46 protein-coding genes, 1 tRNA gene and 1 riboswitch (1 of these 48 running past the window's edge) are annotated in these 53026 nt (G+C 72.5%); of the genes, 19 read left to right on the top strand and 28 right to left on the bottom strand.

All coding sequences use genetic code 11. The features are described from left to right. Nucleotides 1–1485, bottom strand: the 5' portion of a protein-coding gene (hutU, locus tag JHAT_RS13885; RefSeq protein ID WP_077798458.1) for a urocanate hydratase. The gene continues 189 nt to the left of window position 1, outside the view; 1485 of the gene's 1674 nt are visible here — the first part of the coding sequence; its start codon is at nucleotides 1483–1485; its stop codon lies off the left edge, out of view. A gap of 161 nt (nucleotides 1486–1646) precedes the next feature. On the opposite strand from hutU, the gene JHAT_RS13890 reads away from it, so the two are divergent. After that, nucleotides 1647–3047, top strand: coding sequence for a diaminopimelate decarboxylase (locus tag JHAT_RS13890; protein ID WP_077798459.1), 1401 nt, complete (start codon nucleotides 1647–1649; stop codon nucleotides 3045–3047). Nucleotides 3048–3138: 91 nt separating this feature from the next. On the opposite strand, the gene JHAT_RS13895 is transcribed toward JHAT_RS13890, so the two are convergent. Next, nucleotides 3139–3723, bottom strand: a complete 585-nt coding sequence (locus tag JHAT_RS13895) for a hypothetical protein (RefSeq protein ID WP_077798460.1) — start codon at nucleotides 3721–3723, stop codon at nucleotides 3139–3141. Nucleotides 3724–3814: 91 nt separating this feature from the next. After that, nucleotides 3815–4657: a MurR/RpiR family transcriptional regulator gene (locus JHAT_RS13900; protein ID WP_077798461.1), complete on the bottom strand. Its 843-nt coding sequence runs from the start codon at nucleotides 4655–4657 to the stop codon at nucleotides 3815–3817. Between the two features lie 200 nt (nucleotides 4658–4857). On the opposite strand from JHAT_RS13900, the gene JHAT_RS13905 reads away from it, so the two are divergent. Then, on the top strand, nucleotides 4858–5265 hold the full coding sequence (locus JHAT_RS13905) for a hypothetical protein (protein WP_171990888.1): 408 nt from the start codon (nucleotides 4858–4860) through the stop codon (nucleotides 5263–5265). Between the two features lie 316 nt (nucleotides 5266–5581). On the opposite strand, the gene JHAT_RS13910 is transcribed toward JHAT_RS13905, so the two are convergent. After that, nucleotides 5582–6970, bottom strand: a complete 1389-nt coding sequence (locus tag JHAT_RS13910; protein WP_077798463.1) for a cystathionine beta-synthase — start codon at nucleotides 6968–6970, stop codon at nucleotides 5582–5584. Between the two features lie 168 nt (nucleotides 6971–7138). On the opposite strand from JHAT_RS13910, the gene JHAT_RS13915 reads away from it, so the two are divergent. From JHAT_RS13915 to JHAT_RS13925, 3 genes are all read left to right on the top strand, one after another. Continuing rightward, the gene (locus tag JHAT_RS13915) at nucleotides 7139–8164 is read left to right on the top strand and encodes an SGNH/GDSL hydrolase family protein (protein WP_077798464.1); all 1026 of its coding nucleotides are present in this window, start codon (nucleotides 7139–7141) and stop codon (nucleotides 8162–8164) included. A gap of 289 nt (nucleotides 8165–8453) precedes the next feature. Then, nucleotides 8454–9674 (top strand): acetyl-CoA C-acetyltransferase, encoded by a 1221-nt coding sequence (locus tag JHAT_RS13920; RefSeq protein ID WP_077798465.1) that lies wholly within the window; start codon nucleotides 8454–8456, stop codon nucleotides 9672–9674. 291 nt (nucleotides 9675–9965) lie between these two features. Beyond that, complete coding sequence (locus JHAT_RS13925; protein ID WP_077798466.1) at nucleotides 9966–10745, top strand: hypothetical protein; 780 nt, start codon at nucleotides 9966–9968, stop codon at nucleotides 10743–10745. A gap of 52 nt (nucleotides 10746–10797) precedes the next feature. Here the strand turns inward: JHAT_RS13925 and JHAT_RS13930 are convergent, their stop codons facing one another. Beyond that, entirely contained in the window at nucleotides 10798–11109 is a 312-nt protein-coding gene (locus JHAT_RS13930) for a hypothetical protein (protein ID WP_171990885.1), read from the bottom strand. A gap of 102 nt (nucleotides 11110–11211) precedes the next feature. On the opposite strand from JHAT_RS13930, the gene JHAT_RS13935 reads away from it, so the two are divergent. Beyond that, nucleotides 11212–11439 (top strand): DUF4287 domain-containing protein, encoded by a 228-nt coding sequence (locus JHAT_RS13935; protein ID WP_077798468.1) that lies wholly within the window; start codon nucleotides 11212–11214, stop codon nucleotides 11437–11439. Between the two features lie 97 nt (nucleotides 11440–11536). Here JHAT_RS13935 and JHAT_RS13940 read toward each other — a convergent pair whose 3' ends face one another. Both JHAT_RS13940 and JHAT_RS13945 read right to left on the bottom strand, forming a co-directional pair. Beyond that, a complete protein-coding gene (locus tag JHAT_RS13940; protein ID WP_077798469.1) occupies nucleotides 11537–12448 on the bottom strand; it encodes a Bax inhibitor-1/YccA family protein in 912 nt (303 codons plus the stop codon). Nucleotides 12449–12605: 157 nt separating this feature from the next. After that, nucleotides 12606–13790 (bottom strand): 4-hydroxybenzoate 3-monooxygenase, encoded by a 1185-nt coding sequence (locus tag JHAT_RS13945; RefSeq protein ID WP_077798470.1) that lies wholly within the window; start codon nucleotides 13788–13790, stop codon nucleotides 12606–12608. 183 nt (nucleotides 13791–13973) lie between these two features. On the opposite strand from JHAT_RS13945, the gene JHAT_RS13950 reads away from it, so the two are divergent. After that, nucleotides 13974–14441 carry a hypothetical protein gene (locus tag JHAT_RS13950; protein ID WP_253195489.1) on the top strand — a complete coding sequence of 156 codons (468 nt, stop codon included), beginning with the start codon at nucleotides 13974–13976 and terminating at the stop codon, nucleotides 14439–14441. Next, nucleotides 14438–14746: a transcriptional regulator gene (locus JHAT_RS13955; protein ID WP_375603564.1), complete on the top strand. Its 309-nt coding sequence runs from the start codon at nucleotides 14438–14440 to the stop codon at nucleotides 14744–14746. The genes JHAT_RS13950 and JHAT_RS13955 overlap by 4 nt, the downstream gene beginning before the upstream one ends. 67 nt (nucleotides 14747–14813) lie before the next feature. Here the strand turns inward: JHAT_RS13955 and JHAT_RS13960 are convergent. Beyond that, nucleotides 14814–14897: transfer RNA gene (locus JHAT_RS13960), tRNA-Leu, on the bottom strand. A gap of 427 nt (nucleotides 14898–15324) precedes the next feature. Between JHAT_RS13960 and JHAT_RS13965 the strand changes: the two genes are divergently transcribed. Both JHAT_RS13965 and JHAT_RS13970 read left to right on the top strand, forming a co-directional pair. After that, on the top strand, nucleotides 15325–16095 hold the full coding sequence (locus tag JHAT_RS13965; RefSeq protein WP_077798472.1) for an ABC transporter ATP-binding protein: 771 nt from the start codon (nucleotides 15325–15327) through the stop codon (nucleotides 16093–16095). A gap of 102 nt (nucleotides 16096–16197) precedes the next feature. Further along, nucleotides 16198–18729, top strand: coding sequence for an ABC transporter permease (locus JHAT_RS13970; protein WP_077798473.1), 2532 nt, complete (start codon nucleotides 16198–16200; stop codon nucleotides 18727–18729). An 88-nt stretch (nucleotides 18730–18817) separates the two neighbouring features. On the opposite strand, the gene JHAT_RS13975 is transcribed toward JHAT_RS13970, so the two are convergent. Both JHAT_RS13975 and JHAT_RS13980 read right to left on the bottom strand, forming a co-directional pair. After that, nucleotides 18818–20119, bottom strand: a complete 1302-nt coding sequence (locus JHAT_RS13975) for a cyclopropane-fatty-acyl-phospholipid synthase family protein (protein ID WP_077798474.1) — start codon at nucleotides 20117–20119, stop codon at nucleotides 18818–18820. 380 nt (nucleotides 20120–20499) lie between these two features. Continuing rightward, nucleotides 20500–21900, bottom strand: a complete 1401-nt coding sequence (locus tag JHAT_RS13980) for an NAD(P)/FAD-dependent oxidoreductase (protein ID WP_077798475.1) — start codon at nucleotides 21898–21900, stop codon at nucleotides 20500–20502. A gap of 515 nt (nucleotides 21901–22415) precedes the next feature. On the opposite strand from JHAT_RS13980, the gene JHAT_RS13985 reads away from it, so the two are divergent. Then, a complete protein-coding gene (locus tag JHAT_RS13985) occupies nucleotides 22416–22688 on the top strand; it encodes a type II toxin-antitoxin system Phd/YefM family antitoxin (protein WP_048457331.1) in 273 nt (90 codons plus the stop codon). Further along, nucleotides 22685–22954, top strand: coding sequence for a type II toxin-antitoxin system RelE/ParE family toxin (locus JHAT_RS13990; protein ID WP_077798476.1), 270 nt, complete (start codon nucleotides 22685–22687; stop codon nucleotides 22952–22954). Before JHAT_RS13985 ends, JHAT_RS13990 begins: the two co-directional genes overlap by 4 nt. A 31-nt stretch (nucleotides 22955–22985) precedes the next feature. Here the strand turns inward: JHAT_RS13990 and JHAT_RS13995 are convergent, their stop codons facing one another. From JHAT_RS13995 to JHAT_RS14050, 12 genes are all read right to left on the bottom strand, one after another. Further along, nucleotides 22986–23939, bottom strand: coding sequence for a Ppx/GppA phosphatase family protein (locus tag JHAT_RS13995; RefSeq protein ID WP_077798477.1), 954 nt, complete (start codon nucleotides 23937–23939; stop codon nucleotides 22986–22988). Further along, nucleotides 23936–24475 carry a DUF501 domain-containing protein gene (locus JHAT_RS14000; RefSeq protein ID WP_077798478.1) on the bottom strand — a complete coding sequence of 180 codons (540 nt, stop codon included), beginning with the start codon at nucleotides 24473–24475 and terminating at the stop codon, nucleotides 23936–23938. Before JHAT_RS14000 ends, JHAT_RS13995 begins: the two co-directional genes overlap by 4 nt. A 29-nt stretch (nucleotides 24476–24504) precedes the next feature. Beyond that, the gene (locus JHAT_RS14005) at nucleotides 24505–24987 is read right to left on the bottom strand and encodes a septum formation initiator family protein (RefSeq protein ID WP_077798479.1); all 483 of its coding nucleotides are present in this window, start codon (nucleotides 24985–24987) and stop codon (nucleotides 24505–24507) included. A 121-nt stretch (nucleotides 24988–25108) separates the two neighbouring features. Further along, nucleotides 25109–26398 carry a phosphopyruvate hydratase gene (gene eno / locus JHAT_RS14010; RefSeq protein ID WP_077798505.1) on the bottom strand — a complete coding sequence of 430 codons (1290 nt, stop codon included), beginning with the start codon at nucleotides 26396–26398 and terminating at the stop codon, nucleotides 25109–25111. A 265-nt stretch (nucleotides 26399–26663) separates the two neighbouring features. Then, nucleotides 26664–27407, bottom strand: coding sequence for a transglycosylase family protein (locus JHAT_RS14015; RefSeq protein ID WP_077798480.1), 744 nt, complete (start codon nucleotides 27405–27407; stop codon nucleotides 26664–26666). Nucleotides 27408–27410: 3 nt separating this feature from the next. Then, a riboswitch (cyclic di-AMP (ydaO/yuaA leader) is annotated at nucleotides 27411–27576 on the bottom strand. A 177-nt stretch (nucleotides 27577–27753) separates the two neighbouring features. Then, on the bottom strand, nucleotides 27754–28818 hold the full coding sequence (locus JHAT_RS14020; RefSeq protein ID WP_077798481.1) for a transglycosylase family protein: 1065 nt from the start codon (nucleotides 28816–28818) through the stop codon (nucleotides 27754–27756). 144 nt (nucleotides 28819–28962) lie between these two features. Continuing rightward, nucleotides 28963–30291: a cytochrome P450 gene (locus tag JHAT_RS14025; protein ID WP_077798482.1), complete on the bottom strand. Its 1329-nt coding sequence runs from the start codon at nucleotides 30289–30291 to the stop codon at nucleotides 28963–28965. After that, a complete protein-coding gene (locus tag JHAT_RS14030) occupies nucleotides 30288–31274 on the bottom strand; it encodes a nucleoside triphosphate pyrophosphohydrolase (RefSeq protein WP_077798483.1) in 987 nt (328 codons plus the stop codon). Before JHAT_RS14030 ends, JHAT_RS14025 begins: the two co-directional genes overlap by 4 nt. A gap of 70 nt (nucleotides 31275–31344) precedes the next feature. Then, complete coding sequence (locus tag JHAT_RS14035; protein ID WP_077798484.1) at nucleotides 31345–31992, bottom strand: SurA N-terminal domain-containing protein; 648 nt, start codon at nucleotides 31990–31992, stop codon at nucleotides 31345–31347. 182 nt (nucleotides 31993–32174) lie between these two features. Beyond that, nucleotides 32175–33665 (bottom strand): serine/threonine protein kinase PkaE, encoded by a 1491-nt coding sequence (pkaE, locus tag JHAT_RS14040; protein WP_290439804.1) that lies wholly within the window; start codon nucleotides 33663–33665, stop codon nucleotides 32175–32177. A gap of 38 nt (nucleotides 33666–33703) precedes the next feature. Further along, on the bottom strand, nucleotides 33704–34375 hold the full coding sequence (locus JHAT_RS34635) for a hypothetical protein (RefSeq protein WP_077798486.1): 672 nt from the start codon (nucleotides 34373–34375) through the stop codon (nucleotides 33704–33706). A 124-nt stretch (nucleotides 34376–34499) separates the two neighbouring features. Beyond that, nucleotides 34500–36533 carry an N-6 DNA methylase gene (locus tag JHAT_RS14050; protein ID WP_077798487.1) on the bottom strand — a complete coding sequence of 678 codons (2034 nt, stop codon included), beginning with the start codon at nucleotides 36531–36533 and terminating at the stop codon, nucleotides 34500–34502. Between the two features lie 217 nt (nucleotides 36534–36750). On the opposite strand from JHAT_RS14050, the gene JHAT_RS14055 reads away from it, so the two are divergent. Continuing rightward, nucleotides 36751–37227, top strand: a complete 477-nt coding sequence (locus JHAT_RS14055) for a hypothetical protein (RefSeq protein WP_077798488.1) — start codon at nucleotides 36751–36753, stop codon at nucleotides 37225–37227. A gap of 102 nt (nucleotides 37228–37329) precedes the next feature. Next, nucleotides 37330–38151 carry a hypothetical protein gene (locus tag JHAT_RS14060; protein ID WP_077798489.1) on the top strand — a complete coding sequence of 274 codons (822 nt, stop codon included), beginning with the start codon at nucleotides 37330–37332 and terminating at the stop codon, nucleotides 38149–38151. A 16-nt stretch (nucleotides 38152–38167) separates the two neighbouring features. On the opposite strand, the gene JHAT_RS14065 is transcribed toward JHAT_RS14060, so the two are convergent. Next, on the bottom strand, nucleotides 38168–38938 hold the full coding sequence (locus tag JHAT_RS14065) for an HNH endonuclease family protein (protein WP_077798490.1): 771 nt from the start codon (nucleotides 38936–38938) through the stop codon (nucleotides 38168–38170). Between the two features lie 134 nt (nucleotides 38939–39072). On the opposite strand from JHAT_RS14065, the gene JHAT_RS14070 reads away from it, so the two are divergent. Next, entirely contained in the window at nucleotides 39073–39270 is a 198-nt protein-coding gene (locus JHAT_RS14070) for an antitoxin (protein WP_077798491.1), read from the top strand. Nucleotides 39271–39364: 94 nt separating this feature from the next. Here JHAT_RS14070 and mfd read toward each other — a convergent pair whose 3' ends face one another. Further along, nucleotides 39365–42898: a transcription-repair coupling factor gene (gene mfd / locus JHAT_RS14075; RefSeq protein ID WP_077798492.1), complete on the bottom strand. Its 3534-nt coding sequence runs from the start codon at nucleotides 42896–42898 to the stop codon at nucleotides 39365–39367. A 246-nt stretch (nucleotides 42899–43144) separates the two neighbouring features. After that, nucleotides 43145–43549, bottom strand: a complete 405-nt coding sequence (locus tag JHAT_RS14080) for a helix-turn-helix domain-containing protein (protein WP_077798506.1) — start codon at nucleotides 43547–43549, stop codon at nucleotides 43145–43147. 335 nt (nucleotides 43550–43884) lie between these two features. Here JHAT_RS14080 and JHAT_RS14085 point away from each other — a divergent pair, with 335 nt between their 5' ends. Beyond that, on the top strand, nucleotides 43885–44442 hold the full coding sequence (locus JHAT_RS14085; protein WP_077798493.1) for a phospholipase A2: 558 nt from the start codon (nucleotides 43885–43887) through the stop codon (nucleotides 44440–44442). A gap of 402 nt (nucleotides 44443–44844) precedes the next feature. On the opposite strand, the gene JHAT_RS14090 is transcribed toward JHAT_RS14085, so the two are convergent. Beyond that, nucleotides 44845–46464 (bottom strand): IS200/IS605 family element transposase accessory protein TnpB, encoded by a 1620-nt coding sequence (locus JHAT_RS14090; RefSeq protein ID WP_077798494.1) that lies wholly within the window; start codon nucleotides 46462–46464, stop codon nucleotides 44845–44847. Nucleotides 46465–46798: 334 nt separating this feature from the next. Between JHAT_RS14090 and JHAT_RS14095 the strand changes: the two genes are divergently transcribed. The 3 genes from JHAT_RS14095 (at nucleotide 46799) to JHAT_RS14105 (ending at nucleotide 50557) form a co-directional block, all read left to right on the top strand. Beyond that, nucleotides 46799–48295, top strand: a complete 1497-nt coding sequence (locus JHAT_RS14095) for an MFS transporter (protein WP_077798495.1) — start codon at nucleotides 46799–46801, stop codon at nucleotides 48293–48295. Nucleotides 48296–48500: 205 nt separating this feature from the next. Then, on the top strand, nucleotides 48501–48950 hold the full coding sequence (locus JHAT_RS14100) for a DUF485 domain-containing protein (protein WP_077798496.1): 450 nt from the start codon (nucleotides 48501–48503) through the stop codon (nucleotides 48948–48950). 26 nt (nucleotides 48951–48976) lie between these two features. After that, on the top strand, nucleotides 48977–50557 hold the full coding sequence (locus tag JHAT_RS14105; RefSeq protein WP_077798507.1) for a cation acetate symporter: 1581 nt from the start codon (nucleotides 48977–48979) through the stop codon (nucleotides 50555–50557). A 280-nt stretch (nucleotides 50558–50837) separates the two neighbouring features. Here the strand turns inward: JHAT_RS14105 and JHAT_RS14110 are convergent, their stop codons facing one another. Both JHAT_RS14110 and JHAT_RS14115 read right to left on the bottom strand, forming a co-directional pair. Further along, on the bottom strand, nucleotides 50838–51722 hold the full coding sequence (locus tag JHAT_RS14110) for a cellulose-binding protein (RefSeq protein ID WP_077798497.1): 885 nt from the start codon (nucleotides 51720–51722) through the stop codon (nucleotides 50838–50840). Between the two features lie 208 nt (nucleotides 51723–51930). Beyond that, a partial coding sequence (locus JHAT_RS14115) for an SUKH-4 family immunity protein (protein WP_253195491.1) occupies nucleotides 51931–53026 on the bottom strand: 1096 nt, incomplete at its 5' end.

Below are 53026 nucleotides of genomic sequence, written 5' to 3' on the forward strand. Positions count from 1 at the left end.
GTGGAGGGAGCGGCCCATGCCGACGCCGCCGCCGTGGTGGAGGGAGACCCAGGAGGCGCCGGAGGCCACGTTGACCATGGCGTTGAGCAGCGGCCAGTCCGCGATGGCGTCGGAGCCGTCGAGCATGGCCTCGGTCTCGCGGTAGGGGGAGGCGACGGAGCCGCAGTCGAGGTGGTCGCGGCCGATGACGATCGGGGCGGCCAGCTCGCCGCTCGCGACCATGTCGTTGAAGCGCTCGCCGGCCTTGTCGCGCTCGCCGTAGCCGAGCCAGCAGATGCGGGCGGGCAGGCCCTGGAAGTGGACGCGTTCGCCGGCCATCTTGATCCAGCGGGCCAGCGACTCGTTCTCCGGGAAGAGCTCGAGGATGGCCTTGTCGGTCCTGGCGATGTCGGCGGGGTCGCCGGACAGGGCGGCCCAGCGGAAGGGGCCCTTGCCCTCGCAGAACAGGGGGCGGATGTAGGCGGGGACGAAGCCGGGGAAGGCGAACGCCCGGTCGTACCCGGCGAGCTGGGCCTCGCCGCGGATGGAGTTGCCGTAGTCGAAGACCTCGGCGCCGGCGTCCTGGAAGCCGACCATGGCCTCGACGTGCCGGGCCATGGACTCGCGGGCGCGGGTGGTGAAGCCGGCCGGGTCCTTGGCGGCGGCGTCGGCCATGTCCTCGAAGGCGGTGCCGACGGGGAGGTAGGCGAGCGGGTCGTGGGCCGAGGTCTGGTCGGTCACGATGTCGATGGGAGCGCCCATCGCGAGGAGCTGCGGCACGAGTTCGGCGGCGTTGCCGAGGACGCCGACGGACAGCGGCCTGCGCCGGTCGCGGGCCTCGGTGGCGAGCTGCAGGGCGTGGTCGAGGGAGTCGGCCTTCACGTCGAGGTAGCGGTGCTCGATGCGGCGGTCGATGGCGCGGGGGTCGCAGTCGATGCAGATCGCGACGCCGTCGTTCATGGTGACCGCGAGGGGCTGGGCGCCGCCCATGCCGCCGAGGCCGGCGGTGAGGGTGATGGTCCCGGCGAGGGTGCCGCCGAACTTCTTGGCGGCGACGGCGGCGAAGGTCTCGTAGGTGCCCTGGAGGATGCCCTGGGTGCCGATGTAGATCCAGGAGCCGGCCGTCATCTGCCCGTACATGGTCAGGCCGAGGGCCTCCAGGCGGCGGAACTCCTCCCAGTTGGCCCAGTCGCCCACCAGGTTGGAGTTGGCGATGAGGACGCGCGGGGCCCACTCGTGGGTCTGCATGACGCCGACGGGGCGGCCCGACTGGACGAGCATCGTCTCGTCCTGCTTGAGGGTGCGCAGGGTGCGGACCATGGCGTCGAAGGAGCGCCAGTCGCGGGCCGCCTTGCCGGTGCCGCCGTAGACGACGAGCTTGTCGGGGTGCTCGGCGACCTCGGGGTCGAGGTTGTTCTGCAGCATCCGCAGGGCGGCCTCCTGCTGCCAGCCCAGGGCGCTCGGCTCGGTACCGCGTGGCGCTCGGACAGGACGAGGTCCGGACATGGTCTGCCTCCTGGTGGCTTGCTCCCGGCGGATTGTTACTGCGGATATTCATATCCTCGCTTCATGAATAGAACTAGTCAATACGGCCGTGTCCCGGCGCGGGCCCGTCGCGGGTGTTTGGCTGGACGCGTCGGACAGGCGGCGAGGGAACGGAGGATCGCGTGAGCGACGGCACGGGCACGAGCGGTGATCTGGACGGCACCGGCGCGGTGCGGGCCGCCCGGCGGGACCAGGCGGTGCGGGCGGCGGTGAAGCAGGGGCTGCTCGGACCGGACGCCCCGGTCGTCGGGCTGCTGGACGTCGCCGGGATCCGGGAGTCGGCGGCGGCGCTGCGGGCGGCGTTCGACGCGGTGACGGCGCCCGGGACGCCCGTGCTGCACGCCTTCGCGGTGAAGGCGTGTCCGCTGGTCCCGGTGCTGCGGCTGCTGCACGAGGAGGGCATCGGCGCCGAGGTCGCGAGCCCGGGCGAGCTGGCCCTGGCGCGGGCCGCGGGGGTGCCCGCGGAGCGGACGGTGCTGGACTCGCCCGCCAAGACGCCGGGCGAGCTGAGCGAGGCACTGGCGCTGGGCATCGCCGTCAACGCGGACAACCCGCAGGAACTGGAGCGCATCGACGCCCTGACGGCGGCGGGGCGGAGCCGGTCCCCGCTCGGCCTGAGGGTGAACCCGCAGGTCGGAGGGGGCTCCATCGAGGCCCTGTCGACGGCCACGGCGACCTCGAAGTTCGGGGTGGCGCTGCGCGACGAGGGGGCGCGCGCGTGGGTCGTGCGGGCGTATCTGGACCGGCCGTGGCTGACCCGGCTGCACACGCACACCGGCTCCCAGGGCATCCCGCTGACGCTGATGGCCGAGGGAGTGGCCCAGGCGTACGCGCTCGCCGAGGAGATCAACGAGCGGGCCGGACGCCGGCAGGTGGACACGCTCGACATCGGCGGCGGGCTGCCGGTGAACTTCGCCTCGGAGGAGACGACGCCGACGTACGCGGAGTACGCGCGGGTGCTGCGCGATGCGGTGCCGGGGCTGTTCGACGGGCGGTACGGGCTGGTCACCGAGTTCGGGCGGTCGCTGCTGGCCGAGCACGGCACGGTCGTGGCGCGCGTGGAGTACGCCAAGAGCGCCGGGGGCCGGCCGGTCGCGGTGACGCACGCGGGCGTGCAGGTGGCGACGCGGACGGTGTACGCCCCGGGGGCGTGGCCGCTGCGGATCGCCGCGTACGACGCCGAGGGGCTGCCGAAGGAGGGGCCGGAGGTGGTGCAGGACGTGGCGGGACCGGCCTGCTTCGCGGGGGACCTGCTGGCGGCGGGGCGTGCGCTGCCGCTGCTGGAGCAGGGGGACTACGCGGCGGCGCTGGACACGGGGGCGTACTACTTCGCGCACCACTACGCGTACAACTCGCTGGCGCGGCCCGCGGTGTACGGGTTCGCCGGGGGCGGCGACGGGGACGTCGTCCTCGCGACCGTGCGGGAGGCCCAGACCGTCGAGGAGATCGTGGCCGAGGCGGGTGGTGCGTACGCCGGTGCGCTGACCGAAGCCGCGCGCCGTGGAGGGTCCGGGGGTCTGTAGCCCGGGGGTGTGTCGTGGCCGGTCGCGCGGTTCCCCGCACTCCTGGTGGGGGGCGCTGCGCGCCGCCCCCCGCCCTCGTCCCCGCCTTCGGTCAGACCAGCGCCGGCGTCTTGCGCCGCGCCCCGCCGGGGGCCGCGTCGCCGGCCGCGATGCCCGTGCTGCGGTAGGCCTTGACCGCCTTGCCCGCCGGGCGGCCGGCGGTGCGGGTGAGCCAGTCCACGCGGACCCACAGCAGGGCGTCCCCGTCCTGCTCGCGGCGGCCGATCCAGGCGGACTTCAGCCACAGGCCGGCGCCGCAGCCCGCCATCAGCAGTCCGGCCGCCGCCGGGACGGCGAAGGCGCTGCCGAGCGCGGCGAGGAAGGCCAGCAGCAGCCACCAGCGGTGGCCCCGGCGCCAGTTGCGCACGGTCACCGCACGGTCCTGGAGCACGTCGTGCCTGCTCGCGCGGGCGGCCGAGCCGGCCAGGGCGGTGTACCGCTTGCGGCGCACGGAGGCCACCACGGCCGTCGCCACGACGAACAGCGCCGCACCGGCCAGGACGCCGATCCGGCGCCCGGTCAGGCCCGGCACCAGCACGCCGACGCCCGCCGCGAGTACGCCCAGCCACCACAACGGCGCCGCCCCCGCCCGTACGACGACGGCGACCCGAGCCAGTCCCTGTCCTCCGCGTGCCACGTTCCCGCCTCCTCGTCCGCGTCCTGTTGCCGGGCGCCGCACTGTAGCGGGGGAAGCTGAGACGAATCTGAGAACCCGTCGGCCGGACGGGTCACTCCACGAACAGGCCCCGGGCCACCGCCTTGGCGTCGAACTCCTCGAGCCGGGCCTGCGCGTCCGGCAGGTCGTCGCACATCGCCTCCAGCAGCACCCGCCCGAGCAGCATCGGCGCGCAGGCGGTGTCGAAGGCGAGGCCCGTGCCGACGGCGGCGGGCAGCAGCAGGTCGGACACCTTGGCGACCGGCGCGAAGGCGGAGTCGGCGACCGTCACCACCGTCAGCCCCGCCTCCTTGGCGTGGGCGAGCGTGTCGACGACCTCGCGCGGATGCCGGGGCAGGGCGAAGCAGAGCAGGGCGCTCGCCCCGGCCCGGACGGCGGCGTCGATGCGGTCGTGGAGCATCGTGCCGCCCTCGTCGAGGAGGCGGACGTCGGGGTGCACCTTGGCGGCGAAGTAGGCGAACCCGTGCGCCTGGGCGGCCGCCGCCCGCAGCCCGAGGACCGGGAGCGGCCGGCTGCCCGCGAGGACCCGGCCCGCCTCCCTCACCGGCCCCGGATCGGCCAGTACCTCCGCCAGGTGCCGCAGGTTCGCGATCTCGGCCTCCACGGCCTGCTGGTACTCGTTGAGGGAGCCCGTGTCCGGCACCGGCTCCGCGGGGGCGACCTCGCGCAGGTGGCGGCGCAGCGCCGGGTAGCCGTCGAAGCCGAGGGCGACCGCGAAGCGGGTCACGGACGGCTGGCTGACCCCGGCCAGCTCGGCGAGTTCCACGCTGGACAGGAAGGGCACGTCGGGCGCGCGCCGCACCATGCTGTGCGCGATGCGCCGCTGGGTCGGCGTCAGCCGGTGTCCCTCGAAGAGCGCCTGCAGCCGCGCGGCCGGACCGTCGGTCCCGCTCATGACGCGCTCCCCTCCGCCTCTTCACGTGTCCGGGATTCTGCATACCGTTATACAGGCGAACGGGCCGGACGCACGACGCTCGGCCGGGCGACCGCGCTCGCGACGAGCGGCACCCGGCACCGGCCGTCCCCCGGTGAGAACGGGGGCTAGCCCCCGTGTCGGGGCGCTCCCGGCCGCCTACCGTGGCTGTCATGACGGGAATGGACGCGCGGGACGCCGACCTCAAGAAGGAACTCGACGCCACCCTGCAGACCCGCAGGGAGCTGGGCGAGGAGTACGAGTCCGCGCTGGTCGACTCGTTCCTGGAGAAGGTCGACCAGCGCATCGACGGGGCGGTGGAGCGCCGGGTGCGCCGTCATCTCGCCGAGCAGCAGATGACGGCGGTCCGGGACGGCCGGTCGCCGAAGGCCACCGACACCTTCGGTGAGCGCTTCGGCTTCGGCATCGTCTCGCTGGTCCTCGCCGTCCCGCTCTCGGCGATCGGCGGCGGCGTCGCCCACCTCCCCGGTCTGCTGACCACCTGGGCGGGCATCGTCGGGGTCAACGTCGTACAGGCCGTCCGGACCAACCCGGGGCTCTTCGGGCACCGCCGCGCCGGGGAGGACTGAGGAAGGACTGCGCGGGGACCGCCGCACCCCCGTCACCGGGGGGCGGGACGACGACGGTCCCCGCGGGGGACGCGCCGCCGGGCCTCACGGCCGGGCGGCGCGTCCGTGGCGTCCGTGGAGGTCCGGGAGCCGCTCCGGAAGGTCCTCGACGCCGTTCGGTGTCGGCCGGGGCGGGTGCCCTCCCCCGGGCTCGACGCCCGGGAGGCACCCCCACCGCCCTTGCCGACACCCCTTACTGTGCCGTCCTCGTGTTAAGGGTGTGCTGCGCGGACGTGACGCGCGCGTACCACTTCCGCGAAGACCGGACGCGGTCCTTCTACTTGCCCCCCTTGGCGAGGAAGGACAGCAGGTCCTGACGGCTCACCACACCCGTGGGCTTGCCCTCGACCAGGACGATCGCCGCGTCCGCCGTGCCGAGCACGGACATGAGGTCGGCGACCGGTTCGCCGGAGCCGACCTGCGGCAGCGGGGACGACATGTGCTTCTCCAGCGGGTCCTGGAGCGAGGCGCGCTGGGTGAACAGGGCGTCCAGCAGCTCGCGTTCCACGACCGAGCCGACGACCTCGGCGGCCATCACGTCCGGGTGGCCGGCGCCGGGCTTGACGATCGGCATCTGCGAGACGCCGTACTCGCGCAGCACCTCGATGGCCTGGCCGACGGTCTCGTCCGGGTGCATGTGGACGAGGGAGGGGATGGAGCCGCCCTCCTTGTCGTTCAGGACGTCGGCGACGCGGGCGCTGGGGCCGGCGTCCTCCAGGAAGCCGTAGTCGGCCATCCACTCGTCGTTGAAGATCTTGCTGAGGTAGCCCTTGCCGCTGTCCGGCAGCAGGACGACGACCACGTCGTCCTCGCCGAGCCGTTCGGCCACCTCCAGCGCCGCGACGACGGCCATGCCGCAGGAGCCGCCCACCAGCAGGCCCTCCTCCTTGGCGAGGCGGCGGGTCATCTGGAAGGAGTCCTTGTCGGAGACGGCGACGATCTCGTCCGCGACGTCGCGGTCGTAGGCCGTGGGCCAGAAGTCCTCGCCGACGCCCTCCACGAGGTAGGGGCGTCCGGAGCCGCCGGAGTAGACGGACCCCTCGGGGTCGGCGCCGATGACCTTCACCCGGCCCTCACTGGCCTCCTTCAGGTAGCGCCCGGTACCGGAGATGGTGCCGCCGGTGCCGACGCCGGCCACGAAGTGGGTGATCTTCCCCTCGGTCTGCTCCCACAGCTCGGGGCCGGTCGAGTGGTAGTGGGAGAGGGGGTTGTTCGGGTTGGAGTACTGGTCCGGCTTCCAGGCGCCCGGCGTCTCGCGGACCAGGCGGTCGGAGACGTTGTAGTAGGAGTCCGGGTGCTCGGGGTCGACCGCCGTCGGGCAGACGACGACCTCGGCGCCGTACGCGCGCAGCACGTTGATCTTGTCCGTGGACACCTTGTCGGGGCAGACGAAGATGCACTTGTAGCCCTTCTGCTGGGCCACGATGGCGAGGCCGACGCCCGTGTTGCCGCTGGTCGGCTCGACGATGGTGCCGCCGGGCTTCAGCTCGCCGCTCTGCTCGGCGGCCTCGATCATGCGCAGGGCGATGCGGTCCTTCACCGAGCCGCCCGGATTGAAGTACTCCACCTTGGCCAGGACGGTGGCCCTGATGCCCTTGGTCACGCTGTTGAGCCGCACCAGCGGGGTGTTGCCGACGAGGCTGATCATCGAGTCGTGGAAATGCACCGTTGTCTCCGGATGCCGCAAAAGATGTGGTCGTGATTGGTTCCGCCAGCCTAGGGCCTGCCGGGCCGTCGATGCCCTGTGTCGGTCGTTCACTCCCCGTCGAGATTGGGCGACCGTCCGTACGGGGCAAGCAGTGGGTGTACGGCTCGATGGAGGTGGCGGCGACGTATGACGAGCATGTCGAGGGCGAGGGTGGCCCGGCGGATCGCGGCCGGCGCGGCGTACGGCGGTGGCGGGATCGGGGTGGCCGGTGCGGCCGCGGTCGGTCTGCTGCTGGCGGAGGTGCAGCTGGCCAGGCGCCGGGTGGGCATCGGTACGCCCGACCGGGTGCCGAACGCGCAGGGACTGTACGGCGGCACCCTCACGGCGGCCGGTGACGCGCCGCTGCGGCTGGTGATGCTGGGCGACTCCACGGCCGCCGGGCAGGGCGTGCACCGGGCCGGCCAGACGCCGGGCGCGCTGCTGGCGTCGGGGCTCGCGGCGGTGGCCGAGCGGCCGGTGGAGCTGACCTCGGTCGCGGTGCCGGGGGCGCGTTCGGACGACCTGGACCGGCAGGTGTCGTTGGTGCTCGCCGATCCGGGCCGGACGCCCGACATCTGCGTGGTCATGGTCGGCGCGAACGACGTCACCCACCGCATGCCGGCCACCCGCTCGGTGCGGCACCTGTCGACGGCGGTACGGCGGCTGCGCACGGCCGGGGCGGAGGTGGTGGTCGGCACCTGCCCGGACCTCGGCACGATCGAACCGGTGCCGCAGCCGCTGCGCTGGCTGGCCCGGCGGACCTCGCGGCAGCTGGCGGCGGCGCAGACGATCGGCGTCGTGGAGCAGGGCGGGCGCACGGTGTCGCTGGGCGACCTGCTGGGACCGGAGTTCGCCGAGAACCCGCGGGAGCTGTTCGGCCCCGACAACTACCACCCGTCCGCGGAGGGCTACGCCACGGCGGCGATGGCGGTCCTGCCGTCGGTCTGCGCGGCGCTCGGCCTGTGGCCGGCGGAGGAGGAGCGTCCCGACGTCGCCCGCCGGGAGGGCTTCCTGCCGGTGGCCCGGGCGGCGGCCGAGGCCGCGGACGAGGCCGGCACGGAGGTCGCGGCGGCGATGCCCACGGGCCCGCGGGGCCCCTGGGCCCTGCTCAAGCGCCGGCGGCGCCGGAGGGTGTCGGAGGCGGAGCCGGTGACGTCGGCACAGCCGAGGTAGGACGGGGCGCACGTCGCACCGGGGACGCCTTCCGCTCCCCTGCGGGGCACGGGGGGGGCCGCGCGATCAGACGCACACGTCCCGCACCCGGTCACGGCCACACCGCACCGCACCGCCACCCCAGGTCCACGGAAGCGTCGGGGGCCCACGTCCGCAGAACCGCCGGAGACCCAAGCAAGCGCTTAGAAAGTTGCGGTCCATGTCACACCGCCGTACCCGTGACCCGGGCCATACGTCCGGGTAACTTCCCAACCAGCCGCCTCATCCCCGCGACGCCACTGGAGCCGTGATGCCCGAAGCCGTGATCGTCTCAGCCGCCCGCTCCCCCATCGGCCGCGCCTTCAAGGGCTCCCTGAAGGACCTGCGCCCCGACGACCTGGCCGCCACGATCATCCAGGCGGCCCTCGCCAAGGTCCCCGAGCTGGACCCGAAGGACATCGACGACCTGATGCTCGGCTGCGGCCTGCCCGGCGGCGAGCAGGGCAACAACCTCGGCCGGATCGTCGCCGTCGAGATGGGCATGGACCACCTGCCCGGCTGCACCGTCACCCGGTACTGCTCCTCGTCGCTCCAGACCTCCCGCATGGCCCTGCACGCCATCAAGGCCGGCGAGGGCGACGTCTTCATCTCGGCCGGCGTCGAGATGGTCTCCCGGTTCGCGAAGGGCAACTCCGACAGCCTGCCGGACACCCGCAACCCCCTCTTCGCCGAGGCCGAGGCCCGCACCGCCGAGGTCGCCCAGCAGGAGGGCACCACCTGGCACGACCCGCGTGAGGACGGCCTCGTCCCCGACCCCTACATCGCGATGGGCCAGACCGCCGAGAACCTCGCCCGCTGGAAGGGCGTCACCCGCCAGGAGATGGACGAGTTCGGCGTCCGCTCCCAGAACCTCGCCGAGGAGGCCATCAAGAACGGCTTCTGGGAGCGCGAGATCACCCCGGTCACCCTCCCCGACGGCACCGTCGTGTCCAAGGACGACGGCCCGCGCGCCGGTGTCACCCTGGAGGGCGTGGCGGGTCTCAAGCCGGCCTTCCGCCCCGACGGCCTGGTCACCGCCGGCAACTGCTGCCCGCTCAACGACGGCGCCGCCGCCCTCGTGATCATGAGCGACACCAAGGCCCGCGAGCTGGGCCTGACCCCGCTCGCCCGCATCGTCTCCACCGGCGTCTCCGGCCTCTCCCCCGAGATCATGGGCCTGGGCCCGGTCGAGGCGAGCAAGCAGGCGCTGTCCCGCGCCGGCCTGACCATCGACGACATCGACCTCGTCGAGATCAACGAGGCCTTCGCCGCGCAGGTCATCCCCTCCTACCGCGACCTGGGCATCCCGCTGGAGAAGCTGAACGTCAACGGCGGCGCCATCGCCGTCGGCCACCCCTTCGGCATGACCGGCGCCCGCATCACCGGCACGCTGATCAACTCCCTCCAGTGGCACGACAAGCAGTTCGGCCTGGAGACGATGTGCGTCGGCGGCGGCCAGGGCATGGCCATGGTCATCGAGCGCCTCAGCTGAACCGGCGACGGCCGCCGCAGAGCCGTCGGTAGCCGCTCGGGGGCGCAGCGTCACCCCTCGGCCCGGAACCCCGTGGACACGGGGTTCCGGGCCGATTCGTGATCCAAACTCCCCCAGGATGTGACCTACCTCTCCCGTTGCCCTGATTTACGCAGGTCAGGTCGGTTGCACCGGCACCCCGCGGGTCCAAAGTCCTGCCCGTTTCGTGACGTTACGCACTGACAGACGGTCAGTCCGCCCTTCAAGCTGAGGTAGGAAGTCGGGGGTCGACTTTGAACCGGGAGTACGTCAGTGAGCGCCATGCCGATCGCCCTGCTGCTCACCACGGCCGCCACGGGCGCCGTGGGCGTCGCCGTCCTGCGCGCCGTCCTCGTGCTGCGCCGCCAGGTCGCGGCGCTGCGCACCGAGCTGGCCGAGAGCCGCGCCGCCACGCGGAGCCGGATCCCGGCCGCCCGCACCACCAGCGACGCCGAGGAGATACGCGCCGCCGTCGCCGAGGCGCTCGCCGAGGAGCGTGAGCGGGAGCTGGCCGAGGCGCGGGCCTTCTGGGCCGCCCAGGAGTCCCGCGACGCCTCCGACGCCCCCCTGCTGCTCGGTCTGTCCGACAGCGAGCTGTTCCTGCCCCGGCAGGCCGACCTCGTGGGTCTGGAGCCGGTGGTCGAGCCGGGCGCGGACGCCGACGAGCCGGCCGGGGAGTCCGCCGAGCTGGCCGCGGCCCGCCGTCGGCACCCCTCGCACCCGGACTTCGTGCCGAACCCGTCGCCGGCCGTGAACGATCACGAGCGCACCGTCGCCGCGCTGGAGGAGCTGGCCGCCTCGCACGTCGCGCTGGCGGACGTCCGCCCGGGTCCGCTCGGCACGCTCGACGTGTACGTCTTCACCGACGGCACCACCCTGTGCATGACGCCGGGCCACCGCGAGACCGCGGAGCGCCTGGCCGCCGCCCTGCAGGCGGGGCGGACGCCGTACCTCCTGGGCGGCTCGGGCATCTCCGGCGCCTACACGCTGACCTTCGCGTGCGGCGAGGAGAACGTCTACATCCTGGCGGACCGGGTCATCGCGTCCCTGTAGTCCCGGTGGCCCCCGCGGCCGGCGGCCCCTGCGGCCCGCCGGCCCCGCGTCCTCACACCCCGGCCCGCTTGCGGGCCTCCTCCACCAGCAGCACCGCCTCCTCCACCTGGTCCGCGTCCGTCAGGACGACGGCCAGGTCGTGCGCGGCGACGGCGATCTGGTCGGCGGCGGCGAACATCCCCGCGTCCGGCATCTGACGCGGCTCGGCGTCCGGTTCCTCGGCGAGCTGGGCGCGCCGGGCCAGTTCCCTGGCCAGCTCCAGCGCCTCGGCGGCGGCCCCGCGCTGCAGCCTGCTCTGCGGGGCGGCCCGCAACCGGTCGGCGAAGTCGTCCACGGCACGGGTCAAAGGCGTCGTATCAACCACGGCGTGAGCGTACGCGGCGTTCCGGGACTGTTGCCAACGGGCGAACGCTCAGGCACGGTGACCTGAAGGACCGGCCACATCCCCTTTCGCCCGGAGGCGCCGATGTCCCACGTCTTGTCCGAGGAGACCCATCGCAATCTGCTCGCCCGCATCCCCCATTGCACCGGTCGTGCGATCTCCGACTGGCTGCGCACCGTCGAGGACGGACCCGCCCTCCGTTTCGAGGAGAGGGTCAGCTGGCTCCGCCACGAACACGACCTCTCCTACGGCCACGCCAAGGCGATCATCCACGAGTACGAGCTGAGGAGGGCCGCGCGCCGGCTGCTGTGAGCGTGCGCCGTCCCGCCGACGGTGACGACGAAGGAGCCCCGGGCACGGTGCCCGGGGCTCCTTCACGCGGCGCTCCGACGTGCGGGGCGCGGCGGCGTCAGTCGCTGCTGTTGAGGATCGAGATGAGCCGCAGGAACTCCATGTAGATCCACACCAGCGTCAGCGTGAGGCCGAAGGCGGCGAGCCAGGCCTCCTCGCGCGGGGCGCCGTAGGCGATGCCGTCCTCGACCTGCTTGAAGTCCAGGGCGAGGAAGCAGGCGCCGAGGATGACGCCGATGACGCCGAAGACGACACCGAGGGCGCCGCTGCGGAAGCCGAGGCCGTCACCGCCGCCGAAGACGGCGAACAGCATGTTCACCAGCATCAGGAAGACGAAGCCGAGCGCGGCCGCCATCACGAAGCCGTAGAAGCGCCGGTTGACGCGGATCCAGCCGGCCTTGTAGGCGATCAGCACGCCGGCGAAGACCGCCATCGTGCCGATCACGGCCTGCATGGCCGCGCCGTCGGCGATGCGGTTGTCGACGACGCTGGAGACGACGCCGAGGAACACGCCCTCGAACGCCGCGTAGGCCAGGATCAGCGCGGGCGACGCCTTGCGCTTGAAGGACTGCACGAACGCCAGCACCATGCCGATCAGCGCGGCACCGATGCCGATGCCGTACGACCGGGAGATGTGGGCGTCGTCGACCGGCAGCAGCGCCCAGGCGAGCGCGGCGGTGACGACGAGGACACCGAGCGTGGATCCGGTGCGGACGACGACGTCGTCGATCGTCATCCGGCCGGTGGTCGCCGGTGCCTGCGGCGGCACGCCGTACTGCTGGTCCTGCTGTGCGTACGGGTTCTGGGCGTAGGGGTTGCCGACGGGCTGGGCGTACGGGTTGCCCTGCGCGTACGGGTTGCCCTGCGTGGCGACGGCGGGTCCCCCGGCCTGCGGCGCGGCGTTGAAGCCCGCGTAGCCGTTGTCGCGGCTGAACCCCCGTCGCGAGAAGACCGGGTTTCTGCTCCTCATTTCACTCCTCCATGGCCACACTGCGCAGCCTTGGCCTAAGAGTAATAGAACGGCAAAGGAATGACCCTACTGCTTGGGGAGGATCTTTCCCTCGTCCTGTCGCGCAACACGCCACGGGGAACGGTGATTCCCCCCACGGGCGGGCCGCACCCCGGGCTCATCCGATCGGGAAGCCGGTGTAGGCCTCGGCGAGGTCGGTCTCGGCGGCGCGGGAGGAGGCGATCCGGTCCAGGCGCGCCACCTGGAGGCGGTCGTCGAAGGGCGTGGCGTCGGGGGCGCGGTGCAGCAGCGTCGTCATGTCGTACGAGAACCGCTCGGCCTGCCACACCCGGCGCAGGCAGGTGGCGGAGTAGGCGTCGAGCAGCTCGGCGGAGCCGGTCTCCCGCCGGTGCGCCAGGGCCCGGGCGAAGGTGACGACGTCGCCGACGGCGAGGTTGAGGCCCTTGGCGCCGGTGGGCGGCACGATGTGCGCGGCGTCGCCGGCCAGGAAGAGGCGGCCGTGCCGCATGGGCTCGTGGACGTAGGAGCGCATGGGGGTGACGGACTTCTGGGTGACGGGACCGCGCCGGAGCGTCCAGTCGTCGTCCGTCTCGAAGCGGCGCTCCAGCTCGTCCCAGATCTCCTCGTCGCTCCACGCCTCGGCATCGGTGCCCTCGGGCACCTGGAGGTAGAGACGGGAGACGGACGGGGAGCGCATGGACAGCAGGGCGAAGCCGCGGTCGTGGCGGGCGTAGACCAGCTCGTCGTGGGAGGGGGCCACGTCGGCGAGGATGCCGAGCCAGGCGAAGGGGTACGTCCGCTCGAAGGTGCGGCTCGGCGCGGCCGGGACGGCACGGCGGGCCACGCCCCAGAAGCCGTCGCAGCCGACGACGTAGTCGCACTCCAGGACGTCCTCCGCGCCGTCCGCGCCGCCGTGCCGGAAGCGGACGCGCGGGTGGTCGGTGTCGGCGTCCTCGACGGCCAGCGCCTCCGTCTCGAACAGCAGCGGGCCGCCGTCCTCGAGCTGGAGGGCGATGAGGTCCTTGCAGACCTCGGTCTGGGCGTAGACCGTCACGGACCGGCCGCCGGTGAGGGCGGGGAAGTCGACGCGGTGGCGCCGCTTGTCGAAGCGCAGCTCGATGCCGTCGTGGCGCAGCCCCTCGCGGTCCATCCGTTCCGCCGCGCCGACCGCGCGCAGGACGTCCACCGTGCCCTGCTCCAGGATCCCGGCGCGCTGGCGCCGCTCGACGTAGGCGCGGTCGCGGCTCTCCAGGACGACCGAGTCGATCCCGGCGTCGTGGAGGAGCCGGGCGAGCAGGAGTCCGGCGGGGCCGGCCCCGATGATGCCGACGGTGGTGCGCATCGGTCGTTCCCTTCGATTGGCGTCGTTGCCGCGGGGGCTGCGCGCACGTTGTTCGCGTGGTGAAAATTCCTTCACTGATTTCCGCGCCGAGTCTCGGCCTCCCGCGGCCCGCTGTCAACGGTTTCGGGCCGACTCCCGCGAACGGGCCTTTCCATGAGGGAAAGTCGAGGTACTCTTTCCATCGTGGAAAACAGCGACCGGAAAGACCCTGCCGCCGCGCGCTCGGCCCTGGACGGCGTGGCCTCCGCGCGTGCCGCGCTCGCGGACCGCGCCTCGGCGCCCTGGTGGTACCACGCCGGACTGGGCCTCGGCGTGGGCCTCGCCTTCGTCTCGATCGACGTCGGCGGCAGCCTGGTGCCCTCCGGGGTCGTCGCCGGGGGGATCGTCCTCCCGGTGGCGCTCACCCTGGGCGTCGCCCGCTCCCGCGGCGTCTCGGTCGACCGCTCGGTGTCCGCCCCCGGCACCCGTGGCCTCAACGGCCTCCACCTGGTGCTCCTCCTCGTCCTCGGCGCCGTGGGCCTCGGCCTGAAACTGGCTGCGGACGTGCCGGGCGCCATGTCGGCGGCCGGACTCGTGGCACTCGCCCTCACCGTGTACGTCACCAGGCGCAACGACGCGGCGCTGCGCCGCGACCTGCTGCGACGGGCGTGACCGTGTCCGGTCTGGACGACGTGATCCACCCGGCGCACCGGCTGCAGATCTGCGCCATGCTCGCGGCGGTCGATTCCCTGGAGTTCTCCGTGGTCCGCGATGCCCTCGGGATCAGCGACTCCGTCCTGAGCAAGCAGGTCAAGGTGCTGCAGACGGCCGGTTACGCGACCGTGCGCAAGGCCCCCGTGAACTCCCGCACCCGCACCTGGCTCGCCCTGACCGAGACGGGCCGGCAGGCGCTCGCCGGGCACCTCGCGGAACTGCGCCGCATCGCCGCCCTCGCCGACCCGGCCGCACGAGGGTGACGTCCCGGCGTCCGGCGTGAGCGCCCCCACCGGTCCCTCCGCCCGGGAAACGCGGCATCGTGGTGAGTGCCCGGAGCCGGACTTGAACCGGCACGCCCGCGAAGGGGCAGCGAGGTTTAAGCTCGCCGTGTCTGCATTCCACCATCCGGGCAGGCCATGGGCACCGCGTCGAGTGTCCCGACCCTATCGGGACGCGCCCCTCCGACACCGGGCGGGCGAACCGACGTTGTCTTATTTTATTGACGCCTGAGGGATCATCAGCTTCATGAGCAGGCCATCCGCACTTGCCAACAGCCTTGCGCGCGAAGACCGGCCACGCATGCGGAATGACGGAATTTCACCGTCTCTACAAGGGTGCCCGACCTGTTCTCGCGCCCCCGTGCGGCGACGGGCCGCCGGGGCCCGCCGGAGGTGCCCGTCAGGGCAGCCCGTCATCCGTAGGTATGACACCGGCCGCGGCCGTCCGACCTCAGTCGCCCCCCGAAACCGGAACAGCGGCTGATGGCACGGCGGCCCCCGGCCGGGAGGATGGATGACGTCCCCGAGCACATCGCCGTACCGACAGGAGCGTCCTCCCCGTGACCACCGCACCCCTCGCCGACCGGTCCACCACCGTGGCCGCGCGCGCCACGGAGCTTTCCAAGATCTACGGCCAGGGAGAGACCCAGGTGGTCGCCCTCGACCGGGTCTCCGTCGACTTCCGGCAGGCCGAGTTCACCGCGATCATGGGTCCCTCCGGCTCCGGCAAGTCCACGCTGATGCACTGCGTCGCCGGGCTGGACACCTTCTCCTCCGGTTCGGTGCGCATCGGCGACACCGAACTGGGCTCGCTGAAGGACAAGCAGCTGACCAAGCTGCGCCGGGACAAGATCGGCTTCATCTTCCAGGCGTTCAACCTGCTGCCGACGCTGACCGCGCTGGAGAACATCACCCTCCCGATGGACATCGCGGGCCGCAAGCCGGACAAGCAGTGGCTGGACTCCGTGATCCAGATGGTCGGCCTCTCCGGCCGGCTCGGCCACCGTCCCACGCAGCTCTCCGGCGGGCAGCAGCAGCGCGTCGCCGTGGCCCGGGCGCTGGCCTCCCGGCCGGAGATCATCTTCGGTGACGAGCCGACCGGAAACCTCGACTCCCGCTCCGGCGCCGAGGTGCTGGGCTTCCTGCGCAACTCCGTACGGGAGATGGGACAGACGGTCGTGATGGTCACCCACGACCCGGTGGCCGCCTCCTACGCGGACCGGGTGGTGTTCCTGGCCGACGGGCGCATCGTCGACGAGCTGCACGGGCCGACGGCCGACTCGGTGCTGGACCGCATGAAGCGGTTCGACGCCAAGGGCCGCACCAGCTGACGTCCGGACCCGCGCGCCGCAGGGGCCGACCCCCGCACCCGCGCGCCGCACCGGCCGACGCCCCACCGCCTTCCACCCCGTACGTCTGGACGAAGTAGACCCATGTTCCGTACCGCCTTGCGCAACGTCTTCGCGCACAAGGCCAGGCTGTTGATGACCGTGCTCGCCGTGATGCTCGGCGTGGCGTTCGTGTCCGGCACCCTGGTCTTCGCCGACACCCTCTCCAACGCCTTCCGCAACCAGTCGGCGAAGAGCTACGACGACGTCGCCGTCGCCGTCACCTCGTACGCCGACCCGGACAACCCCAAGGAGGAGCCCGGCCTCTCCGGGAAGGTCCTCGACCGGATCGCCGCCGTGGACGGCGTCGCCGGGGTGTACGGCCGCGTCGAGGGCTTCGCCGGCGTCGCCGACCCCGACGGGAAGCTGATCGGCGTCGGCTGGTCCAACAAGGGCTCCAACTTCGCGCCCGGCAAGGACGGCAAGGACACCGCGTACACGTTCACCGACGGCTCCGGCCCGGTGAAGGACGACCAGATCGCCCTGGACGAGGAGTCCGCCGCCAAGGGCGAGTACGAGGTCGGCGACCGGGTGCGCGTCGCGACCAACGGCCCGGTGAAGGAGTACACCCTCAGCGGTGTGTTCACCACCGAGGACGGCGCCGTCAACGCCGGCGGCAGCCTCGTCCTCTTCGACACCGCCGTCGCCCAGAAGCAGTACCTCCAGCCGGGTTACTTCGAGGAGGCCACCGTCGTCGCGGCCCCCGGCGCGGACGACGCGAAGATCCTCGCCGCGGTCGAGCCGCTGCTGCCGGACACCGCCGAGGCGCAGACCGGCAAGGCGCTCGCCGACGAGCAGGCCGACCAGATCGAACAGGGCCTGGGCAACCTCAAGCAGGTCCTGCTCGGCTTCGCGGGCATCGCGCTCTTCGTCGGCATCTTCCTGATCTCCAACACGTTCACGATGCTGGTCGCCCAGCGCACCAAGGAGATCGCCCTGATGCGCGCCGTCGGCGCCTCCCGCAGGCAGGTCACCCGCTCGGTGCTCGCCGAGGCCGCGCTGGTGGGCCTGGTGGCCTCGGCCGTCGGCTTCGCCCTCGGCGTCGGCCTGGCCGTCGGACTGCGCTCCGGCATGGCGGCGGCCGACATGAAGATGCCGGACGGCCCGCTGGTCCTGTCCGCCACGCCGGTGGTCGCGGCGTTCGCGGTGGGCGTGCTGATCACGGTGCTCGCCGCCTGGCTGCCCGGCCGCCGGGCCGCGAAGATCCCGCCGGTGGCGGCCATGAACAGCGTCCACGCGGTGGCCACCACCAAGTCGCTGGTGGTCCGCAACTCCATCGGCGCGGCCGTCACCGCCCTCGGCGCGGCGGCGATCGTGGCGGGTGCCTCGACCGGCGGCGACGACGGCCGCATGTACATCGGGGCGGGCGCGTTCCTCGCGCTGATCGGCGTGATCGTCCTGATCCCGCTGCTGTCCCGGCCCGTGATCGCGCTCGTCCGTCCGCTGCTCGTCGGCCCCTTCGGCGTGGCCGGCAAGCTGGCCGGCCAGAACGCGGTCCGCAACCCGCGCCGCACCGGCGCCACCGCCTCGGCGCTGGCGATCGGACTGACGCTGGTGACCGGCCTGTCGGTGCTCGGCGTCACGGTCGGCAAGGCCATCGACAAGATGACCACGGACAACATCAGGGCCGACTACATGGTCACGATGGCCAACGGCGGCGACCTCGACGGGTCCGCGCTGACGGCGCTGGAGAAGGCCGAGGGCGTGTCCGCGGTCTCGCCGCAGCAGGACGCCTACCTCAAGATCGGCGGCGACTACGTGTCCGCCTCCGCCGTCACCCCGGGCGACATCGAGAAGGTCCTGACCGTCGACGTCGTCAGCGGCAGCGCGGGCTCGCTCGCCCAGGGCCGGATCGCCGTCGCCGAGAAGACCGCCGCGAGCAGGGGCTGGAAGACCGGCGACACCGTTCCCGTCACCTTCGACGACGACGAGAAGGCCACGCTGACGGTCGGCGCCGTCTACAAGGACAGCGAGTTCCTCTCCCCCGTCCTCATCGACCGGGGGGTCGTGGGCCGGCACGAGGCGAAGCCGTCCATCCGGCAGATCTTCGTGAAGGTCGACGGTGGTCAGACCGCGGCGAACGAGAAGGTCGTCGTCGACGCGCTCGGTGGCAACCCCGCGATCACCGTGATGGACCGGCAGGACATCCGCGACGAGTTCGGCGGCGCCATCAACACCCTGCTGAACGTCATGTACGGCCTGCTGGCGATGGCCCTGATCATCGCGGTGCTGGGCGTCGTCAACACCCTCGCGATGTCGGTCTTCGAACGGCAGCAGGAGATCGGCATGCTGCGCGCGATCGGTCTGGACCGGCGCCGGGTGAAGCGGATGGTCCGGCTGGAGGCCGTCGTCATCTCGGTGTTCGGCGCGGTGGTCGGCATCGGTCTCGGCGCCTTCCTCGGCTGGGCGATCGGCGAGACGATCGCGGAGGAGATCCCGGGGTACACCCTGGTCCTGCCCTGGGACCGGATCGGGATCTTCCTGGTGCTGGCCGGTCTGGTGGGCGTCCTGGCCGCGATGTGGCCGGCCCGCAACGCCGCCCGGCTGAACATGCTGAACGCGATCAAGGCGGAGTAGCCGCCACGCGCGTGCGAGGGCCCCGTTCCCGGGTGGGAGCGGGGCCCTCGCGCGTGCGGCGGGCCCGCGGGCCCGGTCGCCCGCGGGCTCAGTTCCAGGTGCGGGCGCGCAGGGGCATCCCGGAGGCGCCCGAGTCCGGCGTCCGGACGGCGAGGACCTGGTTGACGCCGATGCGGTTGTGCTCGAAGGAGAGCGCGGAGGCGGCCATGTACAGGCGCCAGACGCGGGCCCGGCCGGGGCTGACGAGCCGGGTGGCCGCCTCCCACTCGGACTCCAGGTTGGTCACCCAGCGGCGCAGGGTGAGCGCGTAGTGCTCGCGGATCGACTCCACGTCGCGCACCTCGAACCCGGCGCGCTCCAACTGGGTGACGGTGGTGCCGACGGGGGCCAGCTCGCCGTCGGGGAAGACGTAGGAGTCGATGAACTCGTCCACGCTGTAGGAGGACTCGTCCTGCTGGGGGCGGCGGGCGATCTGGTGGTTCAGCAGCCGCCCGCCGGGCTTGAGGAGCCGGTACAGGCCGGCGGCGTACTCCAGGTACCGCTCGGCACCGACGTGTTCGGCCATGCCGATGGACGAGATCGCGTCGTACGGCCCGTCGGCGACGTCCCGGTAGTCCTGGACGCGGATCTCCACCCGGTCGGTGAGCCCCTCGTCGGCGACCCGCTTGCGCGCGTAGGCGGCCTGCTCCTGCGACAGGGTCACCCCGACGACGCTCACGCCGTGCTCGCGGGCCGCGTGGAGGGCCATGGAGCCCCAGCCGCAGCCGACGTCGAGCAGGCGCTGACCTTCCTTCAGGCCGAGCTTGCGACAGACGAGTTCGAGCTTGTCGCGCTGGGCGGTCTCCAGGGTGCCGCCTTCGGCCTCGGGGGCGGACCAGTAGGCGCAGGAGTACACCATGGACGGACCGAGGACGAGTTCGTAGAAGTCGTTGCCGACGTCGTAGTGGTGGCTGATGGCCCGCTTGTCGCTGCGCCTGGTGTGCAGGTGGCGGCGGGGCCTGCGGACCTCCTCCGGCGGCGGCGCGGGCGGCAGCGGCGGACCGGCCAGCTTCACGAGCCCGCGCACGGCGGCCCGCACCTCGGGGTCGCGGAGGGCCGCGACGAGCCCCCGGGCGTCCTCACCGCGCTCCCAGACGAGCCCGGCGAGCAGGTCGAGGGCGGTGTAGAGGTCCCCTTCGACGTCGAGGTCCCCGGCCACCCAGGCCCGGACCAGCCCCAGCTCCCCCGGCTTGAACAGCAGACGGCGCAGTGCCCTGCGGTGCCGGACGACGAGCGTCGGCGTGCCCGGCGGTCCCGCCTGCGAACCGTCCCAGGCCCGAACGCGCACCGGGAGCGGCGCTCCCAGCAGCTGTTCGAAGAGGTTCTGCAGCCGCAGCGCGGCATCAGCCATGGCGTACCTCCGTGACGAGCGATCCCGGAATGTCCTGACACCACGTAAACACCTGGGGGGCCGCGGTGCAGTCCCGCCACGGAGTCATGGCCCGGCAAAAACACGTGCCGAGGCCATCTATCGGCCGTCCGGCGTCCCACGGCCGGCGTTTCATGGCCGGCGTTTCATGGCCGGCGTTTCATGGCCGGCGTTTCATGGCCGGCGTCCGTCGAGCCGGACCCTGCACCGGGACGTCGTCTCCGTCCGCGGGACCTTCCGGACACCCCGTCAGGAACACCGGCCCGGCCCGGTCCCGGGTACGCCGAAGGGGCCGCCCGCACCACGGATGGCGGGCGGCCCCTTCGGGGAGGTGCCGGTACTACGGCTGCGGTGACCGGGGGTCAGGAGGCCTTGGCCTCGGTCTTCTCCGCGGGCTTCTCGCTCTTGTCGGCCTTCGGCGCGGCCGGGGCCGGCTTGGCGGCCTCGTAGAACTCCTCGCGCGGGGTCTCGATCGCGCCGAGGGAGACGACCTCGCGCTTGAGGAACATGCCGAGCGTCCAGTCCGCGAACACGCGGATCTTCCGGTTCCAGGTCGGCATCGCGAGGCCGTGGTATCCGCGGTGCATGTACCAGGCGAGACGTCCCTTGAGCTTGATCTTCATCTTGCCCATGACGATCATCGCGACGCCCTTGTGCAGACCGAGGCCCGCCACCGCGCCCTTGTTGGCGTGGCTGTACTCCTTCTGCGGGAAGCCCCGCATGCCGGAGACCACGTTGTCGCCGAGGACCTTGGCCTGGCGCAGCGCGTGCTGGGCGTTCGGCGGGCACCAGGCGTTCTCGTTGCCCGCCTTGCGGCCGACCAGGTCCGGGACCTGGGCGTTGTCGCCCGCGGCCCAGATGTAGTCGGTGCCCTTGACCTGGAGGGTGGGCTCGCAGTCGACGTGCCCGCGGGGACCCAGCGGCAGGCCGAAGCGGGACAGGGCCGGGTTCGGCTTGACGCCGGCCGTCCACACGATGGTGTTGGAGTCGACCTCGAGGCCGTTCTTCAGCACCACGTGGCCGTCGACGCAGGAGTCCATGGAGGTGGACAGGTAGATCTCGACGCCCCGGCTCTCCAGGTGCTCCTTGCCGTACTGGCCGAGCTTGGGGCCGACCTCGGGAAGGATCTTGTCGGCGGCGTCCACGAGGATGAAGCGCATGTCCTCGCGGGACACGTTCTTGTAGTACTTGGCCGCGTCGCGGGCCATGTCCTCGACCTCACCGATGGTCTCCGCGCCGGCGAAGCCGCCGCCGACGAAGACGAAGGTGAGCGCCTTGCGGCGGATCTCCTCGTCGGTGGTGGAGTCGGCCTTGTCGAGCTGCTCCAGAACGTGGTTGCGCAGGCCGATGGACTCCTCGATGCCCTTCATGCCGATGCCCTGCTCGGCGAGGCCGGGGATCGGGAAGGTGCGGGAGACCGCGCCCATGGCGATGACCAGGTAGTCGAAGGGCAGCTCGTACGCCTCGCCGACCAGCGGGGCGATCGTGGCGACCTTGCGGTCCTGGTCGATGGTGGTGACCCGGCCGGTGAGGACCTCCGCCTTCGGAAGCACGCGCCTGAGGGGGACGACGACGTGTCGAGGGGAGATGCTGCCGGCGGCGGCTTCGGGGAGGAAGGGCTGGTAGGTCATGTACGACCGCGGGTCGACGACGGTGACGGTCGCCTCGCCGTAACGCATCTTCTTCTGGATGCGTCGAGCTGCGTACAGGCCTACGTACCCACCGCCTACTACGAGGATCCTGGGACGCTCCGTGGTGCTCATGGCATCGAGTATCCACCCGTCCCAGGGGGGTCGATCGTGCGCCCCTTCACAAGCTTCGGTGGAGGCTGTGCTACCATCCGCCGCCCACGTGACGGAGATCATGGCGCGGGCAGGAACCAGCGTGTAGTGCGCCCCGTTGTCAATGCCGCTTGAGCTGCCACTCCGCACCACGGAGGGTGGTGACCCCGCCCCCGGCGAGCCCTCTCCGAACCCCCTGCGGAACGCCGTCCTGAACACGTTCAAAGGGCAGTTGAACCCCCAAAAGGGTCAACCGACGGCCTTTCGCCGCCCGGCGGGGCCCAAATCCTTGTGAAGAACTTCACGAAGTTTCCCGACGGAATGTCGCCGGGGGCCCGCCACGGCCCCCCCGGGGGGCGCTCAAACGTCGTCCGACCTGCTCAGGGAGCCACCACCGACACCTACGCCACCGACCACGCGATGCCGTCGAGGATCGCGCACGAACGCGCTCCCCTCTGCGGATGTACCGTGTACACGAAAATGCGTACACTAACTTCATGACTGAGAACACCGTGACTGTACGGGAAGCCCGCGCACACCTCGCCGATCACATCAACCGGGCCGAGGAAGGCGTCCCGACCGTCATCACGCGCAACGGTGCACCGGTGGCAGCCGTGGTCCCGATCTCGGACTTCGAAGCGTTGGAGGAAGCCGCCGACGTGATGTTGGCGCGCGAGGCCGAAGCTGTGCTGGCCGAGGGCGGCACCACCGTGACGATGGCGGAACTGCTGGCGGATCTGTTCACCGAGCAGGACGGCGAGGCGGCGTGAAGTACGCCTTCCGGTTCACCACGGCGGCACAGCGTCAGCTTCGGGCCATCAGCCGACCCGACGCCATGCGCATCCTGACCGCGTTGACCGCACTCGGTGACGATCCGTACCGGCAAGACGCCGACGTCAAGAAGCTCACCGGCCCGTCGAACCTCTACCGGCTCAGGGTCGGCAGCTACCGGGTCGCCTACCAGATCAACGATGGTGAACTCGTCGTCCTCGTGGTCAAGGTGGGCGACCGGCGGGACGTCTACCGCAACCTGTGACGCCCCGCCCGGCACCGGCACCAGCACCGCCTCAGCGCGCCTCGGCGGCGCAGCTGTGAGCGATGCCGTCGAGGATGTCGTGCTCGCTCACGACGACCTCCTCCGCGCCCATCCGCTCCATGATCGCCAGGAGGACCAGTGCCCCGGCCCCGATCACGTCGACGCGGCCCGGATGCATCGAGGGCACCGCGGCGCGCTCGGCGTGGGTGGAGCGCAGCAGCCAGTCGGTGATCTCGCGGACCCGGTCCCTGGACACCCGGGAGTGGTGGATGGCGGCCGAGTCGTACTCCGGCAGCTCCTGCGCGATCGCCGACACCGTCGTCACCGAGCCGGCCAGGCCGACCAGCGTGCGCGCCTCGCGCAGCGGCACGGTCCGCTCGGCGAGGTCCAGGGCCGCCTCGACGTCGGCCCGTATGGCCGCGATCTGCTCCTCGGACGGGGGGTCGGTCACCGCGCCGTCGCGGACCAGGTGCCGCTCCGTCATCCGGACGCAGCCGACGTCCACGGACCGGGCGGCCCGCACGTGGTCGTCGCCGACGACGAACTCGGTCGAGCCGCCGCCGATGTCCACGACCAGGTAGGGCCTGTCGAGGTCCACGCGGCCGGTCAGCTCCTTCGTCGCGCCCGTGAAGGAGAACTCGGCCTCCTGGTCGCCGGAGATGACCTCCGGCTCCACGCCGAGGATGTCCAGCACCCCCCGCACGAACTCGTCCCGGTTCTCCGCGTCCCGGGAGGCGGAGGTCGCCACGAAGCGCAGCCGCTCGGCACCGTACCCCTCGATGACCTCCGCGTACTCACGGCAGGCGGCGAACGTCCGCTCCAGCGCCTCGGGCGCCAGCCGCCCGGTGCGGTCGACGCCCTGTCCCAGCCGCACGATGGTCATGCGCCGGTCCAGTTCGGCCAGCTCGCCCGTCGCCGGGTCCACGTCGGCCACCAGCAGCCGGATGGAGTTCGTACCGCAGTCGATGGCGGCGACCCGGGTCACTTGCCGTCCTCCCCGCAGGTCTCGGAGACCGTCACGCACGGCCCCTTGCGCCACCACTCCGGCAGCATCGCGATCGCCTCGTCGCCCAGCGGGTTGACGCCCGGACCGGCCGCCAGCGAGTGGGCCACCAGCACGTGCAGGCACTTCACCCGGTCCGGCATGCCGCCCGCGCTCGGGAAGCCGGTCAGCTCCTCGATCTCGTCGCGGCGCCGGATGTAGTCCTCGTGCGCGGCCCGGTAGGCGTCGGCCAGCTCCGGGTCGGCGGCGAGGCGCTCGGTCATCTCCTTCATCACGCCGTTCGCCTCCAGCGTGCCGATCGCGGAGGCCGCCCTCGGGCAGGTCAGGTAGTACAGCGTGGGGAAGGGCGTGCCGTCGGGCAGCCGCGGCGCCGTCTCCACGACGTCCGGCTGTCCGCACGGGCAGCGGTGCGCGATGGCGCGCAGGCCGCGCGGTGGGCGCCCGAGCTGCTGCTTGAAGGCCTCCACGTCCGCGTCGCTGGGCTCGGTGCGCGGAGTGGTGGGCGGGGGAGTCTGCATGACTGTCTTCTGCTGGTCTTCCTGTTGAGTCACTGCCGGTGGGCGGCGGCGTCGGCCTTGTCGACCCCGTCCCACACGTTCCGGTACCAGGGACGGTCGGCCGCCCCGACGTCGGCGCGCGACTGCTCGGCCGCGTGCGGGTCGACGACGATGAACCCCGTCTCCCCCGGCATCACGTAGTGCAGCCGCAGGCGGATCTGCTGCTCGGCGTACGCGTCGTCCTGCCAGCGTGCCTTGAGGTCGCGCAGGTCCTCCACCCGCTGGCGGGTCCGCTCCTGCTCCTCGCGCAGGTCGGCGATCTCCGCGCGCTGGGCGACGTACTGCCGTATCGGGTAGGCGAGCGCCACGACGAGCGAGCACAGCACCATCGCGAGCAGTGCCGCCCGGCCGGTCAGGCGGGAGCGGCGGGCCTGGCGCCTGGTCTGCGAACGGTAGACCCGGGCCGCGGTCTGCTCCCCGATGATCCGGATCCTGGTCGCGGTGGAGAAACGGTCCCGGTCCTTCACCGCCATGTCCCCGCCTCCGCCTTCACGGTCGTCATACGTGCGTACGTCCCCGCACACGGTACGGGACCGGGTACGGGGACGTACGTACGACGCTTCCTACAGGGGTGGCACTCCACCCCCGCCGTGCCTACTGGTTCGCGGAACGGAACCGCGGGAAGGCGCTGCGGCCGGCGTACACCGCGGCGTCGTCGAGGATCTCCTCGATGCGCAGCAGCTGGTTGTACTTGGCGACGCGCTCGGAGCGGGCCGGGGCGCCGGTCTTGATCTGGCCGCAGTTGGTGGCGACGGCCAGGTCGGCGATGGTGACGTCCTCGGTCTCGCCCGAACGGTGGGACATCATGCACTTGAAGCCGTTGCGCTGGGCCAGCTCCACGGCGTCCAGGGTCTCGGTCAGCGAACCGATCTGGTTGACCTTGACCAGCAGGGCGTTGGCGGCGCCCTCCTCGATGCCGCGGGCCAGGCGCTCGGGGTTGGTGACGAACAGGTCGTCACCGACGAGCTGGACCTTGTCGCCGAGCTTGTCGGTGATGGTCTTCCAGCCCTCCCAGTCGTCCTCGAACAGCGGGTCCTCGATGGAGACCAGCGGGTACGCCTCGACCAGCTCGGCGTAGTACTCGGTCATCTCGGCGGCCGAGCGCTGCTTGCCCTCGAAGGTGTAGGAGCCGTCCTTGTAGAACTCGGACGCGGCGACGTCGAGGGCGAGCGCGATCTGCTCGCCCGGGGTGTAGCCGGCCTCCTTGATGGCCTCGAGGATGAGGTCGAGGGCCTCGCGGTTGGAGCCGAGGTTCGGGGCGAAGCCGCCCTCGTCGCCGAGGCCGGTGGCCAGGCCCTTGCCCTTCAGCACCTTCTTGAGGGTGTGGTAGACCTCGGTGCCCCAGCGCAGCGCCTCGGAGAAGGACTCCGCGCCGATCGGGGCGATCATGAACTCCTGGATGTCCACGTTGGAGTCGGCGTGCGAGCCGCCGTTCAGGATGTTCATCATCGGCACCGGCAGCAGGTGCGCGTTCGGGCCGCCCAGGTAGCGGAAGAGCGGCAGGTCGCTGGCCTCGGAGGCGGCGTGGGCGACGGCGAGGGAGACGCCGAGGATGGCGTTGGCGCCCAGCGAGCCCTTGTTGTCGGTGGCGTCCAGGTCGAACATGGCCTGGTCGATCAGGCGCTGCTCGGTGGCGTCGTAGCCGACCAGCTCGGGGCCGATCTGCTCGATGACGGCGAGGACGGCCTTCTCGACGCCCTTGCCCTGGTAGCGGTTGGGGTCGCCGTCGCGGAGCTCGATGGCCTCGAAGGCACCGGTGGAGGCACCGGACGGAACGGCGGCACGCCCCGTGCTGCCGTCGTCGAGGCCGACCTCGACCTCGACCGTGGGGTTGCCTCGGGAGTCCAGGATTTCCCGGGCTACGACGACGTCGATGGACGGCACGAGCATCTCCTTCTTCGATGTGACGCTTCGGTGTGACGCGGGTCCGCGAGGACCGCAGCGGCTCTGCGGGACGAGCCTAACCGGCTCCGGGCGATCGGCCAGCCGGTCACCCACCCGTTGGACAGAACCGAGAATAGATTGTTTCCGAACGGAACAAAGACCGTTCACGGAAACCGGGGGCCTCCCGGCTCCCCGGACGCGAAAAAACCCGCCCCGGTGCGTACGGGGGAACACGCACCGGGGCGGGAGCAGGGGGGGCCGCCGCTTACTTGAGGTGCAGCTGCTGGCCCGGGTAGATCAGGTCGGCGTCGTCGACGATGTCGTCGTTCAGCTCGAACAGCTTCGCCCAGCCGCCCTCGACGTGCCGCTCCGCGGCGATCGAGCTGAGCGTGTCGCCCTCGACGACCTTGTACTCGCCGTCGCCCTTCTCGACCTTCTTGCCGGTCGGGGTGGTGACGGTCTTCTTCTCGGCCCCGGTCCCGGCCTCGGCGGCCGGACGCTCGGAGGAGCGCGAGGCCTTCTGCTCGGTGGAGCGCTCGGCCGTGGAACCGCCGCTCCGGCTCTGCGAGCCCTCGGAGCTGCCGGAGGACTGCGAGGAGCCGCCGTCCTGGCCCTCGGCGGAGCCGCCGGAGTAGGCGGCGCCCGACAGGCCGGTGCCGCAGACCGGCCAGGCACCCTTGCCCTGGCTCGCGAGCACCTTCTCGGCGACCTGGATCTGCTGCGCCTTGCTCGCCCGGTCGGCGGTGGAGGCGTACTGCGTACCGCCGTAGGCGGCCCAGGTGGAGGCCGAGAACTGCAGGCCGCCGTAGTAGCCGTTGCCGGTGTTGATGGCCCAGTTGCCGCCGGACTCGCACTGGGCGACGGCGTCCCACTCGGACGCGGTGGCGGCGGAGGCGTTGCCGGCCGCCATCAGCGGGGCGGCGACGGCGGCACCGGTGACGCCGGCGACGGCGATGACACGGGTGGCCTTGGACGGACGACGGTGCTTGCCCTTGCCGGAAAACAGCATGGTTGATCCCCTCACCGACGCCTGCGAGGTGAGCTGTCGGGTTCGGGCCGGTTGAGTTGCCCGGCCGGGTCCCTCACGGAACTCGGCTTCACCCCCAGCCGCTCCGGATCGACTGTCCGGTGCGGCACCTACCTGGGTCCCCCGCTCCTGCCTGCGGCGCTTGACGCGACGACTGTTCCCGTACCGCCGCTGGCAGGATTCGGCGTTGCGGCGGTCGGGGCCCGCGGTGACGAGCGATCACGACGGTAAGCACGCGCTCCGCGGATTTTCAAAGACGATCACGGCTTCTGAGACCTATCTCTCACGTGATCCAAAACGGACATACAGCCTCTAACCGTGACGCGAACTAGCCCTGGTTTTCGCCCGTTTCGCCCGTGACGGTGAGCGTCTGACCGGGCAGGATGTGGTCCGGGTCGGCACCGACGACGTCCTTGTTGTCGGCGTAGAGGGAGTGCCATCCTCCGGTGAGCTCCAGGGAGTCGGCGATGCCCCAGAGGCTGTCGCCCGAACGCACGGTGTACGTACCGTCCGTGAGGACGCGGGCGCCGCTCTCGTCGCGCGAGGCGTGCCGCCCCGACGACTCCGCCGCACGGCCGCCCACCGCACCCTCTTCGGCGCTGCTTCCGCGGTGCCGGCCGGTCGCGGGGTCCTCGGTGCCGACGAGTCCCGAAGCGGCGTCGTTCTGCCCCGACTTGTCCGACTCGCCACCGTCCGACGCGGCGACCCCCGCACTGCCGGACGCCTGCGCGTCACCCTCGGCCGGGGTGCCGGACGAGACGGACGTGTCGGACTTGGTCGTTTCCTCCCCGGTGGCCGTCGCGGCACCGGTCGTGGCCGGGGCGGACGGTGACGGGGACTGCGACTGCGACCGGGACGGGGAGGGCGTCACCGAAGGTGACGATTCCGGGGCGGACTCGACGGATCCGGTCGAGCCGGTCGATCCGGACGACTCGGTCGTACCCGACGTGTCCGATCCGCCCCTCCCCGCCGACGACCCGTCACCCGACGTGCCGGTGCCGCCGGTCACGGTTCCCGAGTCGTTGCCCAGCCCCGCGAGCAGGCCGCAGGTCGGCCAGGCCGCGATGCCCTGGGCCGCGAGCACCTTCTCGGCGACGGCTATCTGCTGCGAGCGGCTCGCCTGGTCGGCGCTGGGCGCGTAACCCAGGCCGCCGTACTGCTCCCAGACGTCCTGGGACAGCTGCAGGCCGCCGTAGTACCCGTTGCCGCTGTTCTGGCTCCAGGCGCCGCCCGTCTCGCACTCGGCGACCCGGTCCCAGTTCGTTCCGTCGGCCGCGTGGGCGCCGGTGGCCCCCAGCAGCGGGATCGCGATGGCGGAGCCGGTGACTCCGGCGGCGACGACCAGGGCGGGAGCCTGGCGGGGGCGACGGTGACGACCGTTCCCGGAGAGCATGCGACGACCTTTCACGAGACAGCAGGGACGGCGCGGCGGGTGATGCTCGTCGGCCACGCTGATCCGTGAACGTATAGGGAGATGATCGCTTGTCACAAGTTCATGCCGTGCAGATCACATGAAGATCACAGAGGTGAGCGCGTGTCACGTTTGCGTTGGTGACGGATCGTTCCCGGGCGGCGGGGGCACCGGCGCGAACGACACCGGGAGGGTGCGCAGCCCCCGCATGATGAGCCCGCCGCGCCAGCGCAGTTCGGCCGGGTCCGCGGCGAGGGCCAGGTCCGGCAGGCGGGTGAGGAGCGTGGCGAGCGCGGTCTGCCCCTCCAGCCGGGCGAGCGGGGCGCCGAGGCAGTAGTGGATGCCGTGGCCGTAGCCCAGGTGCTGGCTGTCCCGGCGGGAGAGGTCCAGGGTGTCCGGGTCCGTGAAGCGCTCCGGGTCCCGGTCGGCGGCGGCCAGGACGACGAGGACGGGGTCCCCGGGGGCGATGTCCTGCCCGCCGATGGTGAGCGCCTGGGTGGCGAAGCGCCAGGTGGCGAGCTCCACCGGGCCGTCGTAGCGCAGCAGTTCCTCCACGCCGGTCTCCAGCAGAGCGCGTTCGCCGGCGGCGAGGGACGCCTGGAGGCGGGCCCGCTGCCCGGGGTGGGTGAGCAGGGCGTACGTGCCGTTGCCGATGAGGTTGACCGTGGTCTCGAACCCCGCGAACAACAGGATGAACGCCATCGCCGCGACCTCGTTCTCGGTGAGGTGCTCGCCGTGGTCGGAGGCGCGGATGAGGCCGGAGACGAGGTCCTCGCCGGGGTCCGGCTCGGCCGGCAGCGCGGCGCGCTTGCGGTGGATGAGGTCGGCGAGGTAGCCCCGCATCTTCTTCACCGACCGCGCGACGCCGCCCCGGGGGCCGCCGCCGTGACGGATCATCATGCCCGCCCAGTCCCGGAAGTCGTCCTGGTCCTCGCGGGGGACGCCGAGCAGGTCGCAGATGGCGTAGATGGGGAGCGGGAACGCGAACTCGTGGATGAGGTCGGCGGAGCCGGTGGCGGCGAACCGGTCGATCAGGTCGTCGGTGAGCTCCTGCACCCGTGGCGCGAACTCGGCGACGCGTCGTGGCGTGAACGCCTTGCTGACCAGCCGGCGCAGCCGGGTGTGGTCCGGCGGGTCGATGTTGAGCAGATGCGTCATCAGCTCGGCCTTGCGCTCGCCCGGGATGCCGGTCTTGCCCTTGGCGTGCGCGGGCTCGTCGTGGTGCTCCGGGTTCTTGGACAGCCGCTGGTCGGCGAGTGCCTGCCGGGCGTCGGCGTACCGGGTGACCAGCCAGGCCTCCACGCCGCTGGGCAGCGTCGTGCGGTGCACGGGGGCGTGTTCGCGCAGCCAGGCGTAGGCGGGGTAGGGGTTGCTCGCGAACTCCCAGGTGAACAGCTCGGGGGCCGGGTCGCGGGGAGTGGCCGGGCCGCCGGGTGCGGCCGGGTCGCCGGTCACGCCTCGACCTCCCTGATCGCGTCCCGGTAGGCCCGGGCCGCCGCCCGCAGGGCCGCCTCCGGGTCCGTGCCCTCGGACTCGGCGCGGGCCGCCAGGGCCAGGAGTTCGTAGCCGATGCCCTCGCCCTCGGGGAGCGGCACGTCCAGGCCCGCCGTGCGCACCCGGGAGGCCAGCTTGGCGGCGAGGGCCAGGCCGGGCTGGCCGAGGGGGACGCCCTCGGTGACCGAGGTGCGCTGCTTCTCCACCGCCTTGGTGCGCAGCCAGTGCTCCCTGACCTCCTCCGGCGTGGTCGCCGTCTCCTCGCCGAAGACGTGCGGGTGGCGGTGGACGAGCTTGGCGACGATGCCGGCCGCGACGTCGTCGATCGAGAACGGCGCCTCGGTGTCCTCCTCGGCGATGCGGGCGTGGAAGACGACCTGGAGCAGGACGTCGCCGAGTTCCTCGCGCAGTTCGTCGCGGTCGCCGTCCTCGATGGCCTCGACGAGTTCGTAGGCCTCCTCGATGGCGTACTTGGCCAGGCCCTCGTGGGTGCGCCGCGAGGACCAGGGGCATTCGGCGCGGATGCGGTCCATGACCTGGACGAGGTCCAGGAGGCGGGCGCCGGGCAGGTCGTAGGAGGCGGGGAGCAGCTCCAGTTCGGGCATGGGGACGCGGCCGGAGCCGGCGAGGCGGGCCAGCCCGTCGGTGAGGGCCGGCTCGCCCTCACCGGTCGCGACGACGACCACCGTGCGGCCCCCGGCGCAGGCGGCGACCAGTTCCCCGGCGGCCGGGGCCGCCTCGTCGACCCGTACGCCCGCCTCACGCAGGTAGGGCAGCTGCGGGTGCGCGGCGTCGGCGCACAGCACGCGGTCGGCCGTGCGCAGCGCCTGCCAGGCGGGCCAGGACAGCAGGCCGGGGGCGACGCGGTGGCTGGTGGTGAGCAGGACGATGCGGCCCGGGTCGGGGGCGGTGCCGGGAGCGGGGTCGGCGGTGGTTGCGTTCACCGTCCGAACGTAACGCACGCCGTCGGCCGGGCCGCGGGGCCGTCCGCGGGGGCCGGCCCCCGCGGGACCGTCACGCCGTCTGCGGGGCCCCGGCCGCCGTGACCTCACGCACCCACGGCGTCCTGGCGTCGACGCGGCTGCTCTTCTGGACGTCCCAGGTGCCGTAGCGGGGGTTGAGGTCGACGTCGAGCTGCTGGGACGCCCGGGACAGGGCCTGCCAGAACTCGGGGCGGCTGGTGTCGGTGCCGAGGTGCTCGGCGAGCTTCTGGGCCTCCAGCTGGATGCGGAGGTTCTCGTCGAGGCGCTCGGGGGCGACGCCGTACTGCTGCAGCCAGGCGGTCTCCAGCGCCTTCGCGCCGCCGGCCTGCTGCTCCAGGCCGGTGCGCATCTGCTGGACCTCCTTGCGGGTGACGGTCACGCCCGCGTCCCGGGCGGCGCGCTGCAGCACCCGGTCGAGGACCATGCCGTGCAGGGTGTCGCGGGTGAGGGTGCCGGTGCGGGCGACGACCTGCTGGTACTGGGTGTCGTCCGGGACGGCGGCCCGCTGTGCCTCGCGTACCTCGTCGACCCGTGTCTCCAGCTGGGCGACGGTGATCCGCTGGTCGCCGACGACGGCGGCCGCACCGGGGTGCGCGTCGTTCCCGCAGGCGGTGAGCAGGGGCGCCGCGGCGGCGATCGCGGCGGTGAGGAGGAGCGCGGTGCGACGGCGGCGGTGCAAGTGAACCTCCCGGTGGAGATTGTGCGACGGTGCACAAAGTCTTGCGGTGATCGATGGTAGGCAGTGACCAGGCTTTGGCCAACCCATTCGACCAACGATTCACGGGGACTTCGGGCACCGCCGCGCCGCCGCTCCCTCGGGGCGGACCGGCGGCGGTCACCGGCCGCACGGCGGCGGTGTCCCTAGCCGCGTACCTGCCCGAGCCACTCGAGGGTGCGTCGGACCTCGGCCGCGAGGGGGTGTCCGGGACCGTGGGTGCGCTCCAGGTCGTGCAGGAGCCGGGCCAGGGTCTCGTGGGCGGCGGCGCGGTCGCCGAGGGCGAGCAGGAGGTGGCCGATGCGGCGGCGGACGTCGTGGGCGAGGTCGGGGTCCCCGGCGACGTACTGGTTCTCGTAGTACGGCAGCAGGGCGCGGTACTCGGCGAGGGCGGCGGCCGGTTCGCCGAGCTGTTCCAGGCACTGGGCGGCGTCGTAGCGGTGGCGCAGGGACTGCGGGTCGGCCTGGCCCGCCTCGGCGGCGCGTTCGTCGGCGAGGCGGCGCAGTTCGGGCAGGGCGCGGCGGTACTGGCCGTCGTCCATGAGGGTGGCGGCGTACTGCTTGCGCAGGGTGCGCACGACCGGGGAGCGCTCGCCGTGCTGTTCGGCGGCGGCGGGCAGGATCGCGCCGAGGATGTCGACGGCCTGGGTGATGCGGCCCTCGCCGAGCAGGCGCTTGACGTCGTCGACGGCGCGGGCGACGTCCGGTTTCCCGGCCTCGGCGGCGGGGGGCGCGGGGGCGGGCTGGGGCGCGGGGGTGCGGGCGCGGTCGGGCCAGGGGGCGTGCGGGCGCACGAAGGGGCGGGTGGGGTCGAGGGGGCCGCCGGTGGGCATGCCGCGCGCGGGCAGCAGCAGCGCGAGGTGTTCGTACACCTCCTGCGCGGAGGCGGGGCGGTGCTGCGGGTCCTTGGCGAGCAGGCGCAGGACGAGCGCTTCGAGCGCCTCGGGGACCTCGGGACGGATGCGGCGCACGGGCAGCGGCGGTTCGTACAGGTGCCGGTGGAGCACGCCGAGGGCGGTGGAGCCGACGAAGGGGACGTCGCCGCTGAGCAGTTCGTGCAGGAGGACGCCGAGGGCGTACAGGTCGGTGTAGGGGCCGACCGCGCCGCCCATCGCCTGCTCGGGGGCCATGTAGGCGGGCGAGCCTATGGGGGTGCCGGTGTGGGTGAGGCGGGTGGTGTCGGCGTCCATGACGGAGGCGACGCCGAGGTCGAGGACGGTGACGGTGCCGTCCTGCTTGACCATCACGTTGCGCGGCTTGAGGTCGCGGTGGACGATCGGCACGGCGTGCACGGCGCTGAGGACGGCGCACAGCTGGGCGGCGACCGCGACCGCCCACTGCCACGGGTAGGGGTCGTGCTCGGCGAGGTGGTCGGAGAGGTCGGCGCCGTCGACGTACTGCATGACGAGGAACAGCTCCTCGCCCTCGCTGCCCGCGTCGTGCACGGTGACGAGGCCGGGGTGGTCGACCTGTGCGGTGACCCGGCACTCGCGCACGAAACGGCGGCGCAGTTCGTCGGCCTCCTGGCCGGCCACCTTGTCGGGGCGCAGCAGCTTCACCGCGACGCGCCGGTCGAGCCGCTGGTCGTACGCCGTCCAGACCTGGCCCATGCCGCCCTGCCCGATGAGCGTGGACAGCTCGTAGCGGCCGGCGACGACCCGTCCTGCCGCCACGGTCACCTCGCGCCCTCGCGGGTGCCGTCGCCGTTGCCGTCGTGCCTGCGGAGGTAGTCGCTGAGCTCGTCGAGTTCGGCGCGGACCTGGTCGATGCGGGCGGGGGCGGGGGTGTGCGGCGGCGGGACCGGGGCGGGTGCGGGCGTGGGGGCCTGGACCGGCGGCGGCGTCGGTACCGGTGCCGGCGGCATCGGGGGCGGGGTGTGCAGGGGGTGGGGCGCGGTCGGCTGACGGGCCGTCTGCGGGACGGTGGTGGCGGTGTACGGCGCCGCCGGGGGCTGCGGGTACCCGTACCCCGGGGCCGGGGCCGGCGCGTAGCCGGCCCCGTAGCGGAGCTGGTGGAAGTGGCGGACGTCGGCCGCCAGGTAGTACGCCATGGCCGCCACGAGCGTGCCGAACAGCAGGGCCATGCCCGTCCAGCCGCCCACGGTGTGGACCTCGTCGCCGGGCTCGGTGCCGATCAGGACGAGGGCGAGCGCGTCCGCGGCCAGCGCGGCCACGAACAGGCCCCAGTCCAGCCCCTTGCGCGTGACGATGGCCAGCCGCAGCAGCATCGTCCAGGCCAGCAGGCCGATGCTGAGGACCGAGACGACCACGAACAGCACGCGCAGGAAGACCAGCCAGCCCGTCGGGGGTGGCTGCTTCACCGGCTGCTGGTAGCCGTGGCCGTGCATGGCTGCTCCTGGTACCTGGGGCGTGGACCGACGTGTCGGCATCGAGCGTATAGGCCGACACGGACAACCGGCCCAGGGTTGTACCGAACCGTTGTCGTGCTGGTCACTTCCCGCGTCCGCGGCGTCAGTCGGGGGCGACCGTGCCGTCCGTCAGGCCGTCGTACATGCCGCGCACGAGCTGCTCGCCGAGGCGGCCCGCGTGCCTGAGCGCCCGCTCGAACTCGTCGAGGGCGCGGAAGCGGGCGCCGTAGCGGTGCTGGGCGTCCAGCGGGAGCCGGGGGAGCTGCAGGCGGCGCACGTCGAGGCGGGTGGCGGTGGAGGCGTAGCTGCTGGCCTGGCGGTTGTTGGCGGTGCCGCGCAGGAACCCGGCGAGGAACCAGGGGTCCAGCGCGGCCGGGTCGGGGCGCAGCAGGACGAGGTGGCGTCCCAGGGCGGCGCCCGCGGTGGCGTCGTCGATCACGCGGGCGACGGAGTCGCCGCCGAGGACCGGCAGCACGACGTCCCCGGGTTCGGTGAGCACGGGTTCCTCGTCGCCCTCCGGGAGGGTGCCGGAGGGGGCGGTGCCGGCGAGGACGTCGAGGTCGGTGAGGACGGGTACGCGCGCGTGGCCGCCGTTCGTGCCGGTGCGCATCCTCAGGGCGCCGCCGCGGGCGAGTTCGCCGACGGTGGTGAGGGGCCAGCGGGGCGCGTCCGGTGCGGTGCCGGCGGGCGGCGGGGTGAGGTCGGCGGCCAGGCGCAGGGTCTCGCCGAGGCGTTCGCGCACGTCCGTGAGCTGTTCGGCGCCGTCGGCGGCCGTGGGCGGCGGCAGGTGGCGGGCCGGGGCGAGGTCGACGTCGTCGTCGAGGAGTTCGATGACGGGCAGGGAGCGGGCCAGGCCCGGGCGTTCGTCGAGGTGTCCGGTGCGCTCGAAGTCCCGCCACGCGTCGAGCACGGCCTCCCGCACGGCCCGCCAGTCCGGTCCGCCGCGCCCCTCGCCGGCGAACTGCCCCGTGTCGGCGAGCAGCACCTCCGGCTGCACGGGCGCCTTCTCGGGCCGGCGCAGCACCCACAGGTGGAGCGGGATGTTGTACGGGGGCGCCGCGCCGACCGGCAGGGCGACGACGGCGCGCAGCGCGCCCCGGCGCAGCAGGTCGGCGCGGATGCGGCGGCCGGAGCGGCGGGATGCGGCGGCGGGCGGCATGAGGAGGACGGCCGTGCCGCCGTCCGTCAGGCGGGCCAGCGCGTGCTGCACCCAGGCCAGCTCGGACTCGGTGCGGGCCGGGAAGCCGTACTCCCAGCGGGTGTCGTAGGCGAGTTCGTCGTGTCCCCAGTTGCGCTCGTTGAACGGCGGGTGGCACAGGACGGCGTCGGCGCGCAGTTCGGGGAAGGCGTCCGCGCGCAGGGTGTCGCCCGCGGCGATGCGCACGGCGGCCGTCGTGCTCAGGGCGAGCCGCAGGCCGGTGAGGGCGGCGAGTTCGGTGGCGCTGTCCTGTCCGTACAGCCGCTGCTCGGGGCGGGGGTCGACGGCGCGCAGCAGGGCGCCGGTGCCGCAGGCGGGGTCGAGCACCGTGCGGGCGGGGCCGGTGAGTCCGGCCATCAGCTCGGCGAGGGGCGCGGGGGTGAGCGTGTACTGGCGCGGGTTGGCGTCGAGGTGGCGGCCGAGCAGGAACTCGTAGGTCTGGCGGGCGCCTTGGCCCGCGGCGAGTTCGGCGGCGCCGCGCAGGAGGGGGACGGAGGGCAGCAGCCGGGGGCTGACGGGGGTGGCGACGGTGCGGCCCGGGTCGGTGCCGAAGCGCCGGGCGAGCACCTGGTCGAGGGCGGCGGGCAGCAGGGCGGCGAGGCGCTCGTCGGAGCCGGCGCTCATGTCCAGCCAGTCGGTGGGGCGGTCGTGGATGAGCAGCAGGACGCAGCCGGCGTGGGTGAGGGCGGTGACCGGTCCTTCGGGGTGGCCGGCGAGTTGCTGCCAGACGCGTTCGCGCAGGGGGACCTCGGCGAGTTTGCCCTGGGCGCGCAGCCACTCCTCGACCTCGGCGAGGGCGAAGGAGGGGCTGGTCTCGGTGCCGCCGACGGGCTTGGGGAAGTCGGCGTGCCGGCGGCGCCAGTTGCTCACGGCGGCCCTGCCGACGCCGGCGAGCCGCGCGATCCCCGCGGCGGTCACCTCTGTGCTGTCGTCCTGCACTGTTTCCGACCGCCCTCCCTGGCTGATGCGTGGTGCCGATCATACCGATGGAACCGCCGACCCAGGGGTTCACATCGTGTACCGCTACTTCACTGTGAACCTGGTTGACTCGATTCACAAGCTCTGATCTTATTGACCTGCGACACGGACCGGCCCGAGGGGGGACGGTTCACAGGCAGGGCGTTGGTGCGTCCTGTTCCAGGGAGAGGACTGCGTCATGGGTATGAAGAGCAAGGTCGTGCTGGGCGCCGTGGTGGGTATCGTCGTCATCGGCGCGGTGTCGGCGAACTCCGGCGACGGGGGCGACGGGGGCAAGAGCGACAAGGCGTCCGTCAGCGCCGGCGAGAAGTCCGGTGGCGGCCAGGGCGGCTCGTCCGACGCGAAGCCCGCCGAGGACAAGGCGGCCGAGAAGGGCTCCCAGGCCGATCAGTTCAAGGCGTTCGTGAACAAGAACGGGACGCCTACGGAGAAGGAGGCCGTCGCCCACATCACCAAGGTCCAGGGCGCCGACGAGCAGAACGACATCCTCGACACCGCCGACGTCTACACCGACTTCACCGGCGGCATCATGGGCGAGGGCACAGGGCCCGCCAAGCTGATCGCCTCGGCGTTCGCCGACTGGAAGGACAGCGAGAACGGCCTGGTCACCGTCTACGACGCCGAGGGCGAGATCCTCGGCAACGGCGAGTTCTGACCGACACCGCGACACCGCGGCGGTGTGACACCGCGGTGCTCGCCCGCTCCCCGTCCGCCGCTTCCCGTCCCACACCCTTTCGCACCCCCGGGGGAACCCACCATGCGCCGTCACACCCGCGGCACCGCACTCACCGCCGCCCTCCTCGCCGCCGCGGCCACCGCCGGCCTGACCGGCTGCCAGTCCGGCGAAGGAGGTGACGACGCGGCCGCCGCCAAGAAGGCGGGCTCCTCGGCCTCGGCCTCGGTCTCCGCGACGCCCTCCGCCTCCGCCGAGCCGTTCGCCGGGCTGACCGGCAACGAGATCTCCGACCGGGCCGTGGCGGCCACCACCGGGGCGCGTTCGCTGCGCCTGAAGGGCGACGTCCCCGACGACGAGAGCGGCGGCACCATACGGATCGACATGGCCCTGGACCGGCAGGGCCGGTGCGCCGGCACGATGAGCCTGGACGGACAGGGCGAGGCCGAGCTGATCAAGGCCGGCGACACGCTCTACATGAAGTACGACGAGCCCTTCCTGCGGGCGCAGAGCGAGGGCGAGCCGAAGGCCGACACCGACGCGGCCGTGGCGCTGCTGGCCGGACGGTGGACCAAGATGTCCGCGACCGGTCAGGACGCCGAGGACCTGACGGCCTTCTGCGACCTGGACACGCTGCTGGCGGATGCCGAGGACTCCAGGAGCACGGACGTGACCCGCGGCAAGACCACCACCGTCGACGGCAAGCCCGCGATCGTCCTGCACGAGAAGGACGGCGCGGACCGCAACACGCTGTACGTCGCCACCGAGGGCAAGCCGTACCTGCTGCGCTTCGACAGCGCGTCCGAGAAGGACCCCGGCACGATGACCTTCAGCGCGTACGACGAGCCGGTGGCCGCGAAGGCGCCCACCGGGACCGTCCTGGACCTGGACGCGCTCGGCGGCTGAGGCCGCGCGGCCCGGCTCAGCCGCCGCACTGGCGCAGCATCGCCTCCCGGTCCGGTGCGGTCACCGCCAGCTCGTACTTGTCGGCGACCTGGGCGAACCGGACGGCGTACGCGCACCGGACGCCCTTGCTCGGGGGGAGCCAGGTGGCGGGCCCGGAGTCGCTCTTGGCGGAGTTGGCGCGGCCCTGGACGGGGATGAGGTTGAGCGGGTCGTTCGCGAGTTGCCGGCGCTTGCTCTCCGGCCAGCGCGAGGAGCCCAGCTGCCAGCTGTACGACAGCGGCACGACGTGGTCGATCTGGACCTCGCTCGCCTCCTGCTTGCGCCACTCGATCGTCGTGCCGGTGTACGGGTCGTGCAGCGTCAGGGCGATGACCACGCAGTTCGAGCCGGACCGGAAGCGCACGTCCTCGCCGTCGCGCCGCAGCACGTCGTTGCGGGTGTCGCAGCCGTTCCTCGCCAGCGGCACCCCGTCGGCGGTGTCCATCCACGCGTAGCCGAACTCGTCCCGGTCGTAGCCGGTCTTGGGGCCGCGTCCCTTGGTCCTCAGGCTCTCGATGAGCTTGCGGGCCGTGGCCCGGTCGGCGTCGTCCGTGACCGGGGCGAGGCCCGGTTTCGTGCCGTCGGGGTTGCGCAGCGGGCTGACGGCATGCCCCGCGGCCGGTGCCCCGGTGTCGCTGTCCGACGACGAGGTCCCGTCGTTCCCGAGGTTCTCGCACCCCGTGACCAGGGCCAGGGTCAGCGCCGCGACCACGGCTCCTGCGGTACGGATCCTGCTGCGTGGCCTCATGCGCGCCCCTCTCCTCGCCGTTCGCCCACCACCGTAGCGACAACAGAGGTTCAGACCATAGAGGGCCTTACTGGGCATGCGGGGCATATCTGCCGTACGGTCGGAGGTGAGTCACGTCTCGGAAGGAGCGCCGCATGGGCTTCCTCGACAAGATGAAGAGCATGGCCGGCAAGGACAAGGACCGTTCCCGGAAGATGTCCGACGCCGCCGAACGCCAGGTCAATCAGAGGACCGGCGGCAAGTACGAGAAGCAGGTCGACGCCGCGCAGCAGAGGGCCGAGGACCAGCTCGGCTTCGGGCGCGAGCGGGGCGGTGACCGGCCGGAGCGGTAGAGCTCCCCTCCCCATCGAACACGGCGGGAGGCCGTCCACGGGAACGTTCCCGTGGACGGCCTCCCGCCGTTCCGCCACGGCACCGAGGGCGCGGCTACGACCCCAGGACCGAGGTCAGGAACTCGCCCACCCACGCCAGCAGCTCCCGGCCGACGAGCGGCCTGCCGCCCACCTTCGCGGTCTTCGGGCGCGGCACCAGCGCCTGGCGGGCGGTGGCCTTGAGGACCGTGCCCGGGTACAGCCGCTTGAGGCGCAGCTCCTGCGACTCGCGCAGCTCCACCGGCGCGAAGCGGACGTTGTTGCCCTGGAGCACGATCTCGCCGACGCCGCAGGCCCGCGCGAGCATGCGCAGCCCCGCGACCAGCAGCAGGTTCTCCACCGGCTCCGGCACCTTGCCGTAGCGGTCGACGAGTTCCTCCCGTACGGCCTTGATGTCCTCCTCGCTGTTGGCGGAGGCGATGGACCGGTACGCCTGGAGCCGCAGCCGCTCGCCGGGGGCGTAGTCGTGCGGGACGTGCGCGTCGACTGGCAGCTCAATCTTGACCTCGAGCGGCGGCTCCTCCTCCACACCGCCCTCCAGGGAGGCCCGGTAGTCGGCGACGGCCTCGCCGACCATCCGTACGTACAGGTCGAAGCCGACACCCGCGATGTGGCCGGACTGCTCGCCGCCGAGCAGGTTGCCCGCGCCGCGGATCTCCAGGTCCTTCATCGCCACGTACATGCCCGCACCCATCTCGGTGTGCTGGGCGATGGTCGCGAGCCGCTCGTGCGCGGTCTCCGTCAGCGGCTTCTCCGGCGGGTAGAGGAAGTAGGCGTAGCCGCGCTCGCGGCCGCGGCCGACCCGGCCGCGCAGCTGGTGGAGCTGGCTGAGGCCGAAGTTGTCGCCGCGCTCCACGATGAGGGTGTTGGCGTTGGAGATGTCGATGCCGGACTCGACGATGGTCGTGGAGACCAGCACGTCGAACTTCTTCTCCCAGAAGTCGACGACGACCTTCTCGAGGGCCTGTTCCGACATCTGGCCGTGGGCGGTGGCGATGCGCGCCTCGGGGACGATCTCGCGCAGCTTGGCCGCCGCGCGGTCGATGGACTCGACGCGGTTGTGGATGTAGAAGACCTGGCCCTCGCGCAGCAGCTCGCGCCGGATCGCGGCGCCGATCTGCTTCTCCTCGTAGGGGCCGACGAAGGTCAGGACCGGGTGGCGCTCCTCGGGCGGGGTGGTGATCGTGGACATCTCGCGGATGCCGGTGACCGCCATCTCCAGGGTGCGCGGGATGGGGGTCGCGGACATGGTCAGCACGTCGACGTTGGCGCGGAGCTTCTTCAGCTGCTCCTTGTGCTCGACGCCGAAGCGCTGCTCCTCGTCGACGATGACCAGGCCCAGGTCCTTGAACTTCGTCTCGGAGGAGAACAGGCGGTGGGTGCCGATGACGACGTCCACCGAGCCCTCGCGCAGTCCCTCCAGGACGGCCTTGGCCTCGGTGTCGGTCTGGAAGCGGGACAGCGCCTTCACGTTGACCGGGAACTGGGCGTAGCGCTCGCTGAACGTCCCGAAGTGCTGCTGCACCAGCAGGGTCGTCGGCACCAGGACGGCGACCTGCTTGCCGTCCTGGACGGCCTTGAAGGCGGCGCGGACCGCGATCTCGGTCTTGCCGTAGCCGACGTCGCCGCAGATCAGGCGGTCCATGGGGACCGTCTTCTCCATGTCGTCCTTGACCTCGGCGATGGTGGTGAGCTGGTCGGGGGTCTCCGCGTAGGGGAAGGCGTCCTCCAGCTCGCGCTGCCAGGGGGTGTCCGCGCCGAACGCGTGCCCGGGGGCCGCCATGCGGGCGCTGTAGAGCTTGATCAGGTCGGCGGCGATCTCCTTGACGGCCTTCTTGGCGCGCGCCTTGGTCTTGGTCCAGTCGGCGCCGCCGAGGCGGTGCAGGGTGGGGGCCTCGCCGCCGACGTACTTGGTGATCTGCTCCAGCTGGTCGGTGGGGATGTAGAGCCGGTCGCCGGGCTGGCCGCGCTTGGCGGGGGCGTACTCCACGACCAGGTACTCGCGGGTGGCGCCCTGCACGGTGCGCTGGACCATCTCGATGTAGCGGCCCACGCCGTGCTGCTCGTGGACGATGTGGTCGCCCGCCTCCAGGGTGAGCGGGTCGATGGTCTTGCGGCGCCGGGCCGGCATCCGGGCGCCCTCGCGGCCGGCGGCCTTCTGACCGGTCAGGTCGGTCTCGGTGAGCACGGCGAGCTTGAGCGCCGGGTCGACGAAGCCGTGGTCGATCGAGCCGCAGGAGACGTGCACGACCGAGGGGGACAGTTCGTCCAGGTCGTTGTCGAGGCGGGCGGCGATGCCCTCGCCGCCGAGGACCTCGACGGTGCGGGCGGCCGGGCCGTGGCCCTCGGTGAGGTAGACGGCGCGCCAGCCGTCGGACAGCCAGCCCTTGGTGTCGGCCAGCGCCCTGGCGGTGTCGCCGCGGTAGGCCTCGGGGGCGTGCATGCCGAGCTTGAGGGTGTCGGCGTCCTCGAGGGCGTCGTCGGCGGCGAACGGCGACACCGACCACCACATCATGTCCAGCTCGCGGGCCCGGTCCCGGACGTCCGCGAGGGACCACAGGGAGGCCGCGTCGACATCGATCGGCGCCTCGCCTCCGCCCGCGGTGGCGGCCCAGGACGCCTGGAGGAACTCCTGGCTGGTCGCCACCAGGTCGGCGGCGCGGGTCCGCACCCGCTCGGGGTCGCAGACGACGGCCATGGCGCCCTTGGGCAGGACGTCGAGCAGCAGCTCCATGTCGTCCACCAGGACGGGCGCCAGGGACTCCATGCCCTCCACGGCGATACCCTCGGCGATCTTGCCGAGCAGTTCGCCGAGCTCGGGGTGCTCCTCGGCGAGGGCGGCGGCCCGCTCGCGGACCTCGGGCGTCAGCAGCAGCTCGCGGCAGGGCGGGGCCCACAGACCGTGCTCGGCGACCTCCAGGGAGCGCTGGTCGGCGACCTTGAAGTAGCGGATCTCCTCGACGTCGTCGCCCCAGAACTCGACGCGCAGGGGGTGTTCCTCGGTGGGCGGGAACACGTCCAGGATGCCGCCGCGCACGGCGAACTCGCCGCGCTTCTCGACCAGCTCCACGCGGGCGTACGCGGCGGCGGCCAGGGCCTCGACGATCTCGTTCAGGTCGGCGTTCTGCCCGGTGCGCAGGGACACCGGCTCCAGGTCGCCCAGGCCCTTGACCTGGGGCTGGAGCACGGAACGCACGGGTGCGACGACGACCGAGACCGGACCGGTCTCCGGGTCGTCGGGCCGGGGGTGGGTCAGGCGGCGCAGAACGGCCAGGCGGCGGCCGACGGTGTCGCTGCGCGGGCTGAGCCGCTCGTGCGGCAGGGTCTCCCAGGACGGGTACTCGACGACGCCCTCGGGCGGCAGCAGCGAGCGCAGGGCGGCGGCCAGGTCCTCCGCCTCGCGTCCGGTCGCCGTCACCGCCAGGACGGGGCGGCTCGTCTCGCGGGCCAGCGCGGCGACCGTGAAGGGGCGGGCCGCGGGAGGGCCGACCAGGTCGACGTGCATGCGGTTGCCGTCGGCGGCCGCGGTGATCGCTTCCGCGAGGGCGGCGTCCTTGACGACGGCGTCGAGCAGACCGTGCAGGCTCATTCGGGGCGCTTTCCGTCCTGGGGTGTGGTCCTGGGCGTCCGGGTTGTACAACACGAGTAACCCGGCGGTGTGAGGGCCGGGGGTGTCCAGGGTACGACTGGACACCGCCCGGTGCCGCGCCGCCGAGGGCTCCCGCCATGGCTCGCCGGCGCACCGCCGGCCAGGCGGTGTCCCGGCTCCCTCGCGTCGCTCCCCGACCGGAGGGCCCCGGCTCTCGACGCGTGGCCGGACCGTCCGCCCGCATCGTCAGCCGGAGGGCGGACGGAAACCCGGATGCTGCCGCTGCGGCCCGCTCCGCGACGGGACGGTCGGGAGGGCGGGACCGACTCGCACGGCGGTGTCACCGGTCCCACGGAAAGCGACGAACACCCCCCGCCCCGGTGCGACGGTCACGAACAGTTCGGCACCGAACGCCTGAGCTATGCGTTCCAGTAAAGGAAATGTGGGCGCGCACCTGCCGTGTTCGAGCCGGGAGATCGCGGCCTGCGTCAGCCCGGACAGGGCGGCAAGGCCCACCTGCGTCATCCCTGCTGCTTCCCGCCGGCTGCGCACGGCTTTGCCCACCGACGCCTCCCACGTTCTCGCGACGCCTTCGCCCGCCGCACGCCCAGGCCCCGCGATCCCCTGCCCCGTTCCCCTCGATCGACGCATCACCGCCACCCCCCGGTTGTTTAATTCAAAACATCAATTACTCAACCGTGCCACGCCCGGGACGGTAACCGGCCGACCCGCCGAAACGACACAATTTGAGCAAAAACTGAGCTTCCCAATACCGCCCGCCAGCCGACGGAAAGCGCCTTCCGATATCGCAGGACAGGCATATAACACGATCGACATGAAGCTCGACGCAGCCACATTGACGCTGTTCAGAGAGGTGGAACGGGATATTCCGAAGAAGGGTGCAGCCCGTTACCACTTCATCCACTTGTTCGACCGTCGGCTCCTGTGCAACTGTTGCCGCCACCTCGAACCGAAAGGTGTCGCGCATGACCCAGTTACGCAAAGCAATCCCCGCTGTCGCCCTTTCCGGCCTTCTGCTCGCCACCGGAGCGACGCCGGCGCTCGCGGACTCCGCCGCTCCGGCCGGAACAAACGCCGCCCAGGCCGCCACCGCCGTGACGAAGGGAGCGAAGCTGACGAAGCTGAAGTCCCTCACCGACAACTCGGAGGCATCCCAGAACCGCTGGTTCACGGCACTCGGCCAGTACCGGCAGAAGAAGGCCGCGATCACGAAGTACAAATTCACCTGGAAGACCGACTACTGCTCCAAGTCCCCGAACAAGATACCCGGCGGGTACGACTTCTCCTTCCCCTGCTACCGCCACGACTTCGGGTACCGGAACTACAAGAGCCTCGTCGGCAAGACCGCGTTCAAGCGGGATCACAAGCTGCGCATCGACAAGGCATTCCTCGGCGACATGAACCGGGTTTGCGGGATGTTCATCTGGGCAGACCCCTACACGCCCGGCCAGCGAAAGAAGCTGAAGGCGGCTTGCTACAAGACGGCGAAGAAGTACTACTCGGCCGTCCGCGCGCTCGGCTGACCGTCCAGCCTCGACCTTGCATAAGCGACCGCCAGCTTGCTGACGAACCCTTTCGGCTCGTTCGGGTCGGAGTTTTCTGCAGGTGGGCGGGCTGATGGCCCGACTGCCGCGTCGAGCGGACGCTGGGGTTCCACGGCTCCGGTTCGGGTGGTGCTGCTCGCAGGGGCGGGACGCTGCTGGTCAGCCGGGGTTCGGCAGGGGCCGCGAGTTGTTGTAGGACGTTAGTGATCACACCGGTCCAGGGCCGCCAGGAACAGGAGCCTGGCGTTCACGTACCGCACCGCCGAAGGTGAGACAGAGCCGATTGCCATCTAGACCTCGAAAGCTCAAGGTCAAGGACCGGGCAGAGCCGTCTCGACCTCCATCGGTACGACCCGGGGCCGTAGTACGGAGGTACCGTTCCTAATCAGTGATCAGGAGTGGGTCCTGGACCCATTCCTGATCGCTGCGGACATCCCGAACGGTGTTGGGTGTCCTGGTCGCCCGCGTTCGCTCCGTGTCCGGCGGCACGGATCGGGTCCGTGGTCCGGGGATACGGGGGCGGGGTCCCTCACGCCCGGGGGCATCCGGTGGGGCCTGGACGGTCCGATGCCCGCATCCATCGCTCTGGTGGGTGCGGGGCGGTGCCGTCCGACGCCGGACCGGACGGCCCTGGGCGCGTCGCCCGATCGCGATGCTCGCCGCATCGTGTCGGGTCGTCCTGCGATTCTTGCTGGTGAGGGGCTTCTGCCAGTGCTGGGCGCCCCACTTGCTGGTGTAGGCGGGGTCGACGGCGACGACGGTGATGCCGGTCTGGTCGGCCATGGAGGTCAGGCGGGCGCGGAGCCGGCCGGTGGGCATGCCGGAGACCAGCTGCCGGAACCGTTTCCTTCCGCCGTGTTTCTCGCGGGTCTTTTCGGCGGTGAAGTCCAGGTCCTCGACCGCGATGGCCCTGACCCCGCAGGACCGGGCCCAGTGCAGGAGCCGGGTCAGGGCGTGGCGGACCTGGGCGTCGCGGTGCCCGGTGGTGCCGGTGAGGTCGTAGGAGAAGCGGCGCGGGTGGCCGACGGGGTTGCCGTGGACGTCGAGACGCCAGGCGGCGAGGTGGTCGGCGTTCATGTCGACCCCGATCACCCCCTCCGCCAGTGCGGCGGCCAGGGGGATGGTGGGGGTGACGGGTTTCTGCCAGGACGCGGTCACATACCAGCGGCCACGGACCGGATCGTGATGGATGCGGTAGGCGACGGCCCGGTTCATCGCCACCCGGTCGGCCCACTCCTGTCCCCGGTGCGCGAAGTGGATGCGACCGGTGAGGACGTACCGGCTGTGCGAGGCATTGGCCAGGTCCTTGAGCGGGGCGGGCAGCCGGATGGACACCTCGCCGTCGGGTGTGATGCGGATGGTCTCGTTCCCGAACCGTTTCCCGCCCTCTCCGTCCGCCTGCAGGAACCACCGTTGTGCTTCCCAGCGTGCGCGCCAGTGGGATTCGGTGAGCCTGGCGGCGGGCAACTGGTGCCGCAGCTGGGCCAGGTGCCTGCCACCCCGCACGACGTGCACGGTCCCGGACACCCAAGCGGCACGCGCCTGTTCCAGCCGGTCCTCCAGGACGTGCAGGCGTCGGGACTTGGCATGCCACTCCCGACGGCTGCGATACCCGCCCGGAGCCCGCTTGCTGCCCTTCTGCCCGACCGGCAGGGACAGCCGGTGGCGCAGTATCCGCACCCCCGCCTCCAACGACTGGAGGTGGGCGTGGGCACCACGGCGAGCCAGCGCCCACTGATCGTGCGTGGCCTTGGTGACCGCACCCGCCCACCGAGCCGACGATTGGGGCGTCAGCTCCCGCTTGCGCACCGCCCACGCTGCCGCGTCGTGGCCCAGTCCGTCACGGCAGCGCGCCTTCAGATCACGGCCGGCGAGCGTGCCCAGATGCGCGCCCACCCACCGCAGGACCTCCTCATCGGCGGGCGTCAGTTGCTTGAGCCGGGTACGCACCGCCACCCCCGACGGGCCCGGTGTGACGAACGGCGCCGCAAACTCCCGCACTACCCCGCCCCCATCGGTTCAGCCTCGAAGCTGCACCCACTCCACCCAACGAACACCACCTTGCAAGGGTTATGCATTCGACAGACGAATTCCCATTCCCCTCCTCGGGCAGGACAGCACACACTCCGGCCATGCCCTCCAGCGAACTCGTGAAGGCCTCAGTGGGGGCTGCCCACCCGTCGGTGGAGTTCTCCTGGGGATGGCTCTCCGCCCTCGGGCGCACCGGACCTCCGCCCTGCCGCCGCGCGAGGGTCAAGTGGCAAGCTAAACCCGGCGGATGGATGCACGGGGCACACGTCAGGGGTCCCCGGTGAGCGCGAGGGGGAGACCCGGGGTGGACAGCACCAGACCCGCGGTACGCGAGGCCGCATCCGGCGGCGGCACGGAGCGGCGCGGTGCCGTCGTCGCCGCGTTGATGCTCGCGATGGCGCTGTCGGCCCTCGACTCGACCATCGTCTCCACCGCCGTCCCGCAGATCGTCGGCGACCTCGGCGGCTTCTCCCTCTTCTCGTGGCTCTTCTCCGGCTACCTGCTGGCCGTCACCGTCACCCTCCCCGTCTACGGCAAGCTCTCCGACACCTTCGGCCGCAAACCGGTGCTGGTCGCGGGCGCGACCGTCTTCCTGCTCGGTTCGCTGCTGTGCGCGCTCGCGTGGAACATGGCGGCCCTGATCGCCTTCCGGATCGTGCAGGGCCTGGGCGGCGGCGCCCTGCAGGGCACGGTGCAGACCCTCGCCGCCGACCTGTACCCGCTGAAGGAGCGGCCCAGGATCCAGGCCCGGCTGTCCACCGTGTGGGCGGTGTCGGCGATCGCGGGCCCCGGCCTGGGCGGTGTGCTGGCCGCCTACGCCGACTGGCGCTGGATCTTCCTCGTCAACCTGCCTGTCGGCGCCCTCGCCCTGTGGCTGATCGTGCGCCACCTGCACGAGCGGCAGCGGGAGTCGATCGCGGGGCGGCCCCGGGTCGACTGGGCGGGTGCGCTGGCCGTGTTCGCCTGCGGCGGCGTCCTGCTCACCGGTCTGGTGCAGGGCGGCGTGGCCTGGCCGTGGCTGTCGACGCCCTCCCTCGGCCTGTTCGGGACGGGGCTGGTGCTGCTGGCGGCCGTGGTGGTGATCGAGCGCCGGGCGGCGGAGCCGATCATCCCCGGCTGGGTGTGGCGCCGCCGCACGATCGCCGCGGTGAACCTCGCGCTCGGCGCGCTGGGCCTGCTGATGGTCGCCCCGACCGTGTTCCTGCCCACCTACGCCCAGTCGGTGCTGGGCCTGGCCCCCGTGGCCGCCGGTTTCGTGCTGTCCGTGTGGACGGTGACCTGGCCCGTGTCGGCGGCGCTGAGCCAGCACGTGTACCGCAGGATCGGCTTCCGCAACACGGCGATGCTGGGCATCGGTGCCGCGTCCTTGATCCTGTTCGCCTTCCCCTTCCTGCCCTACCCCGGCCGGACCTGGCAGCCGATGCTGCTGATGCTGCTGCTCGGTGCCGCGCTCGGTCTGTTCCAGCTGCCGCTCATCGTCGGTGTCCAGTCGACGGTGGGCTGGTCGGAGCGCGGCACGGCGACCGCGTCCGTCCTCTTCTGCCGCCAGACCGGGCAGACCGTCGGCGCGGCCCTCTTCGGCGCGGTCGCCAACGGCGTGCTGGCCGCGCGGCTCGGCGGGACGAGCGACCTCGACTCGGTGACCCGGGCGCTGGACACGGGCGCCCCCGCCGCACCCGTACGGCGCGCGATCGCCGAGGCCGTCCACGCGGTCTACCTGGGCGCGGCGGGGGCGGCGGCCCTGGCGTTCGTGGTGCTGCTGGTGGTCGCGCCGCGGAAGTTCCCGGTGCTGAAGGACTGATCGCGCGGGGCGGTTGTGCCGGTGCCCTGCGGGAGCGGCGCGACGGTGGGCCACGCACCCGAGGTCACGGCTTCCCCGGCGTACCGACCACTCGGTTCGCCGAAAAGGCCCCGTGGCCGGAAACCGGCGAGTAACGTGCGTGGCCCTCCACCCCCCACCTCCCTGCGGTCCGCCCGCGGACCCCAGCCGCGCAAGGAGCACCGGGATGTCCTTCGGCCCCTACCCACCACCACGGCACGGCGCGCCACCGTCGTACGAACCCTCTCCGCCCTACGAGCCGTCCCCGGCCTACGGGCCCTCCCCCTCCTACGGCACCACCCCGCCGTACGCCGTCCGGCCCCGGCAGCCGCTCGGGCACCACAGCGACCTGCGCGTCCTGCGCGGCGCGTACCGCCGGCAGCGGCGCACGGCCACCTTCGCCGCGCTCGGCTACTTCCTGCTGTTCCTCGGCCTGTCGGCGTTCGCCCCGTCGTCCCTGACCGGCGACGTCACCGACGGACTGCCGCTGTGTCTGCTGCTCGCCCTGCTCCAACTGCCCGTCACCTGGCTGGCGATCATCCTGTACGAGCGCACCGCGCGCCGCACCGTCGACCCGCTCGCCGACCGCATCCGCCACGACAGCGGAGCGGACGCCGGACGGGGGGCGGCGCGGTGACCGGCTTCGACGACAACGCGCAGGCGATGGCCCTGGTCGCCTTCACCGCCATCGCCACGGTCACGCTGCTGCTGTGCGTGATGACCGGCCCGGACCGGGACGACCTGGACGAGTTCTACACCGGCTACGGCTCCCTGTCGCCGATGCGCAACGGCCTGGCCATCGCGGGCGACTACATCTCCGCGGCGACCGTCCTCGGCACGGGCGGCGTGATCGCCCTGTTCGGCTACGACGGTGTCGTGCTCGCCCTGAGCACCGCGCTGTCCCTGCTGCTGCTCATGTTCCTGATGGCTGAACCGCTGCGCAACGCGGGCCGGTTCACCATGGGCGACGTGCTGTCCCGCCGCACCCCGGCACGCAGCGTCCGCGTCGCGGCCTGCGTGGTGACCATCGCCGCGCTGCTGCCGATGATGCTGGTGCAGCTGGCCGGAACCGGACAACTGCTGTCGTTCCTGCTGGGGTTCACCAGCGAGTCGGTGCAGACGGGCTGCATCGTCGGCGTGGGCGCACTGATGATCAGTTACGCGGCGATCGGCGGGATGAAGGGCACCGCCCTCATCCAGATCCTGAAGATCGTGATGCTGCTCGGGTCGGGCGCGGTGGTCACCGTCCTCCTCCTGAGCCGCTTCGACTGGAACCCGGGCGCCTTGTTCGACGCCGCCGCCCGGGGCAGCGGCGCGGGCCCCGCCTTCCTGCACCCCGGCCTGGAGTACGCCGCCGGCCCCCACCCCGGCCTCGACATGGTCTCCTCCCAGCTGGCCGTGGTCCTCGGCGGCGCCTGCCTGCCGCACGTCACGATGCGCATGTACACCGCCTCCAGCGCCCGCCAGGTGCGGCGGTCGATGTCCTGGGCGGTGTCGTTGGTGGCCCTGTTCGTACTGGTCGTCACCGTCGTCGGCCTCGGCGCCACGGCGCTGGTCGGCCGCGAGACGATCGCGCACCTCGACGCGGCCGGCAACACCGCCTACCTGCTGGGCTCGCGGGCCGCGTTCGGCACCGGCGTGACCATGGTGGAGACCCTGCTCTTCACCACCGTCAGCACCGCCCTGTTCCTCACCCTGCTCGCCTCCGTCGCCGGCATGATCCTCGCCTGCGCCAACTCCCTGGCCCACGACGTGTTCGCCACCCGGCCGCGGGAGCTGACGCCGCGCCGCGAGATGACCCTGGCCCGGCTGTCCGCCCTGGCGGTGGGCGTGCCTGCGATCCTGCTGGCCACCCTGGTGCAGCACCGCAGCCTGCAACCGCTGGCCACCATGTCCTTCTGCCTGGGCGCGTCCGCCCTGTGCCCCGCCCTGGTCTACAGCCTCTTCTGGCGCCGCTTCACCCGCACCGGCCTGCTGTGGACCCTGATCGGGGGAACGGTCACGGTCCTGGTGCTGATGCCGGGCACCAGCCTGGTCTCCGGCACCCCGGTGGCGGCCTTCCCGGACGCCGACTTCAACTGGTTCCCGTTCACCACCACCGGCCTGGTCTCCATCCCGGCCGGCTTCGCCTTCGGCTGGCTCGGCACGGTGGCCTCCGGCCGCGGGAAGACGGACGAGCAGCGCCGGCGGTACGAGGCCATGGAGGCGGAGCTCCTCGCGGGGGCGGTACGCAGGCGCGGGTGACGGGGCGGCGTCCGCCCGCAGGACGTGCCGGTCCGCCCCGCCGTCACGCCGACGGGGGCGCGGCGGTGGGGCAGGCACGCCCGAAGGAGACCGCACGCGCGGCCGGCGGGGAACGCGCGCTCCCACGGTCAGCAGGGCGCCGGCGCGACGACGGGACCCGGGCGGAGCCGACCCGGCGAGGCGCGACCGGCGGGGCGCGGTGCGGCGAAGGGACGCGGGCGCGGCCGGCCGGGCGCGCCTCCCTCCCGGCCGGCGGAGTCCACGCCCGGCCGACGCGGCGTCACTCCACGCCGCGGCCCGACAGCGTGCCCAGGCGGCCGCGGAACGCGCTGATCTGGTCCTGCACCTCGTCCCAGCGCTCCCCGTGCTCGCGCAGCACCCGCTCCGTCTCCCGGGCGATCCCCTCCGCCCGCGCCCGCGCCCCCGCGACGATCTCCTCCGCCAGGGCCCGCGCCTGCTCCTGCCGGCGCCCGGCCGCCTCCTGCGCGTCGGCCAGCGCCCGCTCCGCCTCGGCCAGCGCCCGCTCGGCGCGCGTGAGCAGCTCCTCGTGACAGGCGTCCAGGGCGGCCGCCCGGCCGGCTTCCTCCCGCTCGGCCTCCGCCCACCGCGCGGCGTGCTCGCCCGCCTGTCCGGCGAGCAGCGAGGTGGCGCGCCGCCGCACCACCCGCACCACGGCCAGCGCCTCGCCGCGCCCCGCCCGCACCTCGCGCCGCGCCGCGATCCGCACCTCGTCGGCCCGCGCACGCGCCGCGAGCAGCCGCTGCCGGGCCCACTCGTCGGCCTCGGCCCGCACGGCGTCGGCCTCGACCCGCGCGGACTCCCGGACCTCGGCCCCCCGAGCCCGCGCCCGGTCCACCAGCTCCTGCGCCGCGCACCGTCCGCGTTCCCGCACGGCGTCGGCCTCCTCCTGCCCGAGCCGGAAGAGGCGACGCGCCCGCTCCCCGAGCGCCTCGTAGTCCTGGGGCGCGAGCCCGGCCACCGTCTCCCGCAACCGGTCCAGCTCCGCCCCCATCTCGCGGGCCAGCACGGTGAGCCGGGCGGCCCGCTCCCAGGCGGCGTCACGCTCCCGCGAGAGGGCGTCGGCACACGCGTCGACCTGTTCGGGACGGTAGCCGCGCCCCCGCACGGTCACGAAACCGTGCGGCGACGCCGATGCGCTGCTCATGCCGGAACCCCTGTTTCGCCCGATCCACCGACAGACATCCGTGATGTCCGGACATCTTTACGGATCAGCCGTAAACCGGCATAACGCGACACTCCGCGCACATCCGGCAACCCTCGAGGAGCGGACCGGCCCGGAAACGCCGACGGGCCGGCCCGGCCCCCGTGAGGGAGACCGGACCGGCCCGTCGGACCGCGTCAGCGGCACCGCCTCACAGCAGCCCGTCCCACATCTGCTCCAGCAGCACCGACCACCAGCTCTCCGCCGACCCGAGCGCCGCCGGGTCGATCGAGGCCAGCTGCGCCTGGAAGTCCACCGTCCAGCGGCCGGCCTGCTCCTGGTTCAGCCCGAACCTGAGCCGCCACATCCGGCCCAGCAGCGCCAGGCTGCGCGCGAACTCGGGCAGCCCCGTGTTCACGAACTGCGGCGGCACCGGCGCACCGCCCGGCCCCGCCTCCACCGGCACCGCCACGATGTTCGCCGTGCCGTACTGCACGCAGACGGCCTTGCCGAAGTCGCTGCCCACGACGAGGTACGACCCCGCGTCCGAGGCCGGCTGCACGCCCCGCTCGGCGGCCAGTTCCGCCAGCGTCGGCACCGGCCGGCCCGGCTGGGCCTGCGCCCAGAAGAACGGACCCATGTCCATCGGCAGGCCCGCCGCCACCAGCGTGTGCGCCACGACCGGCGGCACACCCTGCCGGGACACCGCGGCCTGCTCGAACCGGAAGACACCCGGCCCGAACGCCGCCGCGAGCTCCTGTCCGACGGCCTCCGGCGGGATCGGCGGCGCCGGCTGCACCGGCGGCAGCGGCGCCCGCACCGGCGCCGGACGCGCCGGCCCGTCGGCCACCTGGTGCAACTCACCCTGGTGCGCCAGCAGTTGCTGCATCCCCTGCTGCCGGCTCGCGTGATCGGTGCCGTACGGCGCGATGGACGTGATCCGCGCCTGCGGCCACTGCTCCCGGATCATCCGCGCGCAGTACGCACCCGGCAGCTCACACGACTCCAGCTCGGTGTGCAGCTCCAGCACCTGGCCCGGCGGCACGTTCATGGCCCGCAGCTCGTGGAAGATCTGCCACTCCGGGTGCGGCGTACCCGGCGCCGAACGCCGGATCAGCTGCTGCTCGGAGCCGTCCTGCGCACGGTAGCGCAGCACGGCCTGGTAACCGGGGCCGACGGTCGGCTGACCGGCGGGCGGCTGCGGGTAGCCGTACGCCGGCGGCTGACCCGGCACCGGCTGACCGGGCGGCGGCACGGCACCCGGCGGCACGGGCTGCGCGCCCCCGGGCACGCCCGGGGCACCCGGA

The sequence above is a fragment of the Streptomyces sp. JHA26 genome (assembly GCF_002005565.1).
Classification (GTDB): domain Bacteria; phylum Actinomycetota; class Actinomycetes; order Streptomycetales; family Streptomycetaceae; genus Streptomyces.

Excerpts from the sequence above, each read along its gene's own strand:
- JHAT_RS13900 (WP_077798461.1), bottom strand. The coding sequence starts at position 4,657 with ATGAGCGGGACCGACGGTCCGGCCGCGCGGCTGCAGGCGCTCTTCGAG.
- JHAT_RS13905 (WP_171990888.1), top strand. The coding sequence starts at position 4,858 with ATGGACGCGCGGGACGCCGACCTCAAGAAGGAACTCGACGCCACCCTG.
- JHAT_RS13915 (WP_077798464.1), top strand. The coding sequence starts at position 7,139 with ATGACGAGCATGTCGAGGGCGAGGGTGGCCCGGCGGATCGCGGCCGGC.
- JHAT_RS13920 (WP_077798465.1), top strand. The coding sequence starts at position 8,454 with ATGCCCGAAGCCGTGATCGTCTCAGCCGCCCGCTCCCCCATCGGCCGC.
- JHAT_RS13935 (WP_077798468.1), top strand. The coding sequence starts at position 11,212 with ATGTCCCACGTCTTGTCCGAGGAGACCCATCGCAATCTGCTCGCCCGC.
- JHAT_RS13940 (WP_077798469.1), bottom strand. The coding sequence starts at position 12,448 with ATGAGGAGCAGAAACCCGGTCTTCTCGCGACGGGGGTTCAGCCGCGAC.
- JHAT_RS13945 (WP_077798470.1), bottom strand. The coding sequence starts at position 13,790 with ATGCGCACCACCGTCGGCATCATCGGGGCCGGCCCCGCCGGACTCCTG.
- JHAT_RS13970 (WP_077798473.1), top strand. The coding sequence starts at position 16,198 with ATGTTCCGTACCGCCTTGCGCAACGTCTTCGCGCACAAGGCCAGGCTG.
- JHAT_RS13975 (WP_077798474.1), bottom strand. The coding sequence starts at position 20,119 with ATGGCTGATGCCGCGCTGCGGCTGCAGAACCTCTTCGAACAGCTGCTG.
- JHAT_RS13980 (WP_077798475.1), bottom strand. The coding sequence starts at position 21,900 with ATGAGCACCACGGAGCGTCCCAGGATCCTCGTAGTAGGCGGTGGGTAC.
- JHAT_RS13985 (WP_048457331.1), top strand. The coding sequence starts at position 22,416 with ATGACTGAGAACACCGTGACTGTACGGGAAGCCCGCGCACACCTCGCC.
- JHAT_RS14000 (WP_077798478.1), bottom strand. The coding sequence starts at position 24,475 with ATGCAGACTCCCCCGCCCACCACTCCGCGCACCGAGCCCAGCGACGCG.
- JHAT_RS14005 (WP_077798479.1), bottom strand. The coding sequence starts at position 24,987 with ATGGCGGTGAAGGACCGGGACCGTTTCTCCACCGCGACCAGGATCCGG.
- JHAT_RS14015 (WP_077798480.1), bottom strand. The coding sequence starts at position 27,407 with ATGCTGTTTTCCGGCAAGGGCAAGCACCGTCGTCCGTCCAAGGCCACC.
- JHAT_RS14020 (WP_077798481.1), bottom strand. The coding sequence starts at position 28,818 with ATGCTCTCCGGGAACGGTCGTCACCGTCGCCCCCGCCAGGCTCCCGCC.
- JHAT_RS34635 (WP_077798486.1), bottom strand. The coding sequence starts at position 34,375 with ATGCACGGCCACGGCTACCAGCAGCCGGTGAAGCAGCCACCCCCGACG.
- JHAT_RS14055 (WP_077798488.1), top strand. The coding sequence starts at position 36,751 with ATGGGTATGAAGAGCAAGGTCGTGCTGGGCGCCGTGGTGGGTATCGTC.
- JHAT_RS14060 (WP_077798489.1), top strand. The coding sequence starts at position 37,330 with ATGCGCCGTCACACCCGCGGCACCGCACTCACCGCCGCCCTCCTCGCC.
- JHAT_RS14065 (WP_077798490.1), bottom strand. The coding sequence starts at position 38,938 with ATGAGGCCACGCAGCAGGATCCGTACCGCAGGAGCCGTGGTCGCGGCG.
- JHAT_RS14070 (WP_077798491.1), top strand. The coding sequence starts at position 39,073 with ATGGGCTTCCTCGACAAGATGAAGAGCATGGCCGGCAAGGACAAGGAC.
- mfd (WP_077798492.1), bottom strand. The coding sequence starts at position 42,898 with ATGAGCCTGCACGGTCTGCTCGACGCCGTCGTCAAGGACGCCGCCCTC.
- JHAT_RS14080 (WP_077798506.1), bottom strand. The coding sequence starts at position 43,549 with ATGCGTCGATCGAGGGGAACGGGGCAGGGGATCGCGGGGCCTGGGCGT.
- JHAT_RS14085 (WP_077798493.1), top strand. The coding sequence starts at position 43,885 with ATGACCCAGTTACGCAAAGCAATCCCCGCTGTCGCCCTTTCCGGCCTT.
- JHAT_RS14100 (WP_077798496.1), top strand. The coding sequence starts at position 48,501 with ATGTCCTTCGGCCCCTACCCACCACCACGGCACGGCGCGCCACCGTCG.
- JHAT_RS14105 (WP_077798507.1), top strand. The coding sequence starts at position 48,977 with ATGGCCCTGGTCGCCTTCACCGCCATCGCCACGGTCACGCTGCTGCTG.
- JHAT_RS14110 (WP_077798497.1), bottom strand. The coding sequence starts at position 51,722 with ATGAGCAGCGCATCGGCGTCGCCGCACGGTTTCGTGACCGTGCGGGGG.